This window comes from Pseudomonas sp. Y24-6, from assembly GCF_020295325.1.
Lineage (GTDB): Bacteria > Pseudomonadota > Gammaproteobacteria > Pseudomonadales > Pseudomonadaceae > Aquipseudomonas > Aquipseudomonas gregormendelii.
The window spans coordinates 1-56,416 of sequence record NZ_JACBXG010000015.1 but is presented as its reverse complement, the minus strand read 5'-3'; the positions used below and the strand labels follow the sequence as shown (position 1 = coordinate 56,416).

Genomic DNA, 56,416 nt, shown 5'->3' with positions numbered 1-56,416 from the left:
CCTGGCCAAACCCTTCCGCCGCGAAGAGCTGGCGGCCCTGCTGGATTCATGGATGCCGGCTACGACAACGCCTTGATCTGCCCCAGCAAATGATCGAGCCCTTCACGCAAATCATGCAGCCGATCCAGATCCACGCCGCTGTCGCACAGTAGCCGGGCCTTGAGCGGCGCGACCCGATCACGCAGCGCCTGGCCCGCAATTGTAAGGCTCAGGTGCACTTCGCGTTCATCGCGGGATGAACGCTGGCGCTGCACCAGTTGCAGCTGTTCGAGTCGTTTGAGTAACGGCGTCAGGGTCCCGGAATCAAGCGCCAGGCGTTCACCCAGGGCCTTGACTGTTGGCTGCTGTGGGGCCTTTTCCTGCCATTCCCACAGCACCAGCATCGCCAGGTACTGCGGGTAGGTCAGCCCGAGCTGGTCCAGCATTGGTTTGTAGGCCCGGATCACCGCACGGGACGCGGCGTACAGCTTGAAGCACAGCTGGCTGTCGAGTTGCAGGGAGTCGAACGGCGGATTCATTTGAGCAGGGCTTCAATCTCGCGGCTCAGGTCCTGCGGTTTGGTCGCCGGTGCGAAGCGCTTGACCAGTTGACCGTCTTTGCCGATCAGGAATTTGGTGAAGTTCCACTTGATGCCTTGGGAACCCAGTAACCCGGGGGCGCGTTTTTTCAGCTGGACGAACAGTGGATGGGCGCCGGCGCCGTTGACTTCGATTTTTTTGAACAGCGGGAAGCTGACGCCGAAATTCAGTTCGCAGAATTCGGAGATCGCGCCTTCGTTACCGGGTTCCTGTTTGCCGAATTGGTTGCAGGGGAAACCCAGGACTACCAGGCCCTGATCCTTGTAGGTCTGCCAGAGCGCTTCGAGTCCTTTGTACTGTGGGGTGAAGCCGCATTTGCTGGCGGTGTTGACGACCAGTACGGCTTTGCCGGCGTAGTCGGCCAGGGTTTTCTGTTCGCCGGTGATGGTGGTGCAGGGGATGGTCAGCAGGGGGTCGGTCATCGTTGGGCTCTGGGGGTTCATGAGGGGGGCCTGGTTAAGATAGTTAGCAATTTAGTTGTGTGCAATTTAATTTTGGGGGCTTTGGGGCGGGGGCAGATCCGTTTCTTTGGTCAGGGCTGCTTGNGGTGCAGGGGATGGTCAGCAGGGGGTCGGTCATCGTTGGGCTCTGGGGGTTCATGAGGGGGGCCTGGTTAAGATAGTTAGCAATTTAGTTGTGTGCAATTTAATTTTGGGGGCTTTGGGGCGGGGGCAGATCCGTTTCTTTGGTCAGGGCTGCTTGTGGTTCCGCCCTTACGGCGGGTCACTTTTGAAAAGCGCAAAAGTAACCAAAACGCTCTTGCCCCACCACTTGGCACCTCGCCTAGGCTCGGTGTGCCCTCACTCCGGCATTGCTCCGCGGGTCGCCGCGATGGGCCATCCCTGGCCCAGCGCGGCTAAACCGGCATCCTTGCCGGTTTACCCGCTACGCAACACCTGCGTTCGGCCAGCGTGGTTAACGGGGCGCCTGCAATCTACAGCTCGCCGTGGCGGCCTTCGGGCCGACCAGGGCATCACGCCGGCGCGCTTCGCTTGTTGGATCGTGCACCTTTTCTGGATATGAAATGAGCGCTGTGAGGTGGTATTTGTGGAAGGTGGACTTTATGGAGGGATTGATATCTGTGGGAGCAACATCAGCCCGGGGACAGGCAAGCTTTGCTCCCACAGGAACAACATCAGTCCGAAGGCGGGCAAACTTTGCTCTCACAGGAACAACACCAGCCCGCAGGCAGTGCACATCAGAGAAGCGCAGCGCGCCGGCTTGATGCCTTGGTCGGCCCGAAGGCCGCCACGGCCCGGTTCTTGATCACGGACGCCCCGTTAACCACGCTGGCCGAACGCAGGCATTGCGTAGCGGGGAAACCGGCAAGGATGCCGGTTTAGCCGCGCTGGGCCAGGGATGGCCCATCGCGGCGACCCGCGGAGCAATGCCTGCGTTCGGGCACACCGAGCCTAAGCGAGGTGCCGAGTGGTGGGGCAAAAGCGTTTTGGTTACTTTTGCGCTTTTCAAAAGTGACCCGCCGTAAGGGCGGAACCAATAGAAGCCATTACCCCAGAAATGGATATACACACGACCAACCCGGGTAAACCCAGGTCATTCCCGAGGCACAAGCTCCAGACACACCGAATTGATGCAATACCGCAATCCGGTCGGCGGCGGCCCATCCGGAAACACATGCCCCAAATGCGCATCGCACTTGGCACACACCACTTCAGTACGAATCATCCCGTGACTCACATCACGAATCTCAACCATCGCACTGTCACCGATCGGCGCATAAAAGCTCGGCCAGCCGCAGCCTGAGTCAAATTTGGTCTTCGAATCAAAAAGCGGCTCGCTGCAACAGATACAGTGATAGACACCATCAGTTTTGGTGCCATTGTATTTGCCGGAAAACGGACGTTCGGTGCCCTTGAGACGGCAAACGTTGTACTGCTCCGGATCGAGCATGGCCTTCCATTCTTCAAGGGTTTTTTCCAACTTTTCCATCGTCACACCTCAGCAGCTGAAAAAGCCCGATCTGTACCTTTTCCACGGATCGGGCGGCACGTATGATTGCGCCTCGTCAAACGCCAGTCTGGCAGCCAGACCACGCGCATTCAAACGGATTTACGGGTGCTGCCTTTCAAGGCGCCAGGCCTGTGTGAATACGCAGGATTCCCAGTACGGTAGTTCATATGCCGCCTGGATCGTTCATTTTCAGGAACACATCGCCATGCAGGTCAGCAAATCGAACAAGCTCGCCAACGTCTGCTACGACATTCGCGGCCCAGTGCTCAAGCACGCCAAACGCCTGGAAGAGGAAGGCCATCGCATCCTCAAGCTGAACATCGGCAATCCTGCGCCCTTTGGTTTCGAAGCGCCGGACGAAATCCTCCAGGACGTGATCCGCAACCTGCCTACAGCCCAGGGCTACAGCGACTCCAAAGGGCTGTTCAGCGCACGCAAGGCCGTCATGCAGTACTACCAGCAAAAGCAGGTGGAAGGCGTCGGCATTGAAGACATCTACCTGGGCAACGGCGTTTCCGAGCTGATCGTGATGTCGATGCAGGCCCTGCTCAACAATGGCGACGAAGTGCTGGTGCCGGCCCCGGACTACCCATTGTGGACCGCAGCTGTCAGCCTCTCGGGCGGCAACCCGGTGCATTACCTGTGCGACGAGCAGGCCAACTGGTGGCCGGATCTGGCCGACATCAAGGCCAAGATCACGCCGAACACCAAGGCCCTGGTGATCATCAACCCGAATAACCCGACCGGTGCGGTGTATTCGAAAGAAGTCCTGCTGGGCATGCTGGAACTGGCCCGCCAGCACAACCTGGTGGTTTTCTCCGACGAGATCTACGACAAGATCCTGTACGACGATGCCGTGCACATCTGCACCGCATCCCTGGCGCCGGACCTGCTGTGCCTGACGTTCAACGGCCTGTCCAAATCCTACCGCGTGGCGGGTTTCCGTTCCGGCTGGATTGCCATCTCCGGCCCGAAACACCACGCCCAGAGCTACATTGAAGGCATCGACATGCTGGCCAATATGCGCCTGTGCGCCAACGTGCCAAGCCAGCACGCGATACAGACCGCTCTCGGTGGCTACCAGAGCATTAATGACCTGGTGCTGCCCCAGGGCCGACTGCTGGAACAGCGCAACCGTACGTGGGAGCTGCTCAACGACATTCCCGGCGTAAGCTGCGTTAAACCGATGGGTGCCCTGTATGCCTTCCCACGGATCGATCCGAAAGTCTGCCCGATCCACAACGACGAGAAATTCGTGCTCGACCTGCTGCTGTCGGAAAAGCTGCTGGTCGTGCAAGGCACGGCGTTCAACTGGCCATGGCCCGATCACTTCCGGGTGGTGACATTGCCACGAGTGGATGACCTGGATATGGCCATAGGCCGCATCGGCAATTTCCTCAAGTCCTACCGCCAGTAACACCGCCAGTCACCGTGCGACCCTCATTCCCGTCGCACGATGACTAATTCAGCAATACATATTCCCCTCCTACCCTGCAACGCTAAGGCGCTCACAGACCTGGACCCGTTTTCAGGCCGCGGTCTAACAACGACGGGGCCCGGACCTCGGAAATGCCCTACAGGAATTTCAACGGAGCGAGTCGCAAGCGTCCTTCAAACAGCTAGTCTTTTGCCGTAGGACACAGTTTGAAATAGTCACCCGGTTGAATAGCCCGTTGCAGCACCTTATATACCCCGCAGTACGCTACATCTTTAGCTTGAGGAGATTTCTACAACCATGATGCGCATCCTGCTGTTTTTGGCCACTAACCTGGCGGTCGTGCTGATTGCCAGCATCACCCTGAGCCTTTTCGGCTTCAACGGGTTCATGGCGGCCAACGGGGTTGATCTCAACCTCAATCAGCTGCTGATCTTCTGTGCGGTCTTTGGTTTTGCCGGTTCCCTGTTCTCGCTGTTCATCTCCAAGTGGATGGCGAAGATGAGCACCAGCACCCAGATCATTACCCAGCCGCGCACACGTCACGAGCAATGGCTGCTGCAGACGGTGGAGCAACTGTCCCGGGAAGCCGGGATCAAGATGCCGGAGGTCGGTATTTTCCCGGCCTATGAGGCCAACGCCTTCGCCACCGGCTGGAACAAGAACGATGCACTGGTTGCGGTCAGCCAAGGCCTGTTGGAGCGCTTTTCGCCGGATGAGGTCAAAGCCGTTCTGGCCCACGAAATTGGTCACGTTGCCAACGGCGACATGGTCACCCTGGCGCTGATTCAGGGTGTGGTGAACACCTTCGTGATGTTCTTTGCGCGAATCATCGGTAACTTTGTCGACAAAGTGATTTTCAAGAACGAAGAAGGCCAGGGTATCGCGTATTACATCGCGACCATCTTTGCCGAGCTGGTGCTGGGCATCCTGGCCAGCTCGATCGTCATGTGGTTCTCGCGTAAACGCGAATTCCGTGCAGACGAAGCCGGTGCCCGCCTGGCGGGTACCAGCGCGATGATCGGTGCCTTGCAACGCCTGCGGGCTGAACAGGGGTTGCCCGTACACATGCCGGACACGCTGAATGCATTCGGTATCAACGGCGGCATCAAGCAAGGGTTCGCTCGCATGTTCATGAGCCACCCGCCGCTGGAAGAGCGTATCGACGCACTGCGTCGTCGCGGCTGACAGGTTGCGCTAAAACAGAAAGGCCCGCACAGATGCGGGCCTTTTTTGTCTGTCCTGATTTGTGCTGCTGACCTTATGTAAAAGTGAGCCTGCTCACGAATCGCCAGCGCAGGCAGCTTTCTTACCGGGCAGAAACCCGATAAACCCGCTCTTCAAGGCGCGTCACGCCACTCTCGATAAATTTCCAGCTCTCCCCCAGCACATCCTGATCTTCCAGGATCTTCAGCGCCCAGAAGTTGCCGAACAAGTGCCGTACCTCATCATCAAGCACAGCAAACGGCGGTCCGTCCTTTTGCGTCTGATCGTAATCGAGGGTTATCAGCAACCCCATCGCGTCCTTCGGCAGTATCCGGTTCAGGTGCGCCGCGTACTGCTCGCGCATGGCGGGTGGCAGCGCAATCAGCGCAGCACGGTCGTACAGACCGGCGCAGTCGGCCACATCCCCTGCAGTCAACTCGAAGAAGTCCCCGCACCACAATTCGATCGAACCGGCGCGATAAACCTTGAACGGCCCCTGTTCGCTGACATCAGGATCAAACTGATGCTCGCTGAAGAAGTCCTCAACGGCCTTTTCCGACAGTTCAATCCCCAGTACTTCATGGCCCTGATGAGCAAGCCACAGCAAATCCAGACTTTTTCCACACAACGGCACCAACACGCGAGCGCCCTCTTCCAGGTCCAATTGTGGCCAGAACCGTTGCAGATAAGGATTCACTTCCCGCAGATGGAAGCCGATCTGATCTGACTGCCAACGCTTGTGCCAAAACTCCGGCTGCATAAATAACCCCGAAAATTCGATCAAAACACCCTAAAACTTATATTAGATTTAGATCAATGATCTGACTGAAGATGAGCCCATCTTAACTCTCAGGAGCTCCTACATGTTCCCCAGCCTGTATATATCCCACGGCTCCCCCATGCTGGCGCTGCAACCGGGCGCCAGCGGCCCCGCACTGGCAAGGCTTGCGGCCCAATTGCCGCGACCCAGGGCGATCGTGATTGTCTCGGCGCATTGGGAAAGCGATGAACTGCTGGTCAGCGCTAATCCGCATCCGGACACCTGGCACGACTTCGGCGGTTTCCCCAAGGCGCTGTTCGAAGTGCAATACCCCGCCCCCGGTGATCCGCAACTGGCGGTGGAGGTAGTCGACCTGCTCAAAGCCGCCGACCTGCCTGCTCGCATCGATGCCAAAAGACCATTTGACCACGGTGTCTGGGTACCGCTTTCGCTGATGTACCCGCAGGCCGACATTCCGGTGGTACAGGTCTCTCTGCCCACACGGGGCGGCCCCGCGTTGCAGACTCAGGTCGGACACGCCCTCTCCAGCCTGCGTGAACAAGGGGTGCTGCTGATAGGATCAGGCAGCATCACCCATAACCTCGGAGAACTGGACTGGCACGCTGGCCCGGAAAGCGTGGAACCCTGGGCCGAAGCGTTCCGTGAATGGATGATCGAGAAACTCTCTGCCAACGATGAGGCCGCGCTGCATGATTACCGCCGCCAGGCGCCAAATGCCGTGCGTAACCATCCCAGCGATGAACACCTGCTGCCGTTGTACTTCGCTCGCGCTGCCGGGGGTCCGTTCAGCGTCAGCCACAAGGGCTTCACCATGGGCGCCCTGGGCATGGACATCTATCGATTCGGCTAAACAGCTGTTGCAACCGCCGGCTACCTGGCTCAGGTGACATCGACGCCCACGTGAATGGCATCGTGTCGCCAGAATTCCAGGTCGCAATCGATCAGTCGCTCGTGCTGGTCGTAGTTGACCCGGGCAATGCGCAATCCCGGGCTACCCACCGACACTCGCAACGCTGCCGAAGCGTCCACGGAGAGCGCCGTCGGCACGATTTCGAAACGTACCCTGCCGTAGTGCAGGTCGTAATGCCGGGCGTACAGTTCGGTAATGGACTGATTCAGGTCGAAATCGAGTATTCCCGGGAAAAACCGTGGGTTCAGGTAGTGCTCGACGTACAGCACCAGCCGCTCGTCAATGCGCCGCGCCCGGCAGATCTGGATCACGCTGGACAGTGCGGGTAACTGCAGCCAGGCGCAGACCGCCGCTGACGCCGGTTGCAGGCGAGCGCTAATCACCTCGGTGGACGGCACCCGGCCCTGGGCGCTGACCATTGCGTGAAAGTGACTGCGTTGCATCAGGTTATAGGCCAGGCGCGGGGGCGAGACGAACCAGCCCCGGCGTTCCTCGCGATAGATCTGCCCCTGTGCCTCCAGCTGCAACAACGCCTCACGCACGGTAATTCGGGTGGTACCGAACAACTCACTGAGCTTGCGCTCCGCTGGCAGTTTGCTTCCGGGCGCCAACAGCCCGTGATCGAGCTGTTCCTGTAGCACCTGCCCGATGGCTGTCACCGCTTTGGTGGTCTCGATGCGCATCAACGTTACCTATCTGGACTAGACCAGCACTGTTTCGGGGCGAAACCTGCATTGGTTTTACCCTCCAAGCAGCCTAGGCCCTGCATGTGACTGGTGGATGACAAACGTGCCGAACGGTGTTGAACGTTGCCTGCAATATCACGGCCATGTCCTTTCATATCAGCCTCTTAGCCATGGTCTACGCTTACTTCGCAGCCTGAGTGTTCCCCTACGGGAAATCTGGGCGGGCCACTCATCGACATCAAAATGTCATCCAGACCGCCTAGATTGGCTCAGGTATTGCTGACCTAGACCAACACAACCGCAATCGCAGCGTTGAAAACGCCCAAAGGAGCTTCGGATGAAACAGCTTTTCCTGGCATCACTGTTAGGCTCGACCATTGCCATGTGCACCGCCGCCATGGCGGCTGATGATTTGAAAACCCTTGAGGCCGCAGCGAAAGCGGAAGGCGCGGTCAACAGCGTCGGCATGCCTGATGACTGGGCTAACTGGAAAGGCACTTGGGATGACCTGGCCAAGACCTACGGCCTGAAACACATTGATACCGACATGAGCTCCGCGCAGGAAATCGCCAAATTCGCCGCCGAAAAAGATAACGCCAGCGCGGACATCGGTGACGTCGGTGCAGCGTTCGGGCCGATCGCAGTCAAGCAAGGCGTGGTGCAACCGTATAAACCAACGACCTGGGACCAGGTGCCGGACTGGGCCAAGGACAAGGATGGCAACTGGGCGCTGGCCTACACCGGAACTATCGCCTTCATCATCAACAAGAAGCTGCTGCACGGTTCCGAAGCACCGACCAAGTGGGCCGATCTCAAAAACGGCAAGTACAAGGTCTCCATTGGCGATGTCAGCACTGCGGCCCAGGCGGCCAACGGTGTCCTGGCTGCCGCACTGGCCAACGGGGGTGACGAGAAGAACATCCAGCCAGCCCTGCTGATGTTTGCCGATATTGCCAAGCAAGGCCGCCTGTCGATGGCCAACCCGACCATTGCCACCATGGAAAAGGGCGAGATCGAAGTCGGCGTGGTCTGGGATTTCAACGGCCTGAGCTACAAGGCCAAGATGGCGAACCCGGATGATTACACCGTGCTGATCCCTTCCGATGGCTCGGTCATTTCCGGCTACACCACCATCATCAACAAATACGCGAAAAACCCTAATGCGGCCAAACTGACCCGCGAATACATCTTCAGCGACGCCGGCCAGACCAACCTGGCACGCGGCAACGCCCGCCCGATCCGCGCCGAACACGTGAAGCTGCCGGATGACGTCAAGGCCAAGCTGTTGCCGAACGAACAGTACAAAGGCGTGACGCCGATCAAGGACGCAGACGCGTGGGAAAAGACCTCCAAGTCGCTGCCGCAGAAGTGGCAGGAAGAAGTGATTATCAACATGCAGTAATGCTGCATCCGTAGGAGCTGCCGCAGGCTGCGATCTTGGTTTTTTCAAGCACCATCAAAGATCGCAACCCGCGGCAGCTCCTGCACCGTTCAGCAATGATTCTGGAGTCATCGCCCCTATGAACCACAACGTCATCCTTGTCGTGCTCGACGGCCTCAACCACGAGGTCGCTCGCCACGCCATGGGGCACCTGCAGGCGTATGTCGGCGCAGGACGCGCGGCGCTCTACAAGCTGGAGTGCGAATTGCCGGCGTTATCCCGTCCGCTTTACGAATGCATCCTGACCGGCGTCACGCCAATTGACAGCGGCATCGTTCATAACAATGTCTCGCGCCTTTCCAGTCAGCGCAGCATCTATCACTACGCACGCGACGCCGGGCTCAAGACTGCGGCGGCGGCCTATCACTGGGTCAGTGAACTGTACAACCGATCACCGTTCGTGGCCGCCCGGGACCGTCACACCGACGACCCTGACCTGCCGATCCAGCACGCGCATTTCTACTGGAATGACCACTACCCCGATTCACACCTGTTTGCCGACGCCGAACATCTGCGCCTGCGCCACTCGCCAAACTTCCTGCTGGTCCACCCGATGAACATCGACGACGCCGGGCACAGGCACGGCCTCGACTCCGCGCAATACCGCAACAGCGCCCGCTCCGCCGACATCGTTCTCGCCGACTACCTGCAAGGCTGGCTCGATGCGGGCTACCAGGTTTTGGTGACCGCCGATCACGGCATGAACAATGACCGATCGCACAACGGCCTGTTGGCCGAAGAACGCGAAGTACCGCTGTTCGTGCTCGGCGATGCCTTCAGCCTCGATGCCAGTGCTGCGCCGAAACAGATCGAGATCTGCGGTACGGTCTGCGAGCTGCTGGGCGTGGCCCACGATAAACCTGTGTGCCGGGAGCTGCTCAAATGAACACCATGACTCGCGGCAAATGGTTGGCAGCCCTGTGCCTGGTGCCTTTTGCACTGTTCTTTATCGTGTTCCAGATTGCCCCGCTGCTGTGGGTCATGATCAACAGCCTGGAGTCACAGGAGTCTGGCTGGGGCCTTGCCAACTTTACGAAAATCTTCAATTCAAAGTTCTATCTGCAGGCGATCCAGTACAGCCTCGAGATCAGTTTCTGGTCGAGCGTATTCGGCATCATCATCGCAGTGCTCGGCGCCTATTCCCTGCGCCGGGTCGATTCCAGGCTGCGTAACTTCGTCAACGCCTTCGCCAACATGACCAGCAACTTTGCCGGCGTGCCCCTGGCGTTTGCGTTCATCATCCTGCTCGGCTTCAATGGCAGTTTCACCATCCTGCTCAAGCAGGCCGGGATCATTCAGGATTTCAACCTGTACTCGAAAACCGGGCTGATCATTCTCTACACCTACTTCCAGATTCCCCTTGGCGTGCTGCTGCTGTATCCGGCATTTGATGCGCTGCGTGAAGACTGGCGCGAGTCTGCGGCGCTGCTCGGCGCCAGCGGCTGGCAATTCTGGCGCCACATCGGCCTGCCAGTGCTGACACCCGCGCTGCTGGGCACCTTCGTGATCCTGCTGGCCAACGCGCTGGGTGCCTACGCCACGGTTTACGCCCTGACCACCGGCAACTTCAACGTACTGCCGATCCGTATCGCCGCCATGGTTTCCGGCGACATTTCCCTGGACCCTAACCTCGCCAGCGCCCTGGCCGTGGTACTCGTGGCGTTGATGACCCTGGTGACCATCGTGCATCAGTTGCTGTTGAAGAGGAGCTACCATGTCTCGCGCTGAACGGGGTCCCGCCGGCATCTACCACCGGGTTGTGGTGTACCTGCTGTTTGCCATTCTGTTGCTGCCCCTGGCTGGCACCCTGATCTATTCGATCGCCAGCAGTTGGTCGGCGACCATCCTGCCGAGCGGCTTCACGTTCAAATGGTATGTGCAGTTGTGGAGTGATCCGCGCTTCCTCCACGCATTCGGCCAGTCGCTGCTGGTATGCGTCGGTGCACTGGTCCTGTCAGTGGTGCTGATCTTGCCGCTATTGTTCGTGGTGCATTACCACTTCCCGAAACTCGACGCGCTGATGAACATCCTGATCCTGCTGCCCTTCGCCGTGCCGCCAGTGGTGTCGTCGGTGGGGCTGTTGCAGCTGTATGGCTCCGGCCCGTTCGCGATGGTCGGTACGCCGTGGATCCTGATCGGCTGCTACTTCACCGTGGCGCTGCCCTTCATGTATCGGGCAATCACCAACAATCTGCAGGCGATCAACCTGCGCGACCTGATGGACGCCGCCCAATTGCTCGGCGCCAGCACCTGGCAAGCGGCATTCCTGGTCGTGCTGCCGAACCTGCGCAAAGGCCTGATGGTGGCACTGCTACTGTCGTTCTCGTTCCTGTTCGGTGAGTTCGTGTTCGCCAACATCCTGGTGGGCACCCGTTACGAAACCCTGCAGGTCTATCTCAACAATATGCGAAACAGCAGCGGCCACTTCACCAGTGCGCTGGTTATTTCCTACTTCTTTTTTGTGCTGGTTCTGACCTGGGTGGCCACTATCTTGAACAAGGACAAAAGCGAATGAGCTACGTCAGCGTCCAACATCTGGAGAAAAATTACGCAGGCACCACGGTGTTCAGCGACATCAACTGCGAAATCCACAAAGGCGAGTTTGTCACCTTGCTTGGGCCTTCGGGCTGCGGCAAATCGACCCTGTTGCGCTGTATCGCCGGGCTGACCCCGGTAGATGGCGGGCAGATTTTGCTGGACGGTGTCGACCTGGTGCCCATGAGCCCGCAAAAACGCGGGATCGGCATGGTGTTCCAGAGCTACGCGCTGTTCCCGAACATGACCGTGGAGCAAAACGTGGCATTCGGCCTGCGCATGCAGAAGGTCAATGCCGACGACAGCCACAAACGCGTCGCCGAAGTGCTGGGGCTGGTGGAGTTGAACGATTTCGCCGCCCGCTATCCCCACCAGCTGTCCGGCGGCCAATGCCAGCGAGTCGCCCTCGCTCGCTCCCTGGTGACGCGTCCGCGGTTGTTACTGCTGGATGAACCGCTGTCGGCGCTGGATGCGCGAATTCGCAAGCATTTGCGCGAACAGATCCGTCAGATCCAGCGTGAACTGGGACTGACCACGATCTTTGTCACACATGACCAGGAAGAAGCCCTGACAATGTCTGACAGAATATTCCTGATGAATCAGGGAAAGATCGTACAAAGCGGCGACGCGGAAACCCTGTACACCGCGCCAGTCGATGCATTTGCGGCCGGCTTCATCGGCAACTACAACCTGCTGGATGCCGACAGTGCCTCGAAACTGCTGCAAAGACCGGTCACCGGACGCATCGCCATTCGTCCGGAAGCCATCGAGCTCAGCCTCAATGGCGCGCTGGATGCCCAGGTGCGCAGCCACAGCCTGCTGGGCAACGTGATTCGGTACCGGATCGAAGCCCGCGGCGTGGAACTGGTGGTGGATGTGCTCAACCGCTCAGCCGCAGATCTGCACCCCGATGGTCAGCGCCTGGCACTTTCCATCGATCCGACAGCTCTGTGTGAGGTAGCCTGATGGCCTTGCTGATGTTGAAGAGAGAACCGTACTGATGGCCCTGGCAATTTTTGATCTGGACGAAACCTTGATTCACGGCGACTGCGCCACCCTCTGGAGCGAACAGATGGGCAGGCTGGGCTGGGTCGATCCCGAGTCGTTCATGCGCCAGAACAACGAACTGATGGACGCTTACAGCCACGGCAAGCTGCGGATGGAAGATTACATGACCTTCAGCCTGGAACCCATGATCGGTCGCACCCCCGAAGAGGTCGATCATCTGGTGGGACCGTGGGTGGAAGACTTTATCGAGCCGATCATCTTCAGCGACGCCACCAAGGCCATCGCCGCCCACCGCAAGGCAGGCGACCGGATCCTGGTGATTTCCGCCTCGGGCACCCATCTGGTCAGGCCGATTGCCGATCGCCTGGGCATCGACGAGATTCTCGGGATTGAACTGGAAGTCGCACATGGCGTGTACAGCGGCCACACCGTCGGCACCCTGACCTACCGCGAAGGCAAGATCACCCGATTGCTGGAATGGCTGGATGCCGAAGAAGAGAATCTGGAAGGCGCGAGTTTTTATTCGGACTCACGTAACGACCTGCCGCTGTTGCTCAAGGTGGATTTCCCGCACGTGGTGAACCCGGACCCGATGTTGCTTGAGCACGCCGAAAAAGCCGGCTGGCCGATCCATCTCTGGAAATAACGCAAAACCCTGCAGGAGCAAGGTCAACCTTGCTCCCAAAGGTCGCGGGTTGTCAGGCGAGGCTCTCGTCGATCAACAGCACCACCTTCCCCGCCACGGTATTACTCGCCAACTCGGCAAACGCCGCTTCGGCATCCTTGATCGCAAAAGTCTTCGCCAACTGCGGACTCAACCGTCCTTCGGCAAACAGCGGCCAGACGTGCTGACTCAGGTCGCTGAGCAGGTCGGCCTTGAACTGGTCATCTCTGGCGCGCAGCGTCGAACCCAACAGTTGCACGCGCTTGGCCAGCACCTGGGCCAGGTCCAGCTTGGCCTCCCGACCGCCCATCAGGCCGATCAGGACCCAGCGGCCATCACTGGCCAGCAGTTTGAGATTCAGCGCTGCGTAATTGCCCCCAACCGGATCGAGGATGACATCGAACGGCCCCAGGTCGCTCAGGCTGTCCAGGTCATCGCCACGGATCACCCCACCCTGGGCTCCCAGAGCCTCGCAGTAGGCCAAACGCTCTTTCGACCCGACGCTGACCCAGCACGGGTTGCCAAATGCCTTGCACAGCTGAATGGCAGCTGAACCGATTCCACTTGCTCCGGCATGCAGCAGAACTTTCTCACCGGGTTTGAGCGCCGCAAGTTGAAACAGATTCAGCCAGACAGTGGCGTAAACCTCAGGCAGCGCTGCCGCTTCGGTCAGGGACAATCCGTCCGGGACCGGCAGCACATGCCGCCCGTCGACAACCACCTCTTCGGCCATCCCACCCCCTGCCAACAACGCGCAGACGCGATCACCCACCTGCCATGAAGACCCCGCGCCGACCTCGCTGATGATTCCGGAACACTCCAGCCCCAGCACATGACTGGCCCCGGGAGGGGGTGGATACAGTCCCGCTTTCTGTAGCAAATCCGCCCGATTGAGTCCCGCAGCGGACACTTGAATGCGAACTTGCCCTACATCACAGGTAGGACTGGGCACTTGCGCCCATACCACTTGACCTTCCACGCCTTGCAATGCTTTCACAGTGCCTCCATAGTGAGTCTGGACTGAGCCCGTAGCTGTAGCGTCGGGCTTTCTTGCATTATGCGACCGGCCCTCGTGGAACCGGCGACTTCAAAGACGGCCTAATATGCGTGATCAATTGTCCCCGCGTCGAATCAGCATGAAGCATTTTTTCCCCAGCACCGCCCTAGCTCTAGTCATTGGTATCGGCCTGCTGCCGATGTCGACCAATTCGTTTGCAGCCAACAGCTGGGACAAGCTTCAGCCTGATCGTGACGAAGTGATCGCCAGCCTGAACGTCGTCGAGTTGCTCAAGCGCCATCACTACAGCAAGCCGCCGCTTGACGACGCGCGCTCGGTGATCATCTACGACAGCTACCTGAAGCTGCTGGATCCGTCGCGCAGCTATTTCATGGCCAGCGACATCAACGAATTCAACAAGTGGAAGACCCAGTTCGACGACTTCCTCAAAAGCGGCGACCTCAACGCCGGGTTCACCATCTACAAGCGCTATCTGGACCGCGTCAAGGCGCGTCTGGACTTTGCCCTTGCCGAGTTGAACAAGGGCGTCGACAAGATCGACTTCACGACCAAGGAAACCTTGCTGATCGATCGCAAGGACGCACCTTGGCTCAAGTCCACTGCCGAGCTCGACGACCTGTGGCGCAAACGCGTCAAGGACGAAGTGCTGCGCCAGAAGATCGCGGGCAAGGACTCCAAACAAATCCAGGAAACCCTGACCAAGCGCTACAAGAATCAACTGGCGCGTCTGGACCAGACCCGCGCGGAAGATATCTTCCAGGCCTACATCAATACCTTTGCCATGTCCTACGACCCGCACACCAATTATCTGTCACCGGATAACGCGGAGAACTTCGACATCAACATGAGCCTGTCCCTCGAGGGCATCGGCGCCGTGTTGCAAAGTGACAACGACCAGGTGAAAGTCGTGCGCCTGGTGCCCGCTGGCCCGGCCGACAAGACCAAGCTGGTGGCACCCGCCGACAAGATCATCGGCGTTGCCCAGGGCAACAAGGAAATGGTCGACGTGGTGGGCTGGCGCCTGGACGAAGTGGTCAAGCTGATCCGTGGTCCAAAGGGCACCGTGGTGCGCCTGGAAGTGATTCCGGCCAGCAATGCGCCGAACGATCAGACCACCCGAATCGTGCCGATTACCCGCGAAGCGGTGAAGCTTGAAGACCAGGCGGTGAAGAAGTCGGTCCTCAACCTCAAGCAGGATGGCAAGGACTACAAGCTGGGAGTGATCGAGATTCCAGCGTTCTACCTGGACTTCAAGGCCTTCCGTGCAGGTGATCCGGACTACAAGAGCACCACTCGCGACGTCAAGAAGCTGCTGACCGAGTTGCAGAAAGAGAAAGTGGATGGCGTGGTCATCGACTTGCGCAACAACGGCGGCGGCTCCCTGCAGGAAGCTACCGAGCTGACCAGCCTGTTCATCGACAAAGGCCCGACCGTACTGGTGCGCAATGCCGATGGCCGTGTCGATGTCCTGGAAGACGAGAACCCGGGCGCGTTTTACAAGGGCCCGATGGCGTTGCTGGTCAACCGCTTGTCGGCCTCGGCTTCGGAGATCTTCGCCGGCGCCATGCAGGACTACCACCGTGCACTGATCATCGGCGGCCAGACCTTCGGCAAAGGCACCGTGCAAACCATTCAGCCGCTGAACCATGGCGAACTGAAACTGACCCTGGCGAAGTTCTACCGGGTATCCGGCCAGAGCACCCAGCATCAGGGCGTTCTGCCGGACATCGACTACCCGTCGATCATCGACACCAAGGAAATCGGTGAGAGCGCGCTGCCCGAGGCCATGCCATGGGACACCATCAAGGCCGCCATCAAGCCGGCAGCCGACCCGTTCAAGCCCTACCTGGCGCAGCTCAAATCCGAGCACGACCTGCGTTCGGGCAAGGACGCCGAGTTCGTGTTCATTCGTGACAAGCTGGCACTGGCCCAGAAGCTGATGGAAGAAAAAACCGTCAGCCTTAATGAAGCCGAGCGCCGCGCCCAGCACGCCGATATTGAAAACAAGCAGCTGGTGATGGAGAACATCCGCCGCAAGGCCAAGGGCGAAGAGCCGCTCAAGGAGCTGAAGAAGGAAGACGAAGACGCCCTCGCGGCGGAGCCGGACAAGACCAAACCGGAAGACGACGCTTATCTGAGCGAGACCGGTCGCATCCTGCTGGACTACCTGAAGCTCAATACTGCGGTGGCCAAGCACTAGGACAATGGCGATATAACGGCGACGCTCTGCGGAGCGTCATCAAATAGTCATCAATCTGTCGTGAAATACGGGACCGGACGCGCGCTTGACCAAGCGCTCGTCCGGTCCTTTTTTTTTGCCAGAGATTGCCATGACCACAACCGAACAGCTGAGCGCACTGGGTTCAATATTGACTCAGGGTGGATTGCACAGCCTGTTCCAGCCAATTGTGTGCCTCTCGCAAAAGCGCGTGATCGGCTACGAAGCCCTGAGTCGCGGCCCCTCCAACAGCCCGCTGCACTCCCCGCTCGCACTGTTCGCCGTGGCCCGCCAGGCAGGCCGTCTGAGCGAGCTGGAGATCGCTTGTCGCCAGAGTGCCTGCCGACGCTTCAATGACCAGCAACTCCCCGGCAAGCTGTTCCTGAACGTCTCGCCGGAATCGCTGCTGGAAGCGGCGCATCAACCCGGACGCACGTTGCAGTTACTGCAGGATTTCGGGATTCCGCCCAGCCAGGTGGTGATCGAGCTGACCGAACAAACCCCGACTGATGACTTCCAGCTGTTACAAACCGCGTTGCATCATTATCGGGCCATGGGTTTTTCCATCGCACTGGATGACCTGGGCGCAGGGTATTCCAGCTTGCGGCTATGGTCGGAACTGCGCCCGGACTACGTGAAGATCGATCGGCACTTCATTGACGGTATCCATCAGGACGCGCTCAAACGCGAATTCGTCGGCTCGATCCTGCAAATCGCCAAGGCCTCCCGTGCGCAGGTGATCGCCGAAGGCATCGAGCTGGCGGAAGAACTTGCAGTGCTGACGGAGATGGGGGTCGACCTAGTCCAGGGCTATCTGCTGTGCCGCCCTCAGGAGCAACCGCCGAGGGATGCGCGCAAAATGCTGCCCAAACACGACAGTAGCGCCGTGGCGCTGAACGATGAAGGTTGCGACCTCAGCGCCTTGCTCAACGAACAACCGGCAGTGGCCCGCGAGACGCCGACAGCCACGGTACTGGAAGCCTTTCGCCGCCAGGCCAACCTGAACTCGCTGGCGGTACTGGACGCCCAGGGCCACCCCTGTGGCATCGTCCACAGGCATTCCCTCTCGGACGCATTGCTCAAGCCCTTCGCCACAGACCTGTTTGCCCGCAAGCCGATCAGCCGCCTGATGAGCGATGACTTTCTAGCCGTGGAGATGACCCAATCGCTGCAGCAGGTCAGCCGGCTGATCACCAGCAGGGCGCGGCAGCGCATCGAAGAGGATTTCATCATTACCCTCGATGGCGGCTACCTGGGACTGGGCCGGGTAATCGACGTGCTGAAGCTGATCACCGAACTGAAAATTCAGCAGGCCCGCTACGCCAATCCGCTGACCTTGCTACCTGGCAACGTGCCGATCCAGCAGTGCCTCACTCGTTTGCTCCAGCAGCAACGTGAGTCGGTGATCTGTTACGTGGACATCGACAGCTTCAAGCCCTTCAACGACATCTATGGCTACGGTCGTGGGGATGAAGTGCTGCTGTGCCTGGCGCAATGCCTGAATGACCGCGTGGACCCCTCCCGCGACTTCGTCGGCCATATCGGCGGCGATGATTTTTTGCTGGTACTTGGTCCCGAAGACTGGCGCAAACGCTTGAACCAGCTGGTGGATGATTTCCAGAGCCAATGCCGGCGGTTCTACCGCAGCGAGCACCTGGAGGCCGGCTGCTTTATCGCCCCAAACCGGCAGGGTGTGCGCCAGGAGTTTGCATTGCTGTCATTGTCGATTGGCGTGGTGCACCTGCATCCTCAGGCATGCGCGCAACTCGATGCGAGTCAATTGGCGGAGATGGCTTCCCAGGCCAAACATCATGCGAAGAATGTACCCGGGTATAGCGTGTATCTGATTGACAGTCTGGTGGTGTCCGGGCGGGCGCCTTCGCGGGCAAGCCCTCTCACACAGGGATCTGTGTTGGTAAAGGATTTTGCAAGCGACACATAAATCTGTGCGGGCTCGCCCCGAAGGCGTCAGACCAGACACTAATTATCCAAAGGACCGCGAGACGCCAACTCCTGCAGCTTGATCTCAGCCAAGGGATGCCCGGCCTTCGCCGCAATCTTCCAGAACCGCGTCGCTTCAACCGGATCCGGCGCCTTGCTCGCCGTCCCGGCCAAACTGAACACGCCTACCTGATACGCTGCCTTGCCATCCCCCGCCAACGCCGCCAGACGCAACAATCGCACGCCTTCCTCACGAGCGCCCAGGCCGACACCACGAAAGGCCAGGATGTGCCCATAGAAGCTTTGCGCCCCTGCATCGCCCAGGTTGGCCATGCGTGCGAACTGACCTTCGAGCCAGCTCCACCCCCGGGGCTGACGCACGAACCACGACCAGTGAAACAGCCGGCGGGCCAGCCAGTAACCGGCCCGAGCCTTGAGCTTGAGGAACACTCAGGCCTCTGCCGATTCGGGGTATTCGTACTCAAACACCCGAACCACCTCCGAAGCGTGCCAGGACGCGGCGGCCACACCATCCGACGGCCCGGAAAAACGCCCAAGGCGTTCAACACATTCAAAAAAACCGGTACGTGGCAGGCGGCTGGCACCCTGGCTGATCACCAGCGAGCTGCGCAATGGCTGTTCCGCCTTGGCGTCCAGTGCGGCCAGGTGCTCAAGTGCCGCAGTCAGGGTCTGCATGGCAGGTGTCGGCAGCTGCAATCGCTCCAGCAATGCGCGGTACGTCAGTAAATGTCGCTGCCGTCGCGCCTGATCCAGTTCGCCCAGCAACCCGTCCCAATGTTGACGACTGATGCGTACCGTCACGATTCGTCCCTCCACCCTGGCACTGTCAGTTCCCAGGCCAGGCTGCGGCGAATCGCAGCGTCGGGTAGACGCTCGCCACTTTCAATCAAGGCCAGATAAGACGGGCTGATGCCTACCGTGCGGGCGAGCGCCTCAATGGCGATGCCCTTTGCTTCGCGCAAACTGCGTAATTGATCCAGACCTGGAAGAATCTGGTCCGGGTTTGCCACGGGAGGTTGTGGTGCGACCCGCGGCGATGGCTGGTCAATGCCTGCTGCTTTCAATAAAGCCTGGTACTGAGCCCACGGCAGAACCGCATACTCGGGCTCGCCTTCGCGTGTGATTATCTGAATATCCATGACTTCCCCGTAGGACAACGACACTTTGCGAGTCGGCACTTTTCCCTTGAAGTGTAATCCTAACAGCGACCACGGTCGCGGACCACGGTCACGAGGTGCATGAATACAGGGACGATTTTCTATCAGATCATGGTTTTTTCCGGTTTTGCAGCTGAAGTTGCTCCGGTGTGTCAGGCAGCCGCTCCACCACTGCCAGCTTCTCCGGCAATTGGTGCTTGCGCCAGGCACGAAAGGCAGACAACTCGTCATCCAGTACTTTCATGAGCCAGGCCAGCACGGCGATATCGTCAAGCATCCCGAACATGGGAATGAAGTCGGGGATCGCGTCCACGGGACTGAGGAAATACATCAAGCCGGCCACTACCGAAATCAGCGCCTTGGGGCTGATCGCGCGGTACTCTCCTCGCCAATAGGCCAGGCACAATGCCTGCAGCAGGCGCAGGTCTTCCTTGAGCTTGCCCAGGCGGTTGCCCTGACTGGCACCTTTGCTGGCGACAGCGAACAGCAAAGTCGGTAGACGGCCCCGAGCAAGCAGCCGGCCGGCCAGTGGCAGGAAACGGGCAAAGTTCCAGGGTGCTTTCATATTTCCTCCCGCTGAAATGTTATCCACACAAATTGTGGATAACCTTGTGAACAGAGCTGCATTTTGTCGCTGAAGCCCCCGTTTCATAAGGGCTGAGCTCAGATCGGGCGTTTTTTACTCACATAAAAAAACCCAACATTTCATTGACTTGGCGCCCCAGCGCAGCTAGCACAGGCGCCTTCAATGGCTATGACTGCATCCTGCCACGTCCGTTCGTTTTGTTTGAGTTCGTTAAATCCCGAATGCAACAACGCCCCGCATGAGCGAGGCGTTGGTTCACAACAGACGCAAATTACTTGGCTGCGTCTTCCTGTTTTGCCGGATCCTTGATCGCCAGCAGTTCCAGGTCGAATACCAGCACCGAGTTGGCCGGGATTGCCGGGCTTGGGCTTTGCGCGCCGTAAGCCAGTTCGCTAGGAATGTAGAGCTTGTACTTCTCGCCTACGTGCATCAGTTGCAGGCCTTCGACCCAACCCGGGATCACACCGCTGACCGGCAGGTCAATCGGGCTGCCACGTTCAACGGAGCTGTCGAACACGGTGCCGTTGGTCAGGGTTCCGGTGTAGTGCACAGTCACTACGTCGGTCGGCTTGGGCTGGGCGCCGTCGGCCTTTTTGACGACTTCGTACTGCAGGCCCGAAGCAGTGGTGGTAACACCCGCTTTCTTGGCATTGTCTTCGAGGAATTTCTTGCCAGCGGATGCCGACTCTTCGCTCATTTTAGCCATGCGCTCTTCAGCACGCTTCTGCAGCGCGGCGAAGGCTTCGACCAGCTCTTCATCTTTCAGTTTCTGTTCTTTCTTGCCAACGGCATCTTCGATGCCCTGGGCAACGGCTTTGGAGTCCAGATCATCCATGCCTTCCTGAGCCAGGCTTTTGCCCATGTTCAGGCCAATCCCGTAGGAAGCTTTTTGCGCCGGGGTTTTCAGCTCTACGCTGGTCTGCGAATCACAACCCGCAAGTACCAGGCTAACCAGGGCCACCGCCGCCGCCAACCGATGCTGTTTCATGCTATTTCCTTGTTCATGCGCCTAAAGGGCAATCGAATAAAGCCGCGAGCTTATCAGGCGGCCACGACCAATGGCTACCGGCATGAGAGCAGGAAACGTCTGATAAGTTCAGGTGTTGTAACGCATTTCGGCATTCGGCGGGTGAAGCTTCTGTCATCTACTTCCCACGGCGGCGAATGTCTTGCGCTGGTGCAATGACGCTGACAAGGCAAAAGCCAAATCGCAGACGAAAAAAAGCCCGCACTAGGCGGGCTTTTCCGTGGTGACCTGGCGTTCAGCATTCCAGATTACCGAATATGGCGCAGCGGACGGGACTCGAACCCGCGACCCCCGGCGTGACAGGCCGGTATTCTAACCGACTGAACTACCGCTGCGCGAAACGCTTGAAACGAATGGTGGGTGATGACGGGATCGAACCGCCGACATTCTGCTTGTAAGGCAGACGCTCTCCCAGCTGAGCTAATCACCCTTCGCTTCGTTACGGGACGCATTATGCCACAAGTTTTCGCAATGTGTTGATTTAATTGAATATTTTTCAAATAAATCAGAAAACTGGTGAAACGACACGCCCTGCAGGAACAACGTACAAACTTGAGGCAGAAAAAAACCCGCCTAAGCGGGCTTTTCCGTGGTGACCTGGCGTTCAGCATTCCAGATTACCGAATATGGCGCAGCGGACGGGACTCGAACCCGCGACCCCCGGCGTGACAGGCCGGTATTCTAACCGACTGAACTACCGCTGCGCGTAACACTGAATGCGAATGGTGGGTGATGACGGGATCGAACCGCCGACATTCTGCTTGTAAGGCAGACGCTCTCCCAGCTGAGCTAATCACCCTTCACGTTCGGTGTGGCGCGCATTCTACGGAGCACCCCCCTCTCTGGCAAGCACTTTTTAAAATAATTTTCCGAGCCCTTCCAAAGGCTTAGAGAAGGGTTGGCCTATGGCACCGCGAAGAGAATAATGCCCCCCTTTGCATATAAGGAGAGACTCACCCCATGTGGTTCAAAAACCTGCTTATCTATCGCCTGACCCAAGATCTGCCTTTTGATGCCGAGGCGTTGGAAACTGCACTGGCCACCAAACAGGCGCGTCCATGTGCAAGCCAGGAGTTGACCACCTATGGCTTCGTTGCGCCGTTCGGCAAGGGCGAAGATGCGCCCCTGGTCCATGTCAGCGGCGATTTCCTGCTGATCTCGGCCCGCAAGGAAGAGCGCATTCTGCCAGGCAGCGTCGTACGTGACGCGGTCAAGGAAAAGGTCGAAGAGATCGAGGCCGAACAAATGCGCAAGGTCTATAAAAAGGAACGCGACCAGATCAAGGATGAAATCATCCAGGCCTTCCTGCCGCGCGCATTTATCCGTCGTTCGTCCACCTTTGCTGCCATCGCGCCAAAACAGGGGCTGATCCTGGTCAACTCCGCCAGCCCGAAACGCGCCGAAGACCTGCTCTCCACCTTGCGCGAAGTTATTGGCACACTGCCAGTGCGTCCGCTGACCGTGAAGATGTCGCCGACCGCCACGATGACCGAATGGGTCACCACCCAGAAAGCGGCGGACGACTTCTTTGTGCTGGACGAGTGCGAGCTGCGTGACACCCATGAAGATGGCGGCATCGTGCGCTGCAAGCGCCAGGACCTGACCAGCGAAGAAATCCAGCTGCACCTGAGCACCGGCAAGGTGGTTACCCAGCTGTCGCTGGCCTGGCAGGACAAGCTGTCCTTCGTCCTCGACGACAAGATGGTGGTCAAGCGCCTGAAGTTCGAAGACCTGCTGCAGGATCAGGCGGAACAGGACGGAGGCGAAGAAGCCCTCGGCCAGCTGGATGCCAGTTTCACCCTGATGATGCTCACCTTCGGCGACTTCCTGCCAGCATTGGTGGAAGCATTGGGCGGAGAAGAGACGCCCCAGGGAATCTGATCATTCAGAGCGGCAGCGCCTGTAAAGAGATCGCAGCCTTCGGCAGCTCCTGCATTGGAATGCGTTTCCCGTGTAGGCGCTGCCGCAGGCTGCGATCTTTTTTTGCAAGCAGCGTATGCTTAGCTCCCTAACGCTTTCATACAATAAGGATCAGGCCATGCGCGCACTGGCTGCATTGAGTCGCTTTGTCGGCAACACCTTCGCCTACTGGGTAGTGATTTTCGCCGTGTTAGCATTCCTCCAGCCCGCTTGGTTCGTCGGTCTCAAGGTGGCCATTGTGCCGCTGCTGGGGCTGGTGATGTTCGGCATGGGCCTGACCCTCAAGCTCGAAGACTTCGCTGAAGTGGCCCGCCACCCGTGGCGCGTGGCGCTGGGCGTCGTCGCGCATTTCGTGATCATGCCCGGCATGGCGTGGTTACTGTGCCAGGTGTTCCAGTTGCCGGCGGAAATTGCCGTCGGCGTCATTCTGGTCGGCTGCTGCCCGAGTGGCACGTCGTCCAATGTCATGACCTGGCTGGCCCGCGGTGACTTGGCGCTGTCGGTGGCTATCGCGGCAGTGACCACCCTTCTCGCCCCGCTGCTGACCCCGGCGTTAATCTGGTTGCTGGCTTCGGCCTGGCTGCCGGTGTCTTTCATGGAGCTGTTCTGGTCGATCCTGCAAGTAGTGCTGCTGCCGATCGTGCTCGGCGTACTGGCTCAGCGCGTGCTCGGCGAGCGGGTTCGTCACGCAGTGGAAGTACTGCCGCTGATTTCGGTGGTCAGCATCGTGATCATCGTCGCCGCCGTGGTGGCTGCCAGCCAGGCCAAGATTGCCGAATCGGGTCTGTTGATCATGGCCGTAGTCATGCTGCACAACAGCTTCGGTTATCTGCTGGGCTATTTCACCGGCCGTTTGTTCAAGCTGCCACTGGCCCAGCGTAAATCCCTGGCGCTGGAGGTGGGCATGCAGAACTCTGGGTTGGGTGCCGCGCTGGCCAGCGCACACTTCTCGCCACTGGCAGCGGTGCCCAGCGCCCTGTTCAGTGTTTGGCACAACATTTCAGGGGCGCTGCTCTCGACCTGGTTCCGGCGGATGAGTGAAAAGCAGGACCGTGAGACCGCCATGCGACAAGTCACTGACTGAGCCGGAAACTTGATCCCCAGGTTAATAATGGGCACTATACTGCGCATCGCGAGGACGACCTTGCGGCTCGATCGAGTCATTTACCTGGGGACGACCCCGTCAATCGATGGAGGTCTTACATGTCCTGGATCATTCTGTTTTTCGCCGGCCTTTTCGAAGTAGGCTGGGCCGTGGGCCTGAAGTACACCGACGGCTTCAGTCGTCCGCTTCCCACGGCCCTGACCATTGCAGCCATGGCCATCAGCCTTGGCTTGCTGGGCCTTGCCATGAAGGAGCTGCCGCTGGGCACCGCTTATGCCATCTGGACGGGCGTCGGCGCTGTCGGCACCGTGATCGCCGGGATCATCCTTTTTGGCGAGTCCATGGCGCTGTTCAGGCTGGCCAGTGTCGCCCTGATCATCGCAGGTCTGGTCGGACTCAAGATCAGCGCCTGAACCAGCGTGGCGGCTATGAAAAAGCCCGCTCCCACTGTCGATCGGACAGCAGGGGCGGGCTATTTTTTTGCAGCAGGTATCAGTCGATCAACTTTCCGCCAGCGCCATGCGCTCACGGGTGACCGGTGCCCGTTCCGCGTGCTCAAGCTGCATGCACCGTTCCAGGAACAAGTACATGTAGTCATAGCTTTTGCGAATCGCCTGGCGTAACTCAGCCTGCAATGCCTGGCTCGGATTCAGGCCCGCCAGGGTGCAGATGATTTCCAGCGCCTCCCACGGGTGGGCGTCGTCGTACTGGGCGTGCATCTTCAGCCACTTCATGGCGCGCTTGCGTTCCTCTTCGGGGAAGGAGGCGGCATACACGCCATTGGAACAGACCACCGCTGACCACTCCCCCGTCGCCCCTTCAATGGCGTAGTTGGTCGCGGCGATGGCCACGATCAGCGAATCGGACGAACTGGTGTGCCAGCACCAGTGACTCAATGCATGAAGTTCAGGGGCAACAGTTTGTGCCTGCAACTCTTCCAGTGTTACGCCATGCGCCCGGCTCCAGTGCACCCAGTAGTCGGCATGATTAAGCTCCACTCGAATATTGCGCATCAACCAGCGCCGCGCCATGTCTTCGCCAGGGTGTCGGGCAAAGCGGGTCTTGGTCAGGTTCTGCGCCATATACAAGGCAAACTGTTCGACGACCGGCCAGCCACCAATGAGGTAGTGGCGCATGGTCTTCGCACTGAGTTTGTTGTCACGCAGCCGTTGATAGAGTTCATGTTCAACCACCCGGCGTTTGTTCTCGCTGCAGTCCTGAATCAGGCGTTGTGCCCAGTTCGGATAACTTGCAGCTTCCATGAGAGGTCCGGTTCTGATGAATGTGTCGATCACTGTCGAGCTCCTTTTGATTGTGATTTGAAGGATCGGCAAGATGTTTCAGCGAAAGGTGCCCGGCGCCTTGAATAACAAAGGCTGAGGCCTCGCCGGACGACTCTGCAAACTTTCACAGGTAAACAGGTGCGGGCGTTCAATCACATACCCTTGAGCATAATCGACCCCAATCTCAAGCAGTGCCTGCTCGATCTGTGGTGTTTCGACAAACTCGGCAATCGTGCGTTTACCCATTACATGACCGATGTGATTAATCACTTCGACCATGGCGAGGTTAATCGGGTCGTCCAGCATATCCTTTACGAAACTCCCGTCGATCTTCAGGAAGTCTACAGGTAAATGTTTCAAGTAGGCGAATGAAGACATTCCGGCACAAAAATCATCAAGTGAAAAATGGCAACCTAAACCTTTGAGTTCATTGATAAACCTAATCGCACTCCCCAAATTTGATATCGCACTGGTTTCATTAATTTCAAAACAAATCATTTCAGGAGGGATTGAGTAAACAACAAACTGTTTACGCAGGAAGTTCAGAAATGCGTCATCTCCTATAGTAGTGCCTGACAGATTAATCGCACACATGGCCAAAGGACCTTTGTGATTTTCCTGTATGCATTGCGCAATGATCTTGAATACGTTCTCCACTACCCAGCGATCAAGGGAAGTCATTAGCCCATAACGTTCCGCCGCCGGTATGAAACTGTCCGGTAGTATCATTCGCCCGGCTTCATCATGCAGACGCAACAGGATTTCAATATGTCCACCGCCCTCCTCTACATGCCCGAGCGGCGCGATCTGTTGGGCATAGAGGCAGAACCGGTTGTCTTCCAGGGCCATATGCAGGCGTTGTACCCAAGCCATCTCGCCAAAGCGCAGGGACAGCTCCGAATCATCGGCGTGGTAGACCTGAATGCGGTTGCGCCCCTTCTCCTTGGCCATGTAGCAAGCCATGTCGGCGGCACGCAGAGAGGCTTCCAGGGTCGTTGGATGCTGAGTGACATGTACCAGGCCGATGCTGACAGTGGTCACGAATGGGCGGCCTTTCCATACGAAGTGCAGGTTCTGAACCGTCTGACGCAGGCTGTCGGCGATCTTCTCGGCAGCGTCGGGCGCGCAGTTTTCCAGCAGAATGCCGAATTCGTCGCCCCCCAGCCTGGCCAGGGTGTCTCCCTCACGCAAACCTGACTGCAACAGGGCACAAATGTGCCGCAGCAACTCATCACCGGCCGCGTGGCCGCAGGTATCGTTGACCAGCTTGAACTGGTCCAGGTCGAGAAACATCAGCGAGTGACGCCCGGCCTGACGCGTCAGATTGTGCAGGGCCTGCTCCAGGCGGAACTCGAACTCGCGGCGGTTGGCGAGCCCGGTCAGGGCGTCGTGCGTGGCCTGCCACGAAAGATTGGCAATGTACTGGCGCTCCTGGGTCATGTCGTGCAGTACCAACACGGTGCCACTGACCTTGCCGGCGTTACGGATCGGCGCGCCCACCAATGTCACCGAAACGGTGCTGCCATCCAGGCGCTGGATCAGCTTGGAGTGCTCGCTGCCGCCTCTGAGCTGACCACTGAGGATATGTTCGATCAGGGTGAAACCTTCCGCCTGGGCATTTTCATCCAGCAAGTTGAACAGCGCCGCCAACGGCAAACCTGCGGCCTGTTCGGCTTTCCAGTGGGTCAGCGCCTCGGCCGCCGGGTTCATGTAGGCAATTGCGCCGTCGACGTCGGTCGTGATGACGGCGTCGCCGATCGATTGCAGGGTGATCTGCGCCCGATCCTTTTCCAGCTGCAAGGCGTCGGCAAAGGCGTGGCGCTGCTTGAGCAGTTTGTGGGTGCGCATCAACGCCAGCGCAATCAGGCCCAGCGCGGTGGCAAGGTTGATCACCAGCAGCAGGCGCAGGATCATTCGCGAGCCCTCGCCCAACGCATCACTAAAGGCCTTGGCCGCAGGCGTGACACCGTCATTGATCGCAAAAATCCGGTCTTTCCAGCGAGTGACGTCGGCATCCGACGCCTGGCCGTCGGTCATGCGCTGCTGCATTTCGCTGGCGACTTCATCGAGCTGCACCAGATAGTCGTCACCGACTGTCCACAGGTCGATGGCTTTTTCCAGATAGCTGAAATTGCGAAAATTAAGGTAGAGCCAGATCAGGCTGGACACATCGTCGGGGTGATTGCCCCCTTTGAGGATCGCCAGCCGGGCGGCCTCGAGGTCGGGCGGCTGGTGATCGAGGGCCAGGCGCAGCTCATGGCCGCCATGGGGCACGGCGATGGCGTTCTGATACTTGAGGAAAATCGCCTCGTCGCGATTTTCCGCGTAGAGGTTCAGGTAATAGATGGCGTCTTTCTGGCCTTTGGACCACAGGCTTTCACCGGCCACGTAGCCGCGAACCGCAGACAACACATATAGACTGAAGCCACCCAGCAGCGCCTGAAATAACACGACGGCGATGAAAGGCCATACGATGCCCAGCAACCGTGGAGTTCCGAGAGTCCGCGTTTGATTCATGAGGTCCCTTGCATTAGCACTGCCAGATCATCATCCCGACGTGATCGCTACCCCCAGACTAGGGGGCGTTCTCGCTCCCGGCAAGTCAGAGCCCTGCTGACGAGGCTAGTGCTGCTGCAAATGCCCGTAAAGCTTGGCGTACAGACCGCCGTCTGCAATCAGCTGCTGGTGATCGCCGTCCTCGGCGATCTGCCCCCCGTCGAACACCAGCACCCGGTCAGCCTGTTTCACGGCGGAGAGCCGGTGGGCGATGATCAGGGTGGTGCGATGACTGAGGAAGCGCGTCAACGCCTGGTGCAGGTTGTATTCGGTGGCGGCGTCCAGCGCCGACGTAGCCTCGTCGAGGATCACTACCTTGGGCTCGGCCAGCACCATGCGGGCAATCGCCAGGCGCTGGCGTTGGCCGCCGGACAAACGCACGCCGGATCGGCCGACGATGCTGTCCAGGCCATTGGGTAATTCCCGTACCGTGTTATCCAGTTGGGCAATTTCCAGGGCCTGCCAGCAGGCTTCGTCGCTGCGTTCGCGGCCCATGGTGAGGTTGGCACGCACGGTGTCGTTGAACAGCGCGGGATGCTGCAGGACCACGGCAACATTCTCGCGCACGGTCTCCAGGCCGATTTCTTCCTGGGTAGAACCGCCGAAACGAATGGTACCGGCCAGGGGTGTGTACAGGCCGAGCAGCAGTTGCACCAGTGTGCTCTTGCCACCGCCACTGGCACCAACGATCGCGACCTTTTCCCCCGGCGCTATCGACAGGTTCATCTTGTTCAGCACCAGCTCATCGCCATAGCTGAAGCTCAGGCCCTGGACTTCGATGCCCACGGTTTCGCGACCCTGGAACGGATCGACGCCCCCCTCGTATTGCGGTTCGTCGGCTCGGGCGAGCAGCTCGTTGATCCGCGACAGGGCGCCGCCGGCTGCATAAAAGGCGTATTGCAGGTTCAACAGTTGCTCCACCGGGCCGATCATGAACCACAGGTAGCTGAAGACCGCGAGCATCTGGCCGATGGACAGGTCGGAAAACAGCACGGTGAGCATCGCTGCGGCGCGAAAGATGTCGATACCGAACTGGAACAGCAGGCCGCTGGCGCGGTTCGACGCATCGGTTTTCCACTGCGAGGTGACTGCGTAATCCCGCACTTCCCGGGCGCGCTGCCCGAGTCGACCGAGGAAAAAGCCCTGGCGGTTGCCGGCACGGACTTCCTGAATGGAGTCGAGGGTTTCGGTGAGTGCCTGGGTGAAGCGCGAGGTGCTGTCGTTCTCCAGTTTCTTCAAGTGCTTGACCCGTTTCCCGAGCAACACCGTGGCGTAGATCACCAGCGGGTTGAACAGCATGATCAGCAGCGCCAGCTTCCAGTGCATCCACATCAAAATACTCGCCGTGCCGACCAGGGTCAGCATGGCCACCAGGAAACGGCTGAGGGTCTCGCCAACGAATTTGTCGAGGGTGTCGAGATCGGTCACCAGATGCGTGGTGACCGTACCGCTGCCAAGGCTTTCGTACTCCCCCAGGGAAATTCGCTTGAGCCGCTCGATCAGGCGCAAGCGAATGCGGTAGACGATGTCCTTGGCCAGCGCTGCAAACAGGCGCGCCTGCACCACGTTGAACAACAGGGCGGCGCACCGCAGGCTCAGGGTGACCAGCAGCATCAGGCCTATGTAGCCCGCTGCTTTCTGCCAGTGCTCCGGCAGTGCGTGGTTCATGATCTTCAGCGCTGAATCGCCATGCCCCAGCAGCACCTCATCCACCAGCAGTGGCAGCAGCAAGGGAATCGGCACGCTGCACAAAGTGGCCAGGACCGCTACGCCGTTGGCGATCCACAAGGCTTTTTTATGCTGCAGGGCCAGGCGACGTATTTCGGCCCAGCTCAGTCGATCCATACGCTTGGGAGAGGGTTCATCGTCAGGCAGGTCATGCACAGGCGGCGCGCTCCAGCCAGCGGCCAAGCAATGGCGACAGCTCGCTGAGCGGTTGATAACCATTGGTCAGCAGCGCCAATTGCCCGTCCCGCTCGGCCAGCAATGTGGGGAAGCCGGCAATGCCAAGATCCTGGACCCAGGTGAAATCGGCGGCAGTCGCGGCGTGCTGGTCGGCACGGTCAAATGCCGCGGCGAACTCGATGCGAGGGACCCCGGCCTGCTCCGCCAACTCGACCAGGACACTGGCCTGGGTGACGTCGCGCCCCTCGGCGTAGAACGCATGCTGAATCAAACCGAGCAATGTCCACGCACAGTCGGCTGCCAGGCCACGCGCGGTCACGAGCGCCCGGCACGCGGGTTCGGTGTCGTAGACAAAGCCGTCGGGCAATGCGCCCTCAAGCTTGAACGGCTGGCCGGTGGCATCAGTCACCGCCTGCCAGTGTTCGAGAATATAACGTCGGGTGGTCGGTTCCAGCGCCGAACCACTACCGGTGCGCAAGCCGCCCACTACCAGATGCACCTCAACCCCGGCTGCGCGCGCCTGCTCGACCAGGGCTTGGGCCACCGGAGCAAAACCCCAGCACCAGGAGCACATCGGGTCCATCACATAGAGCAGGCGGCGCGCAGACATGGGATCAAGCCTCGGAAGGAGTTTGCTTGTAGTTGTAGCCAATCGGATGCGGCATGTTGCGCGCTTTCGCCAGTTCGATCTGCTTCTGCCGGTCGATGGCGCTACGGCGAGTCTTCTCGCTCAGCTTATCCCAGCAATGCGGGCAACTGATGCCTGGCACGTAGTGCTCGGATGCACGGTCTTGCACGCTCACCGGGGTGCGGCAGGCATGACATTGATCGTAGTCGCCTTCGCTGAGGTCGTGGCGCACCGTGACCCGGTTATCGAAGACAAAACAGTCGCCCTGCCATTTGGTTTCTTCCTGCGGCACCTCTTCAAGGTACTTCAGGATGCCACCCTTGAGGTGATAGACCTCATCGAAGCCCTGGCTGAGCATGTAGCTCGAAGCCTTTTCGCAACGAATGCCGCCGGTGCAGAACATCGCGACCTTCTTGTGCACGGCCGGGTCGAAGTGTTCCTTGATGTAGTCTGGAAATTCGCGAAAGCTGGTGGTCTTCGGATCAATGGCGCCTTCGAAGGTGCCGATGGCCACTTCGTAGTCGTTGCGGGTATCAATCAACAGCACTTCAGGGTCGCTGATCAGCGCGTTCCAGTTCTCTGGATCAACGTAGGTACCGACTTTTTTGTTCGGATCCACGCCTTCGACGCCCAGGGTGACGATTTCTTTCTTGAGCTTGACCTTGGTGCGGTAGAACGGCTGCTCGTCGCAGTACGATTCCTTGTGATCGATATCGTCCATGCGCGGGTCGTTCTTGAGCCAGGCCATGAGCCCATCGATGCCTTCACGGCTGCCGGATACGGTGCCATTGATGCCTTCTTCGGCGATCAGCAGCGTGCCTTTGATGCCGTTGTCGACCATCGCCTGCAGCAAGGGCTCGCGCAGGGTGACGTAATCTTCCAGGGTGACGAACTTGTACAGTGCCGCCACAACAATCTGTTGTGTCATCGGGTGTTTCTCCAGGTGGCTACCCTCGTAAGGGGTGAACCGGATTCAAAAAAAAACGCGCCGGGTTAGCGGCGCGTTGCGGATTCTAGCAAAAAAAATGTGGTTTCTGTAGGAGCAAGGCTCGCCCGCGATGGCAATCTCGAGGACGCTATCGCGGGCAAGCCTTGATCCCACACAAGCCGTGCACCTGCAGCAGGTGATCTCAGTGCTTGCTGCCGCCAGCACAGGTCGGCGAGGCCGGAGCCGCGTCCATCTGTGCCCATTCCTCAGGTGTGTAGGTATGCAGCGCCAACGCATGAAACTCGCCCATCATCTCGCCAAGCGTGCCGTAGACTTTCTGGTGACGCTTGACGCGGTTGAGCCCTGCAAACTGCTGGCTGACGATCACAGCCTTGAAGTGAGTCTGCAACCCACGACTGTGCATGTGGCTCTCATCCAGCACTTGCAGGTGCTCGGGCTGTAACAGGCCCAGCGTCGATTCAATGCGTTGTTGCATGGTCATGCCCGACTCCGCTTAAGGCTTTTTCTTGGCAGGAGCTGCGCCCTTGGGCTCGAGCTCCGCGGTCATGTCAGCCAACAGTTTGTTGACCACAGGGACCGCGCTTTCCAGCTTGGCCTGAGTCATCTGCGCCGATTGCTGGGTCAGTTGCGGCATTTTTTCCAGGACTTTCTTGCCCAGTGGCGACCGGTAGAAAGCGACCAGGTCCTTGAGCTCCGATTCACTGAAGTTGGTGGTGTAGAGCTTGACCATGTCCGGCTTCAGCTTGTTCCAGCCAATGGCCTGGTCCAGCGCTGCGTTGGCCTTGGCCTGGTAGGTTTCCAGCAGGGCTTTTTTCGACTCGGGAGCTTTGGTCTGTTCAAAGCGCTGAGCGAACATTTGCTGCACTTGCATGTACACCGGAGTGCCCAGTTTGTCAGCGTGCGCCAGGGTCAGGAAAGCCTCGGCACTGGCGTTGTGGCTGGCGGTATCGGCAAAAACAGGGCCGCTGGCGCAAACCAGTGCAACCGCGGTACAGATGGCACGAAGACGAGTCATCGAGTTTCCTTTTCTAGCAGGCGAGGTAAAACCCCAAGGGCGTCCATTCTGCGCCTAAAAAAGTGTGTCACTCAACCCCAAGCCTTGTGGGGCCTAATTTAGAGGGGTCCAGCAGGCAATTTCGACACCGATGGAACCACCACGGACGATCACGGCCTAAACTGCGCTAACTGACCTACAGGAGTGTGCACGATGAGCCGTATCGAAACCGACAGCCTTGGCGAGGTGGAAGTCCCGGATGAGGCGTACTGGGGCGCTCAGACGCAACGCTCGCTGGTCAATTTCGCGATTGGCAACGAACGCATGCCACTGGCGGTGCTGCATGCGCTGGCCTTGATCAAGAAAGCCGCCGCACGGGTCAATGACCGCAACGGTGACGTGCCGGCCGACATTGCCCGCCTGATCGAACAGGCGGCCGACGAAGTGCTGGACGGCAGCCACGATGATCAATTCCCGCTGGTGGTCTGGCAAACGGGCAGCGGTACCCAGAGCAACATGAACGTCAATGAGGTGATCGCCGGTCGCGCCAACGAATTGGCCGGTAACCCGCGGGGCGGCAAATCGCCGGTTCATCCCAACGATCACGTCAACCGCTCCCAGAGTTCCAACGACTGCTTCCCCACCGCCATGCACATCGCAACCGCCCAGGCGGTGCAACAGCAGCTGCTGCCGGCGATCAGCGAACTGTCCGGCGGGTTGGCGGAGCTCTCCGCCCGGCACATGAAGCTGGTCAAGACCGGGCGCACCCACATGATGGATGCCACGCCGATCACCTTCGGCCAGGAACTGTCGGCATTCATCGCACAGCTGGATTACGCCGAACGAGCGATCCGCAGCGCGTTGCCCGCCGTCTGTGAACTCGCACAGGGCGGCACCGCAGTCGGCACCGGGTTAAATTCGCCCCACGGTTTTGGCGAAGCGATTGCCGCCGAACTGGCAGCCCTTTCCGGCCTGCCGTTTGTTACGGCACCGAATAAATTTGCCGCGCTGGCAGGGCATGAACCTTTGACCACCTTGTCGGGTGCGTTGAAGACCCTTGCCGTCACCCTGATGAAAATCGCCAACGACCTGCGCCTGCTGGGCTCCGGGCCGCGTGCCGGTTTCGCCGAAGTGAAACTGCCCGCCAACGAGCCGGGCAGTTCGATCATGCCGGGCAAGGTCAACCCAACTCAGTGCGAAGCCTTGTCGATGCTGGCCTGCCAGGTCATGGGCAACGACGTGGCTATCGGTTTTGCGGCAAGCCAGGGGCACCTGCAGCTGAACGTATTCAAGCCGGTGATCATTCACAACCTGCTGCAATCGATCCGTCTGCTGGGCGATGGCTGCAGCAACTTCCAGCAGCATTGCATTGCCGGCCTGGAACCGGATGCTCAGAAAATGGCTGAACATCTGGAGCGTGGGTTGATGCTGGTGACAGCGTTGAATCCGCATATCGGTTATGACAAGTCCGCGGAGATAGCCAAGAAAGCGTATGGCGAAGGGCTGACATTGCGTGAGGCGGCGTTACAGTTGGGATACCTGACCAGTGCAGAGTTCGATGCCTGGGTACGGCCGGAGAATATGCTGGAGGCTGGGGCCAAAGGTTAAGTAACGCAGGGGCCGGTAGTCCTTCATCGCGGGCAAGCCTTGCCCGCGATGAACGATGACGCGGTCTAACTGGCCGCCAACCGCGCCCGCCGCGCCCTCAGTCCGGCAATCAATGAAGGCCCCAGCGCCACCAGCGCCGAGCCCAACACCACCAGCACGGCCCCGCCATAGCCCAGGCCATTGATTGTCTCGGCATGCACGTACGCCGGCCAGAGCCATGCGGCGACAGCCACCGCAGCGAAAGTCACCAAAGGTGTGATCGCCAGCGTCGCACTCACCCGCGAAGCCTCCCAATGGGCCAGCGCCTCGGCGAATGCACCGTAGGCAATCAAAGTGTTCATGCAGCACGCCAGCAGCAGCCAGCCCTGCAGCGGGCTCAGTTGCAGCACCTCCAGCGGATGCACCCAGGGGGTCAGCAGCAACCCGCAAAACAGGTAGATCACCATCATCACTTGCAGCGAATTCCATACCGTCAGCAGTTGCTTCTGCCCCAAGGCATAGAAGGTCCAGACCGTGGAAGCCAGCAGGACCAGCAACACGCCGGCGGTGTAGTCGCTCAGGGAAGTCAGCAACTCACTCAGGCGCTGGTTGAAGAACAGCACGAAGCCGATCAGCAGCACCAGCAGCCCAATCCCCTGCCCTACGCTGAAACGCTCCTTGAACACAAACAGACTGGCGATCAGCAACATGATCGGCCCCATCTGTACCACCAGTTGTGCCGTACCGGGGCTCAGCAGGTTCAGGCCCATCAGGTACAACACGTAGTTGCCGACCAGCCCCAGCACCGCCATCACCACCAGCCAGCCACCGCGCGGACCGAGGACCTTGCGACTGGGCAGGCGCCTGGTGGCCGCCAGGTAGATGAACAGGCAACTGCCGGACACCATCAGGCGAAACCAGGTCACCGTCACCGGGTCCATCACCTGCAGCACCTGCTTGAGCTTGATCGGCAGGATTCCCCACAACAGCGCGGTCAGCAAGGCCAGGAACAGGCCATAGACCCAGCGACCGGATGAAATGTGCATGCGTACCTCAACAAGGCCAGACGGCAAGAACTGGTCATTCTAGGCCCATGCACTGTTGGTACACAGGCACAGTTGCCCACTTGCCGCGCATGCAACTGTGCAGGTCGCATGCCGTCGATCGGTTGGTTGGGCAGGTCAAATGGTTCAGACATAAGCTGAGTCGATCCACCCATAGGACATCACCTTCAGGAGAATCTTCATGTACGGCATGCGCGCCCAGGACAACGCCCCCGCTACGCACTTTCGCAGTGACCGTCTATGCCGGGTGAACGGGGAGTTGTATTTCAGTACCCGGGAAAACACGCTGGAGGGGCCGTTTGAAAATCCGCAGGTGGCGGAGCGGGGTATTCGGGAATACATCGAGCGGATGCAGAAGATGAGTGACCGGCGCTAGACCCAGGCGCGAGTATTCGCCAGCAAGTCGAATCCTCGCACCGCCGCAAGACCTGTGTGAGCGGCGGCGCGGTTATTGGACTTGCTCGCGAAGGCTACTTCACAGTTTCCACACCAATACAGGTCATCACCGCACCGCTTCAAACAGCCCGGTAGCCCCCATGCCCCCGCCCACGCACATGGTCACCACGCCATAGCGCAGATTACGCCGCTGCAACTCGCGCACCAGATGCCCCACTTGCCGCGAACCGGTCATGCCGAACGGGTGGCCAATGGAAATCGAGCCGCCGTTGACGTTGTATTTTTCGTTATCGATTTGCAGGCGGTTACGGCTGTAAAGGCATTGCGAAGCGAACGCCTCGTTGAGTTCCCACAGGTCAATGTCGGCCACCTGCAACCCTTTGGCCTTGAGCAGTTTGGGCACCGAGAACACTGGGCCGATCCCCATCTCATCCGGTTCGCAACCTGCCACGGTAAATCCGCGGAAGAACGCCTTGGGCTTCAATCCCAGCTCCAGGGCTTTTTCCAGGCTCATCACCAGCGTCATCGACGCACCGTCGGACAACTGCGAAGAGTTGCCGGCAGTCACCGAGCCGTCTTCGGCAAATACCGGTTTCAAGCCCGCCAGGCTTTCCAGCGTGGTGTCCGGGCGGTTGCAATCGTCGCGATCGACAATGCCGTCGAGGATCTGCACCTCGCCGCTGTTCTTGTCCTCGACCCGGTATTTCACCGCCATCGGCACGATTTCGTCATTGAACAAGCCGGTGGCCTGGGCCTGCGCCGTACGCTGCTGGCTCTGCAGCGCATACAGGTCCTGTTCTGCGCGGCTGACGTTATAGCGACGCGCCACGATCTCGGCAGTCTGGCCCATGGGGAAGTAGATGCCCGGGACCTGCTCCTTGAGCAGCGGGTTGATCAGATTGTCAGTATTGACGCTCTTCATCGTCAGGCTGATCGACTCGACACCGCCAGCCACAATGATGTCACTGCAGCCCGAAGCGATCTGGTTGGCAGCGATGGCGATCGCCTGTAAACCCGACGAGCAGAAGCGGTTGAGGGTCATGCCGGCAGTGCCAGTACCCAGGCGCGACAACACCGCCACATTACGGCCGATGTTGTAGCCTTGGGCACCTTCGTTGGAGCCTGCGCCGACGATGCAGTCCTCCACGCTCGCCGGGTCGATGCCCGAGCGCGCCAACAAGGCGTCGACGCAATGCGCCGCCATGTCGTCAGGACGGGTCTGGTTGAACTTACCGCGAAAGGATTTGGCCAGGCCGGTCCGTACGCTGTCGACGATCACCACTTCACGCATGGCATACCTCATTGTTTTTGTCGGTTGAGAGTAGACCGAGCATAAGTCCACCACATAACCGGCTGCGACAATCATTCACCTCGCGTATGCGCAACCATCGGTTCACTTCCTGTGTTTCTTGTCCTTGCGGTCGGACTTTTCGAACGCCTCTTCCAGCGCACTGTTAATCGTGCGCAGCACTTTGACCCGCGCCCAGCGCTTGTCATTGGCTTCCACCAGCGTCCATTGCGAGATATCGGTGCTGGTACGATCCACCATATCGCCTACCGCAGCACGATAGGCGTCCCACTTGTCGCGGTTGCGCCAGTCGTCTTCGGTGATCTTGAAACGCTTGAAGGGAATCTCCTCACGGGCCTGGAATCGCTCCAGCTGAGTCTGCTTGTCGATGGCCAGCCAGAACTTGACCACGATCACGCCGGAATCAACGATCTGCTCTTCGAAATCATTGATCTCGCTGTAAGCGCGCAACCAGTCCGACGGCGGGCAGAAGCCTTCGATGCGCTCCACCAGCACCCGCCCGTACCACGAACGATCAAACACCGTGAACTTGCCCTTGGCCGGGATGTGCCGCCAAAACCGCCACAAGTACGGCTGCGCACGCTCTTCTTCGGTCGGCGCGGCAATCGGTACGATGCTGTACTGACGCGGATCCAGGGCCGCCGCCACCCGGCGAATCGCCCCGCCCTTGCCCGCCGCATCATTGCCTTCGAAGACGGCGACCAACGCGTGGCGGCGCATGCGTTTATCCCGCATCAGGCCAGAAAAACGTGCCTGTTCGGTGATCAGCTGTTCTTCGTAATCGTCCTTGTCCAGGCGCAGGGTCAAGTCCAGGCTGTCGAGCAGGTTCAACTGATCGACGCTGGTGGGCAGTGGTGCGGCGTTGACTTTTTCCGGGTGCAGGGATGCTCGTTGGAGAGCACCTTGCAGGCCGGCGAGCAGAATCCGCCCGACCGCCAGGCTGCGATAGTTCGGGTCGACGCCTTCGATCACATGCCAGGGCGCATAGTCTCGGCTGGTGCGGCGCATGACGCGCTCGCCGTATTTGACGAACTTGTCGTAGGTCTGCGATTGCTGCCAGTCCAGCGGGCTGATGCGCCAGCTGTGCAAGGGGTCGTCCGCCAGCGCCTTGAGGCGGGCCTTCATCTGTTTCTTGGACAGGTGGAACCAGAACTTGAAGATCAGCGCGCCTTCGTCGCACAGCATCTTTTCCAGACGCTCGGCGGCATTGATGCCCTGATCGAGCCGTGGGTTCTTGAACTCGCCATGGACTCGCCCCTGAAGCATCTGGCTGTACCAATTGCCAAAGAAAATACCCGTGCGGCCCTTGGCCGGCAGCATTCGCCAGTAGCGCCAGGCCGGCGGACGGGCCAGCTCCTCATCGGTTTGCTGATCAAAGGTACGCACTTCGATCAGTCGCGGGTCCATCCACTCATTGAGCAGCTTGACCGTCTCACCCTTGCCGGCCCCTTCGATGCCGTTGATCAGCACGATGACCGGAAAACGTTTCTGCTGCTGGAGTTCAAATTGCGCGTCAAGCAACGCTTCGCGCAGCGCCGGCACTTCAGCCTCGTAGGTTTCTTTATCGATGAAATGACCGATTTCAGCAGATTCGAACATGGATGGCTCCCTTCCCGGATTGAGCAAGACTAGCGGATTGACCTCCCCCACGTAGTAGAAATCCATTTTCATCGTTTGATGGGCCGCTGCCGATGCCATGGATCAGGCATTGCCACGATGATCAGCTAGAATGGCCACCTTGCCGCTGCCGAGCCTGCCATGAAACCCGTATTACCCCACGCCCAGCTCGACTGGGACGACCAGGGACTCCCGCGTTCGCGGATGTTCGACGACGTGTATTTTTCCGATCTGTCGGGCCTGGATGAGACCCGTTACGTGTTCCTCCAGCAAAATGCTTTGAGTGAGCGCTTTGCCGCGCTGCAGGCCGGTGAGCGACTGGTCATTGGCGAGACCGGATTCGGCACCGGCCTGAACTTCCTCTGTGCCTGGCAGTTGTTCGAGGCACAGGCGGTGCCTGGCGCGCGGTTGCATTTTGTCAGCGTTGAAAAATACCCGCTGACCCTGCCGGACCTGCAGCGAGCACTGGCGTTGTGGCCCGAGCTCAAGCCGTTCGCCGATCAACTGCTGGCGCAATACGTGGCCATCCATCAAGGCTTCCAGCGACTGGTGCTGGACAACGGCCGCGTCACCCTGACGTTGCTGATTGGCGACGCCCTGGAACAGTTGCCGCAACTGGACGCCCAAGTTGACGCCTGGTTTCTCGACGGCTTCGCCCCGGCAAAAAATCCCGACATGTGGACCGCCGAGCTGTTTGCCGAACTGGCCCGCCTGGCAGCGCCCGGCTCTACCATCAGTACGTTTACCAGTACCGGCTGGGTGCGCCGTCTGCTGAATGCGGCGGGCTTCAAGATGAAGCGTACGCCCGGCATCGGGCACAAATGGGAAATCCTGCGGGGCGTATTTCTCGGATGGCCGCAAGAGGCAGCGCCGCCGGCGGTAACCAAACCGTGGTTCGCGCGTCCGCTGCCACTGACTGGCGAGCGGCATGCCATGGTGATTGGCGCCGGTCTGGCCGGTTGCGCCACGGCGGCCAGCCTTGCGGCAAGGGGTTGGTGCGTGAGCCTGCTGGAGCGTCACGCGGCTCTGGCGCAGGAAGCATCGGGCAATCCCCAGGGCGTTTTGTACCTTAAGCTTTCGGCCCATGGCACGGCGTTGTCACAGCTGATTGTCAGTGGATTTGGCCACACCCGGCGGTTGCTCGAACATCTGCAACGGGGAGTCGACTGGGATGATTGCGGTGTTCTGCAACTGGCGTTCAATGCCAAGGAAGCCGACCGGCAGGCACAATTGGCCGCAGCGTTTCCCGACGATCTGCTGCATGAGCTCGATCGCGAACACGCCGAGCAGCGCGCGGGTATCGCGCTGCCATCCGGCGGCCTGTTTTATCCAGAAGGCGGCTGGGTGCATCCGCCAGCCCTGTGTGCCTGGCAAGCGGCTCATCCCAATATCAGCGTCCTGACTCATCACGAGGTGGTGCAACTGCGCCGTGACAAAGGGCAATGGCAGGCGTGGGCTGGGGAAAGATTGCTGGCCCAAGCGCCAGTGGTGGTGCTGGCAGGCGCTGCCGACGTCAGGCGTTTTGACTTCAGCAGCGACTTGCCGCTCAAGCGTATCCGGGGCCAGATTACCCGCCTGCCTCAAACTGCTGACAGCCAAAGCCTGAGCACCGTGGTGTGCGCCGAAGGCTACGTTGCACCGGCGCGGCTGGGCGAACACACCCTGGGCGCCAGTTTCGATTTCAACAACGACGACCTGACACCCACGGCAGCCGAGCATGCCGGCAACTTGCAGTTGCTCGAGGAAATATCCGCCGATCTGGTCGCCCGCCTGGGTGCCGACACCTTACAACCAGAGGCCCTGGCAGGTCGCGCCGCGTTTCGCTGTACCAGCCCGGATTACCTGCCGATCGTCGGTCCGCTGGCCGCTACCCAGGCCTTTGCCAACGCCTATGGCGTCCTGAGCAAAGATGCCCGGCAAACGCCGGACATCCCTTGCCCATGGCTGGACGGTGTGTACGTCAACAGCGGTCACGGTTCCCGGGGCTTGATCACCGCACCATTGTCAGCTGAGCTGCTGGCGGCCTGGCTCAACAACGAACCGCTGCCGTTGCCCCGGGCCGTCGCCGAGGCGTGCCATCCCAATCGATTCGTCTTGCGGCGCCTGATCCGCGCAAAGGCTTGAAAGACTAAAGACTGCCGCAACGCTTCTTTCAGCACTTGCACCCCATCTCGACCCGCAGCCGCCAGCCAATGCGGCAAGGCCGCCTGCAGTACTCGGGCCTTGTCCAGGTCGGCGGTGTGTTCTACCAGCGCCTTCAGTCGCTGGTCGGAGGTCCGTGGCACAACCGCAGCCGCGGCGAGCGGCTTATTCCTTATCGATCTAAAACTCCCAGGATCGCAGCGGGTCAGTTTCTGAGTGCCCGCTGTTTTAGCCGGGTATCGATTGAACCTCCCCAACGGAAAAACCGGTAAGGACTTTATGTGCGGATTAGCTGGCGAGTTACGCTTTGACAATCAACCTGCGGACCTTGCAGCCGTTGAACGAATCACCCATCACCTGGCACCCCGCGGACCTGACGCGTGGGGCTTCCACAGCCAAGGGCCGATTGCCCTGGGCCATCGCCGCCTGAAAATCATGGACCTGTCGGACGGCTCTGCGCAGCCGATGGTCGACAATCAGTTGGGCCTGTCCCTGGCGTTCAATGGCGCGATCTACAACTTCCCAGAGCTGCGCACCGAGCTTGAAAGCCTCGGTTATGCGTTCTACTCCGGCGGTGACACCGAAGTGCTGCTCAAGGGCTATCACGCCTGGGGCGAAGCACTGCTACCCAAGCTCAACGGCATGTTTGCGTTCGCCATCTGGGAACGCGACGCCAAGCGCCTGTTCATCGCCCGTGACCGTCTGGGCGTGAAGCCGCTCTACCTGTCGCGTACCGGCCAGCGCCTGCGCTTTGCCTCGGCTTTGCCGGCTCTGCTCAAGGGCGGTGACATCAACCCGATCCTTGATCCGGTGGCTCTCAATCACTATCTGAATTTTCATGCGGTGGTTCCAGCTCCGCGCACCTTGCTGGCAGGCATCGAGAAACTGCCGCCAGCGACCTGGATGCGCGTCGAAGCTGATGGCAGCACCGAGCAGAAAACCTGGTGGACCCTGCCCTACGGTCCGCGTGCCGATGAAATGAACCTGACACTGGAAGACTGGCGCGACCGCGTGCTGGACAGCACTCGTGAAGCGGTGGCCATTCGTCAACGAGCCGCTGTCGACGTCGGCGTCTTGCTCTCCGGCGGAGTGGATTCGAGCATGCTCGTGGGACTGTTGCGCGAAGTCGGGGTGGAGAACCTGTCGACCTTTTCCATCGGCTTCCAGGATGCCGGCGGCGAACGCGGCGACGAGTTCCAGTACTCGGACCTGATCGCCAGGCACTACGGCACCCAGCACCATCAGTTACGCATCGACGAAAAAGAGATCATTGAGCAATTGCCCGCGGCGTTCCGCGCCATGAGCGAGCCGATGGTAAGCCATGACTGCATTGCGTTCTACCTGCTGTCCCGTGAAGTGGCCAAGCACTGCAAGGTGGTACAGAGCGGCCAGGGTGCAGACGAACTGTTCGCCGGTTACCATTGGTATCCGCAAGTCGATGGCGCCGCCGACCCTTACGCTGCCTACCGCGAAGCGTTTTTCGACCGCAGCTATGAAGATTACGCCGCCACCGTGCAGCCCAAATGGTTGACGGCGAATGACGCCGCTGGCGATTTCGTGAAAGAACATTTTGCCCAGCCTGGCGCCGATGCCGCTGTGGACAAAGCCTTGCGCCTGGACAGCACGGTGATGCTGGTGGACGACCCGGTCAAGCGCGTTGACAACATGACCATGGCCTGGGGCCTGGAAGCCCGCACGCCGTTCCTGGATTACCGCCTGGTGGAATTGTCGGCACGCGTACCGGGCAAATTCAAGCTGCCTGATGGCGGCAAGCAGGTGCTCAAGGAAGCCGCGCGACTGGTCATTCCAAGTGAAGTGATCGACCGCAAGAAAGGTTACTTTCCGGTCCCCGGCCTCAAGCATCTACAGGGCGATACGCTCAATTGGGTGCGCGAACTGCTGCTGGATCCGAGCCAGGATCGTGGCCTGTTCAACCCGGCCATGCTTGACCGCCTGCTGACTGATCCACAAGGTCAACTGACGCCCTTGCGTGGCTCCAAGCTGTGGCAACTGGCGGCCTTGAACCTGTGGCTCAGCGAACAAGGAATCTGATCGATGAAACCCCACGCCACGGCTTACAGCCAACGCTTGTTGCGCGGTCAGGCGCCTACCTACGAACGCTTGCAGGCACGCTTGGCTGAGGACGGCAGTGAACCGAACGCGGCCCCGATTGCGCTGCATTGCGGTTGGGGTCGATTGCTGATCGGCCACACCTTCGCTGACCCTGCCAGTCTTGCCCAGGAACTGCTCAACGAAAAACCCGGCGAGCGGGATATCGCGCTGTACGTGGCCGCGCCCCAGCAGGTGTTGGGGCTTGAGCCGGCGCAATTGTTCCTCGACCCTTCGGACACCTTGCGCCTGTGGTTCACGGACTATCGCCCCTCCACGCGAGTATTTCGCGGCTTCCGGATTCGTCGGGCGCAAAGTGAGGCGGACTGGCAGGCGATCAACACGCTGTACCAGGCCCGCAACATGCTGCCCATCGATGCCAGTTTGCTGACCCCGCGTCACCTCGGGGGTCCGGTGTACTGGCTGGCCGAGGATGAAGACAGCGGTGCGGTCATCGGCAGTGTGATGGGGCTCAACCATCACAAGGCCTACAACGATCCAGAGAACGGCAGCAGCCTGTGGTGCCTGGCCGTCGACCCCCTTTGTTCCCGACCGGGGGTGGGGGAAGTGCTGGTCCGGCACCTGATCGAACACTTCATGAGTCGCGGGCTCAGTTACCTCGACCTGTCGGTATTGCATGATAATCGCCAGGCCAAAAACCTCTACGCCAAGCTGGGTTTTCGCAACCTTTCGACCTTTGCCATCAAACGCAAGAATGGCATCAATCAGCCGCTGTTCCTGGGGCCTGGGCCGGAGGCGAACTTCAACCCTTACGCGCGGATCATTGTCGAGGAGGCCCATCGTCGAGGTATTGATGTACTGGTCGATGACGCCGAAGCCGGGATGTTCACCCTCAGCCATGGCGGGCGTCGGGTACGTTGCCGCGAGTCCCTGAGCGACCTGACCAGCGCCATCAGCATGAGTCTGTGCCAGGACAAAAGCCTGACGCACAAGGTACTGAAGGCGGCGGGGCTGAAATTGCCGTCCCAGCAACTTGCCGGCAACGCCGATGACAACCTGGCATTCCTCGACGAGCATGAGCGCGTAGTGGTCAAGCCGCTGGACGGCGAACAGGGCCGAGGGGTGGCGGTGGACCTGCAGACGATCGAAGAGGTCCAGCAAGCCATTGAGTCAGCTCGCCAGTTTGACACCCGGGTGCTGCTGGAGAGTTTTCACGAAGGTTTGGACCTGCGGATTCTGGTAATCGGTTTTGAAGTGGTGGCTGCGGCCATCCGCCGACCGGCCGAAGTGATCGGTGATGGCCAGCACAGTGTGGGCGCGCTGATCGAGGCTCAGAGTCGTCGGCGCCAGGCTGCCACCGGCGGCGAGAGCAAGATCCCCCTCGACCACGAAACCGAGCGTACCCTGGCGGCTGCCGGTTACGACTACAGCAGTGTTTTACCGGCCGGCGAGCACCTGTTCGTGCGGCGCACGGCGAATCTGCATACCGGCGGCATCCTTGAGGATGTCACGTCCATCCTGCATCCGACCCTGGTCGACGCTGCGGTGCGGGCAGCGCGGGCGCTGGACATTCCCATGGTCGGGCTCGACCTGCTGGTGCCGGCGGCGGATCAGCCGGAATACGTATTTATCGAGGCCAATGAACGCGCCGGACTGGCCAATCATGAACCGCAACCGACGGCGGAACGCTTTGTGGATCTGCTGTTTCCCCATAGTCAGCCGGCGGCCCAATAGATAGATGTTGCCTGGACTGACGTCATCGCGGGCAAGCCTGCTCCCACAGGGATTGTATGAGGCCCGGCTCTGGGAGCCAGGCTGCTGTGAGAGCAAAGCCTGCCCGCGATGACGGCCTGACCGCCTCCCATTCTTAACCTCATCGAAACCATCGATGCACTCAACTCATCAGGAGTTTCCATGACCAGTAGAATCCCGGAACCGGATCTCAACTACCTGCAAAAAGTCCTGTTGGAGATGCTCGCCATTCCAAGCCCCACAGGATTCACCGACACCATCGTGCGCTACGTCGCCGAGCGTCTTGAAGAGCTGGGCATTCCCTTCGAAATGACCCGACGCGGGACCATCCGTGCGACCCTCAAGGGCAAGAAAAACAGCCCGGACCGCGCGGTCTCGGCCCATCTGGACACCATCGGCGCGGCAGTTCGCGCGGTCAAGGACAACGGTCGACTGACCCTGGCACCGGTGGGCTGCTGGTCCAGCCGTTTTGCCGAGGGCAGCCGGGTCAGCCTGTTCACCGATAATGGCGTGATTCGCGGCAGCGTATTGCCCCTGATGGCTTCCGGGCACGCCTTCAACACGGCCGTGGACGAGATGCCGATCAGCTGGGATCACGTCGAATTGCGTCTGGATGCCTACTGCGCCACCCGTGCAGACTGCGACTCACTGGGGATCAGCGTCGGCGATTTCGTGGCCTTCGATCCTTTGCCCGAATTCACCGAAAGCGGCCATATCAGTGCCCGCCACCTGGATGACAAGGCCGGCGTGGCGGCGCTGCTGGCAGCCATGAAAGCCATTGTCGACAGTGGCGAAGAGTTGATGATCGATTGTCATCCGCTGTTCACCATCACCGAGGAAACCGGCAGTGGCGCGGCCGCGGCGTTGCCGTGGGACGTCAGTGAGTTCGTCGGCATTGATATCGCCCCCGTGGCTCCTGGCCAGCATTCCAGCGAACATGCCGTGAGCGTGGCCATGCAGGATTCCGGTGGGCCGTATGACTATCACCTGTCCCGGCACTTGCTGCGCCTGGCCAGCGATAATGAATTACCGGTGCGTCGCGATCTGTTCCGTTATTACTTCAGCGATGCGCATTCGGCGGTGACCGCCGGGCATGACATCCGCACCGCCCTGCTCGCTTTCGGCTGCGATGCAACTCACGGCTACGAGCGTACCCACATCGACAGCCTGGCCGCGTTGAGTCGCCTGCTCGGCGCCTACATCCTCAGCCCGCCGGTGTTTGCCAGCGATGCGCAGCCAGCGAAGGGTTCGCTGGACCGGTTCAGTCACCAGATCGAGCATGACACGCAGATGGAAAGTGATACCCGGGTGCCATCGGTGGATAGCCTGGTGGGACAGCGCAACGATAGCTAAGCCGATATCTGCGGCGCCCGCACGACCTATCGCGAGCAGGCTCGCTCCCACAGAATTTTCCCCGTGCAGGAAACGGTTTTGGTGTGAGGGCAAGCCTGCTCGCGATGACGATGTAGCAGCCTGCGCTTAACCGAGGGTAGCCGCCATCTGCCAATCGCCGTAGCATCGCGCCATTGTTCAACCGAGGTGCCTATGCTGATTCCCCACGACCAACTTGAAGTCGATACCTTGACCCGCTTGATCGAAGATTTCGTGACCCGCGACGGCACGGACAACGGCGACGACACCCCGCTGGAAACCCGGGTCTTGCGGGTTCGCCAGGCCCTGACCAAGGGACAGGCACTGATCGTTTTCGATCCGCAGAGCGAGCAATGTCAACTGATGCTCAAGCACGATGTGCCCAAGCATCTGTTCGACTGAAACCTCTGTTACTTGTGTTTCCCGGTCTTTTTTTCGTCCTGAATGCGCTCGTAGATCTCGCTGCGATGGACGGTAAAGCTGCGCGGTGCTTCAACTCCGATGCGCACACTGTCGCCACTGACGGCCAGGATACGCACGGAAATGGTGTCGCCAATGGCGATCAACTCTTGGGCTACACGGCTGAGAACTAGCATGGGATAGGTCCTACTGGGTGACAGGACCTTGAGGATGCCCGGCAGAAAACGCTCATTCAATATGTTGTAGGCAAATCAGTTTTTCCCTACAAACCTGAGGGAAGCACCCCGTAGGATTTATCCGACAAAACCGCAGAATGTCGGAACTTTCCTTCAGGAAGCCGACAGTCGTGGGCCGAAGAGAATCACCGTCGCGCCAATGACGCACAGCGCCACACCGATCCAGTCCGAGCTCAAGGGACGAATCCGCTCCACCACCGCCAACCAGCCAATTGACGCCACGATGTAGATGCCTCCATAGGCGGCATAGGCGCGGCCTGCATAGGTCGCTTCCACGCGCGTCAGCAGGAGTGCGAACAGCATCAGGCTGAACAGTGCCGGCGCAATCCACAGGGCACTCTTGCCCTGGCGCAACCACATCCAGAATGCAAAACACCCGGCGATTTCAAACAGGGCGGCAAGAAAGAACCACAGGTAATTGAGCATGCAAGGGTCTCGCTAAAATGGCCGATGGCGGCCACCCTAGCGACGGCGGGACCATCGGGCAAGCTCAGCCTGCGGTCTGTTTGGCCTTGGCGCGCATTTTATCGGCCATGACCGTCATTTCGTTGTACAGCAGTTGCGGGTTCTTCTGCTTGATCGCCCAGGCCATGCGGCCCTGCTCGTGCGGCAGGATCATGAATTCACCGGCACCGATCTGCTGATAGATGTAGTCGGCAATGTCGGCAGCGGTGATCGGCGAACTTTCAAGCAATTTGCCGACCTGCGCTTTCATTGCAGGCGTCGGGCCTCGGAAAGAGTCCAACAGGTTGGTCTGGAAGAACGATGGGCATACCACATGCACCCCGACTTCCTGCTGCGCCAGTTCGATCAGCAGGCTTTCGGACAATGCGACCACGCCGGCCTTGGCCACGTTGTAGTTGCTCATGGCAGGGCCTTGCATCAACGCGGCCATGGACGCGATGTTGATGATCTTGCCCTTGCTCTTTTCCAGCAGCGGCAGGAACGCCTTGCAGCCCTTGACCACGCCCATCAGGTTGATCGCAATCTGCCAATCCCAGTCCTCAAGGGACAGCTCGCTGAAGAACCCGCCGGAGGCCACTCCGGCGTTGTTGACGATGATGTCAATGCCGCCCAGCTTCTCCTCGCAGGCCTGGGCAAACGCCGTCAGCTGACTGTAGTCGCGCACGTCACAGCGCTGGATAAACCCGTCGCCACCCGCCTCGCGCACCAGCTTGAGGGTTTCCTGCAGGCCGGGATCGCTGACATCGGACAAGGCCAGTTGCCAGCCCTCGCGCGCCCAACGGAGCGCGATTTCGCGACCCAAGCCCGAGCCTGCGCCAGTGATCATCATGCGATTTTGCATAGCAGACAGCCTTGTTGTTCCGGGGAAGATGTGCCGAGTGTAGCGAAGGAGATAGCGGGAGCCACGCTGCATCAGATTGCTGAATAGGCTGCTCAAACCCCAGCCACGGAAGAATTAACTTAGCCAATAAAAACGAAATAACGCTTTCTTCGAAAAACATTAAAAAAACTTGGAATTTTCTCGCGATCAGCGCAGTCGGATCGTTTAAGCAGCTAGGATTTAATACATTCCTGCTGATAGTTATAGCTAGGTCATTCCGGAACACTTTCAACAAGGAAATAGACATGGGCACAATTCTAATCGTTATTCTGATCCTTCTTCTGGTAGGCGGCTTGCCGGTCTTCCCCCACTCCAGAAGTTGGGGTTATGGCCCGTCGGGTATCATCGGTGTAGTACTGGTGGTGCTGTTGATCCTGCTCTTGCTTGGCAAGATATAAAGCGTTAGCAGAAAAAAAAAGAGGCCCTGAAAAGGGCCTCTTTTTTATTGCCTGGACTTTCAGTCCGGCTTGCCGTCAACCACACCGGCAGTGTTATCGATCAGGCTCTTGGTCGCCGTTTGCAGGAAAGCTTCAAGTTTCTGCTTGAGCTCGGCGGTACGCGGTGCATCAGGGATGACCTCGGCCTTGGGTGTAGCGCCCAACTGATACTGGTACACCTTCGGCGCCATTTCTTTTTCCTTGGGCAGTACCAGGATCTGGTCCGCGGTGATGATCGCGGTGGTCTGTTCGCTGCCCGAAGGCTTGATCACGCCAAAACCGGTGTCGCCTTCCGGCAGGTTCAGCAGGTCACGACCCCAGCATTGATGGCGCACTTCGCCACCGATGCGGCCCATGATGGTCGGCACGATATCGATCTGGGTGCCAACGGTGTGGTCACGCTCGCCGAATTTCTCCTGGATGCCCGGTGCGATCAGCAGCATCGGCACGTTGAAGCGACCCAGGTCCATTTCGGTGATCTGGCGCTCGTTGCCGAAACCGTGGTCACCAACGATCACGAACAGGGTCTCCTTGAAGTAAGGCTCCTTGCGGGCCTTCTCGAAGAACTGGCCCAAGGCCCAATCGGCGTAGCGCATGGCCGTCAAATGTTCGTTGAGGCTGCCGCGATCCGTCACGCGCTCGACCGGCAATGGCGACGGCAAGGCGTATGGAGTGTGGTTCGACAAGGTTTGCAGCAGCGCATAAAACGGCTTGCCGTTTTCCCGCGCCTTGAGCTCGATCAGGCCGCGATCGAACATATCCTGGTCGGAAACGCCCCAGGTCGGATCGGAGAACACCGGGTTCACGTAATCATTGCGACCAATGAAGTTGGTCATGCCCTGGCTACTGAAGAAGCCCGACTGGTTATCCCAGGCGAAGTCGCCATTGTAGACATACACATCATCGTAATCGCGGACACTGAGCAGTTGCGGTAAACCGGACAGCTTATGGCTGCCTTCCGGGGTCTGCATCAGGTATTCGAAACCCGGCAGGTTCGGGAAGCACGCCATGGTGGCGAACATGCCCTGGTGGGTGTGAGTACCGTTGGAGAAGAAGCGATCGAACAGCAGGCCCTCTTTCGACAGTTTGTCGAGGTACGGCGTGATGTTACCCGAGGCACCCAACGCGCCTACCGAGTGACCGGCCATGCTTTCCATCAGGATCACGACGACGTTCTTGATCGGCAGGGTCTTGTCGGCCGGTGGCGTGTAGTCACGGCGCACGGCTGCCGTGTCCGGATCGACCAGCTTGTCGTCAGGCATGACCAGCATGTCGCGCACGATTTGCTGGGCTTCTGGCTGCGGCAAGGTAGCCTTCCAGATATTGTCGCGATCTTCAGACATGCGGCTCTTGGCAGCAGCGATCAGCGACAGCGTGCCATTGAGGCCCAACTGATTGGCGAAATTGGAATCGGTGGTGTAGACGTCCCCCCAGCGCAAAGGTGGACCTTGACGCAAGGTGCCGCGAGCCGCGACGACGCAGATCAGCAGGCAAACCACGAACACGGCAGTGCGCGCGTACCATGGAGCCACCTGGCGAGTACTGATGGTACCGCCGCTGAACGGGCCGCGTGGTCGGGTGGCGCGGTCTGCACCCTTGAACGCCAGCGCGAGGATGACAGTGCCGCCGACCCATGCCAGCACGTAACGAACCACGGGAAAACCGTACCAGAGCATGCTCATGACGGTTTTCGGGTCTTCCTTCACATACTGGAAGACCAGGCCGTTGAGACGTTGGTGGAATTCGCGGTAGAAGTCCATCTCCATCAGGCCGAGGAACAGCGCGATGCTCGAAGCCACGGTCAGCCACAGGCGGAAGAAACCACGGGCCGCCATTGCGCGGACGCTGAACAGCGCCAGTACCAGCGGGATGCTGAGGTAGACCACCAGGCGCAGGTCGAATCGCAGACCGTTGAAGAACGCTTCGGCGAAGGTCGAGGCCGGTGTATCAAGAATCATCTCGCTGTTGTAGACCAGCAGCGCAACGCGCAGCAGGCTGAACATGACCATCATGACCAGGGCGCACAACAAGGTGTAGGCCAGGTGCGATTTGACGGTTGGTTGCAGCAGGCGACTTGAAGCTCGCTGCTGTTTCAGGGCGTCCGGGTTTGCCATGTCGTTTTAGGACCCATTGGAAGTTGAAGTTGCAAAATACAGCGGCGCTTAGCCCTCTGTTGGTCGATACCTGACCCCGGGGCTTGCGCGGTGCGCAAATGTTGCACGATCACCCGCAGCATTGCCATTGATTACTGTTTGGGTTGGCGCGGGCGAGATTGTCTTGGACGGGTTGTGAAAATTTCGTGCAGTGAATATTCGGATACAAAATATAGGCTTGGGTGGCTCGATCTGTTGGCCTCGGTGGGCCAGGTGCAGGGGCTGTCGAGCGAAACGAAGCAGCTCCTGCACAGCTTTCAGACGGATTTGCAAAAAAGCGAAATTACTTCTCCGCCCGCTCCTTCAACGCCTTCAACGTATTGAACGGCGCATCAACCACAAACTTGTTGGCCACCATCGAAGGCACGCTGCCGCCCGGCTCGGTGTGCACCTGGTAGGTGACTTCGACCTGGTCACCCTTGGGCACGAACTTCCAGAAACCCTCGACCTTGACCACCCGCACAAAACCCTTTTCCTCGGGCATGTACGTGGGCACGCCTTCGAGCTTGCGGGTCAGGCTGCCATCGGCGCCCTCGACGGTGGTGATGTGCAGCACCGAATCCCGCGGAGTCACCGGCCATGGCGTATTGAATTGGGTGTAGGTCCAGCTCTGGTCGCCTTCATGCTTGAGCAGTTTCTGCAGCTTGCATTCGTGAATCCAGGCACAGGCACCCGGCACATCCTCCTGCAAGGCGCGCAGTTTGGCCATGGAGGTTTTCATCAGGGCGACGCCCTGGTAAGCCTTGTAATCAGAACCGGCCACTTCACTCAAGGAGACCTTGATACCGTCCTCGTTCTTGGCAACTTTCCATTCTTCGGCCTGGACCGAAGTCGCCAGCAAAACGCTGAAACCACACAGCACAGCCAAACGATGCAGCGAACCCATAGTGTTATTCCTTATTGTTGAAGTTCAGACCGTTGAACACATCACGCCGCCGTCATTTGCTCCCACCAGCCAATCAGCTTGATCGCTTCTTCGCTGCTGTTGCCGCAAACATCGGGGTCGGCCGCGAATGACGAACAAACAGCCGGGCGCTCCGGTTTACCGAAAATGTTGCACAGGTTTTCGACAGACAGTTGCACGCAACGTTCTCCCGCCGGTTTGCCGTGGGGCATTCCGGGGATCGGTGAACTGATGGAAGGGGCAATGCAACAGGCGCCACAACCCTCACGGCATTTCATGACGACAAGCTCCTCGCGACGGGCGATGTGTAAAGACGGGGCACAGAGTAACCGCTAAAACAGTTGTTTTAAATTAAACCGGCCGAGGTTTTTCGATCAAATGGGCGTGACCGACCAGTCTCCGACAAAGCGTCCTGGCTTGGGGTCACAGGAGAGAGCACATCACTGCTTGAATTCGAATTCCAGCGCGGCACCTTCAACGTCGCGCCGTTCTTCATTGCGCAACTGCAGCTGCATTTCGTTGCTGAGCAGGCGCCCGTTAAGCTGAAAAGGACTGCTGCCCGTCTTGTCGCCAAACATTTGCGGCAATATCGCATCGTGTTTGGGCAACGGCACCGTGCCGACCGGGTCCAGCTCTTCAACCATGTCCTTGGGCAGGCTCAGGTCGAGTTTGGCCGATGGTAGCGGAGTTTTCGCTATTTCACTGGCGGATTTGGACTTGGAAGCAATCGGTGCGCGTTTTTTCACCGGTTTGCTGTTCTTTTTAGCGGGAGCCGCCTTTTTGCCAGTGGCGGTCTTTTTTGCCGGGGTAGACTGACTTGCAGGCGTGCTTGCCGAAGGAGTTTGCTGGGCCGGAGCCGCCATGAGGCCTTGTGCCTGAAAAGACATCAGCAAGCATGAGGATAACCACACGGCGGGGAAAATCGATTTCATGGACCCGGCAACACTAATGGCGGAGGGCCTTATGCTCGCCTGTTAGCCGGCACAAGACAAGTATGCACCGCAATAACCTGCCCGTTCCGTCAAAAACCGGCCGCCGTTTCCTGGCACAGCTGGGTGGCGAGCATGCCCAAAGTCATCAAGGCGCGCTCTGCTTCACGGTTCCAGGGGATGCCACAATTGAGCCGGATACAGTGGTTGAATTGCTCGGTGTTACTGAATATCAGCCCCGGGGCGATGCTGATCCCCTGTTGCAACGCCCGCACATGCAGTTCCTGGGTGTTCACTCGCCCCGGCAGGCTTACCCAAAGAATGAAACCGCCGGTGGGCCGGGTCATTTGCGTGCCTTCGGGAAAGTACTGCTGGACGGCCAGTTGAAAGGCGCTGAGGTTCTTGCGGTATTCCTGGCGGATGTAGCGCAAATGCCGATCGTACCCGCCGTTTTCCAGATAAGCAGCAATGCCCATCTGGGTGACGCTGCAGGCCGAATGGGTGCTGAAGGTCTGCAGGCGCTGGATTTCCTGCTGGTACTTTCCGGCAATCATCCAGCCAATGCGCACCCCGGGCGACAGGGTCTTGGAAAAACTTGAGCAATAGATCACCCGATCCAGCCGGTCATAGGCCTTGAGCGCCTTGGTACGGCCCTGCTCGAACATCAGTTCGCCATAGATATCGTCTTCAACGATCTGGATATCGAAGTCCGACGCCAGGCGCAGCAGTTGCTTCTGGCGTTCCTCTGGCATGGTGCCGCCCAGGGGATTACTGAGACGTGTGGTCAGAACCAGCGCCTTGATCGACCATTGATTGGCGGCCAGTTGCAGGGCTTCCAGGCTCATGCCGGTGGCGGGGTCGCTGGGAATCTCGATGACCTTCAGGCCCAGCAGGTCGGCCAGTTGCAACAACCCATAGTAAGTCGGCGACTCGGCGGCTATGAGGTCACCCGGCCGGGTCAGCACACGCAAGGACATCTGCAGGGCGTCGACGCAACCGTGGGTGATCACCACTTCCGAGGGATCGACCACCACTCCGGCATCACGCATGCGAATCGCCACCTGGCGCCGCAGCGGTTCAAAGCCTGGGCTGAACATGTAGCTGAAGGCCCGCGGGCTATGGAACCGCGTGACCTTGGCCAACTGCTGATGCAGGGCCCGCACCGGCAGGTAATCGACGCTCGGTACTGCAGCGCCAAGAGGAAACACCCCTTCGCGGCGGGACTCGACCAACACCTGTTGAATGATGCTGCTGCGCGTAACCAGGCTGGGCCGTTCGACCCTGGCGATGTCCGGCGTCGGCGCGGTAAGGGCCGGGGTTTGGTGTACGTAATAGCCCGACTGAGGCCGGGCACGAATCAATCCCTGATCCTCAAGATTGGCGTAAGCCTGCAACACCGTGGCGTGGCTGACGTTGAGCTGCGAACTCATCTTGCGCACCGAAGGCACGCGCTCCCCCGGTTGATAGACACCGCGGCGGATGTCTTCTGCCAGTTGTTGAGCAATACGTTGGTACAGCAAGAGATTGGTCATGACGCAGCACTCGATTTCACGGGCATTTTATTCTTATGTGACACAGTACCGGAACAGTTTAGAAGTGTACGGGGACAGTTGCCAGAATAGTTGACCGTACAGTGCAGTGTCAGCAAAAACTGTACTGGCTTACCTGTAGAGCGAGCTTGCTCGCGATAAACGGCAACGATAACGCGTGAAGTCTGGATAACGCAGTGTCGATGAGTTTTTCGCGAGCAAGCTCGCTCCTGCCATGAATAGCAACACGGCATTGCCAGGTTGTATGCAGTTCAGCCGCCGTTAACGGGCGGCGCCGAGCTGGCCCTTTTCGTCGGAGAACACGATCTCTACCCGACGGTTCTGTGCCCGACCCCGTTCCGAGGCGTTCACGTCGACTGGATACTCATCGCCGTAACCTTCAACCTTGATGCGCTTGTCATCAATGCCAAGGTCCATCAGTACATTGGCCACGGATTGCGCGCGGTCACGGGACAATTTGAGGTTTTCCTGCTTGCCACCGGTACTGTCGGTGTAACCCTCGATCCGGACTACGCGTTTGGGATTGAGCTGCAGGAATTGCACGATCTTCAGCACCACGCGGTTAGCGGAGCTTTTCAACTCGGCTTCGCCGGTGTCGAACAACACGTCACCCAGGGTCATGACCAACCCGCGATCGGTCTGGGTGGTGGCGAGTGCGACAATCTGCTCTTCCAGCCACTTGCCCTGCTGTTGCACGCTGAGCAACTTGGATTCGCGCAGGGCCAGTTGCAGGCGCTGGCGTTCCAGTTCGAGCTTGGCCGCGCGCTCTTCGTTAAGCACCTGGTTGGTGTGTTCCCGGGCGATTTCACTGTAGCGCTGGCTCAGGTAGGCGTAATGCAGCACGTCCGAGCCACTGCCCCAGTAGCTGGACAGACGGTCGGCGCGAGCCAGGGATTCACCGGCCCGGATCACGTCCTTGGGCGCAATACGCAGCACGTTGGAGTCTTCCTTGACCTTCTGGAAGTCAATACCGGCTTCCTGCAACGCGGTTTCACTGTGCTGGCCGGCACAGCCATAAAGGCTTGCACAACCCACCAGGATCAACCCTCCAAAAGCTCTGGACGCACTATTCATTGGGCATCTCCCAATTGCTTGCGCAAGCGGGTGATGCGGGTATTCAGTACGTTCAACTGCTCTTCGCTCTTGAGGGTCAGCACCCGGGCTTCGGCCAGGCGCGCATCCAGTTCGGCCTGTTCGGCGCGCATGCGCGCATTCTTGAAGGACTGGTCGTTCATGCTGCCTTGGGCGCGGTTGAACTTGTCTTCGGCCAGTTTCATTTCCGGTACGTCGGCAGCGGTAGCCCCCACGGCCCGGGCCTGTTCGAGAGCCTGCTCGGTCAGGCGCATTTGTTCATTCGGCGCCGGATCGGCTGCACAACCCGCCAGAGCCAGAACGGCCAGGGCAGCGAAAAGAGGTCGAATACTCACTAAAAATCCCTACTGTTTTGGGGCACTGACGGGTTGTTGCTGCTGCAATTTCCAGCGCTCGATATTGCGCTGCAACGCAGCTTCCGCCAGACCGGACGCGGGCAATTCTGTCATCTTTTTCGCCAGCTGTCCGCGCAACCACGGATCGTTGCACGCCGAGTTGTGGGAAACAGCCAGATACAGCCCGGGTTTGTCGACCGGTTCAGCACCGGCGACAAGGTCATTGGCCATGCTCAGCGACTGCGCGGCGGCGATGCCTGAATATCGGCCCGCCAGCACATACTCCACTTCACCCAACAGCAGTTTCTGCAATGCCTGCGTCAGGTTGGGCGTGCGGATCAGGTCCAATTGCTGCTCGGCGTACGTACCGAACTGCGGCGTCAACCGCGCCTTTTCCGAGATCGCACCGGTATGCCCATGAAGGTCTTGTGCCTGGTTGTAGACCAGCGGCGAATCCTTGCGGGTCCAGACGAGGTAGTCGTTCTCCAGCAAGGGCGGATGAATGTAATCCAGCGAGTCGAGCTCGCCGAACGTCAGCGGCGCATCGGCGAGCAGGTCTATGCGCCCGCTGCGCACTTCGTCCAGCGCCTGGGACCGTTTGCCGGCATAGAGCAGTTCGACCTTGATGCCCAACTGCCCCGCCACCTGCTGCAACAGATCGGCACTGGCGCCGATCAGGTGCTTGGGATCCTGCGGGTCTTGCCAAAGATAGGGGGGTGCATCCGGGCTGCCGGTGACCACCAGGCGCTCGCACTTGCCTGCGGCATTGGCCAGTCCAGACAGCACCGTCAAACCCAGCAATACACAACCGAAAACTCGATGCACGACACCCTCCCATTCCAACGAATACCAACTGCAGGAGCGAGCTTGCTCGCGAAAAAACCGAGGATGCCGCAGGGTGACAGGCTCCCAGCGTCATCGTTGAATTCCATCGCGAGCCAGCTCGCTCCTACAGTGGACGCAAAAAAAAACCCGGCCATAAGGCCGGGCTCTTTATAAGTGAAGCCGCTGGATTAGACCAGCTTCTCCAGCTCAGGGATGGCTTCGAACAAGTCCGCCACCAGGCCGTAATCGGCCACCTGGAAGATCGGTGCTTCTTCGTCCTTGTTGATCGCAACGATCACTTTGGAGTCTTTCATGCCAGCCAGGTGCTGGATCGCGCCGGAGATACCGACGGCGATGTA

Annotated in this window: 55 protein-coding genes, 4 tRNA genes and 1 pseudogene (1 of these 60 cut by a window edge); 23 read left to right on the top strand and 37 right to left on the bottom strand. The window is 59.3% G+C overall.

Annotated elements, in window-relative coordinates; genetic code table 11:
* A protein-coding gene (locus HYI44_RS24385) for a response regulator (RefSeq protein WP_122841365.1) crosses the window boundary here: on the top strand, positions 1-76 show its end. It extends 2,246 nt beyond the left edge of the window; 76 of the gene's 2,322 nt are visible here — the last part of the coding sequence; its start codon lies off the left edge, out of view; the stop codon is at positions 74-76.
* Here the strand turns inward: HYI44_RS24385 and HYI44_RS24380 are convergent.
* From HYI44_RS24380 to msrB, 3 genes are all read right to left on the bottom strand, one after another.
* The gene (locus HYI44_RS24380) at positions 60-518 is read right to left on the bottom strand and encodes a MarR family winged helix-turn-helix transcriptional regulator (protein ID WP_122841366.1); all 459 of its coding nucleotides are present in this window, start codon (positions 516-518) and stop codon (positions 60-62) included. The two genes, HYI44_RS24385 and HYI44_RS24380, sit on opposite strands and share 17 nt — an antisense overlap.
* Positions 515-1,000: a glutathione peroxidase gene (locus HYI44_RS24375; protein ID WP_205892141.1), complete on the bottom strand. Its 486-nt coding sequence runs from the start codon at positions 998-1,000 to the stop codon at positions 515-517. Before HYI44_RS24375 ends, HYI44_RS24380 begins: the two co-directional genes overlap by 4 nt.
* Positions 1,001-2,132: 1,132 nt before the next feature.
* Positions 2,133-2,528 carry a peptide-methionine (R)-S-oxide reductase MsrB gene (msrB, locus tag HYI44_RS24370; RefSeq protein WP_045058083.1) on the bottom strand — a complete coding sequence of 132 codons (396 nt, stop codon included), beginning with the start codon at positions 2,526-2,528 and terminating at the stop codon, positions 2,133-2,135.
* 226 nt (positions 2,529-2,754) lie between these two features.
* Here msrB and HYI44_RS24365 point away from each other — a divergent pair, with 226 nt between their 5' ends.
* Both HYI44_RS24365 and htpX read left to right on the top strand, forming a co-directional pair.
* Entirely contained in the window at positions 2,755-3,966 is a 1,212-nt protein-coding gene (locus HYI44_RS24365; protein WP_008030363.1) for a pyridoxal phosphate-dependent aminotransferase, read from the top strand.
* Between the two features lie 318 nt (positions 3,967-4,284).
* Positions 4,285-5,172: a protease HtpX gene (gene htpX / locus HYI44_RS24360; RefSeq protein WP_045058082.1), complete on the top strand. Its 888-nt coding sequence runs from the start codon at positions 4,285-4,287 to the stop codon at positions 5,170-5,172.
* Between the two features lie 121 nt (positions 5,173-5,293).
* On the opposite strand, the gene HYI44_RS24355 is transcribed toward htpX, so the two are convergent.
* Complete coding sequence (locus HYI44_RS24355; protein ID WP_045058081.1) at positions 5,294-5,950, bottom strand: thiopurine S-methyltransferase; 657 nt, start codon at positions 5,948-5,950, stop codon at positions 5,294-5,296.
* Positions 5,951-6,053: 103 nt separating this feature from the next.
* Here HYI44_RS24355 and HYI44_RS24350 point away from each other — a divergent pair, with 103 nt between their 5' ends.
* On the top strand, positions 6,054-6,821 hold the full coding sequence (locus tag HYI44_RS24350; protein ID WP_122841368.1) for a DODA-type extradiol aromatic ring-opening family dioxygenase: 768 nt from the start codon (positions 6,054-6,056) through the stop codon (positions 6,819-6,821).
* Positions 6,822-6,850: 29 nt separating this feature from the next.
* Here the strand turns inward: HYI44_RS24350 and HYI44_RS24345 are convergent, their stop codons facing one another.
* Complete coding sequence (locus HYI44_RS24345; RefSeq protein ID WP_122841369.1) at positions 6,851-7,564, bottom strand: UTRA domain-containing protein; 714 nt, start codon at positions 7,562-7,564, stop codon at positions 6,851-6,853.
* Between the two features lie 340 nt (positions 7,565-7,904).
* On the opposite strand from HYI44_RS24345, the gene HYI44_RS24340 reads away from it, so the two are divergent.
* The 6 genes from HYI44_RS24340 to HYI44_RS24315 all read left to right on the top strand — a co-directional run bounded on the left by HYI44_RS24340 (position 7,905) and on the right by HYI44_RS24315 (position 13,197).
* Entirely contained in the window at positions 7,905-8,969 is a 1,065-nt protein-coding gene (locus tag HYI44_RS24340) for an ABC transporter substrate-binding protein (protein WP_122841370.1), read from the top strand.
* A gap of 118 nt (positions 8,970-9,087) precedes the next feature.
* Positions 9,088-9,894 carry an alkaline phosphatase family protein gene (locus HYI44_RS24335; RefSeq protein WP_122841371.1) on the top strand — a complete coding sequence of 269 codons (807 nt, stop codon included), beginning with the start codon at positions 9,088-9,090 and terminating at the stop codon, positions 9,892-9,894.
* On the top strand, positions 9,891-10,736 hold the full coding sequence (locus tag HYI44_RS24330) for an ABC transporter permease (RefSeq protein ID WP_122841372.1): 846 nt from the start codon (positions 9,891-9,893) through the stop codon (positions 10,734-10,736). Before HYI44_RS24335 ends, HYI44_RS24330 begins: the two co-directional genes overlap by 4 nt.
* Positions 10,723-11,523 (top strand): ABC transporter permease, encoded by an 801-nt coding sequence (locus HYI44_RS24325; RefSeq protein ID WP_122841373.1) that lies wholly within the window; start codon positions 10,723-10,725, stop codon positions 11,521-11,523. The genes HYI44_RS24330 and HYI44_RS24325 overlap by 14 nt, the downstream gene beginning before the upstream one ends.
* Positions 11,520-12,509, top strand: coding sequence for an ABC transporter ATP-binding protein (locus HYI44_RS24320; RefSeq protein WP_045058074.1), 990 nt, complete (start codon positions 11,520-11,522; stop codon positions 12,507-12,509). The genes HYI44_RS24325 and HYI44_RS24320 overlap by 4 nt, the downstream gene beginning before the upstream one ends.
* Positions 12,510-12,543: 34 nt before the next feature.
* Positions 12,544-13,197: an HAD family hydrolase gene (locus HYI44_RS24315; RefSeq protein ID WP_122841375.1), complete on the top strand. Its 654-nt coding sequence runs from the start codon at positions 12,544-12,546 to the stop codon at positions 13,195-13,197.
* Between the two features lie 52 nt (positions 13,198-13,249).
* Here HYI44_RS24315 and HYI44_RS24310 read toward each other — a convergent pair whose 3' ends face one another.
* The gene (locus tag HYI44_RS24310) at positions 13,250-14,212 is read right to left on the bottom strand and encodes a zinc-binding dehydrogenase (RefSeq protein WP_225570718.1); all 963 of its coding nucleotides are present in this window, start codon (positions 14,210-14,212) and stop codon (positions 13,250-13,252) included.
* A gap of 139 nt (positions 14,213-14,351) precedes the next feature.
* Between HYI44_RS24310 and HYI44_RS24305 the strand changes: the two genes are divergently transcribed.
* Both HYI44_RS24305 and HYI44_RS24300 read left to right on the top strand, forming a co-directional pair.
* Positions 14,352-16,433: a carboxy terminal-processing peptidase gene (locus HYI44_RS24305; protein WP_163019545.1), complete on the top strand. Its 2,082-nt coding sequence runs from the start codon at positions 14,352-14,354 to the stop codon at positions 16,431-16,433.
* A 130-nt stretch (positions 16,434-16,563) separates the two neighbouring features.
* The gene (locus HYI44_RS24300) at positions 16,564-18,393 is read left to right on the top strand and encodes a bifunctional diguanylate cyclase/phosphodiesterase (RefSeq protein ID WP_225570717.1); all 1,830 of its coding nucleotides are present in this window, start codon (positions 16,564-16,566) and stop codon (positions 18,391-18,393) included.
* Positions 18,394-18,431: 38 nt separating this feature from the next.
* Here the strand turns inward: HYI44_RS24300 and HYI44_RS24295 are convergent, their stop codons facing one another.
* From HYI44_RS24295 to HYI44_RS24255, 9 genes are all read right to left on the bottom strand, one after another.
* Positions 18,432-18,842 (bottom strand): sel1 repeat family protein, encoded by a 411-nt coding sequence (locus HYI44_RS24295; protein ID WP_045058070.1) that lies wholly within the window; start codon positions 18,840-18,842, stop codon positions 18,432-18,434.
* Entirely contained in the window at positions 18,843-19,214 is a 372-nt protein-coding gene (locus HYI44_RS24290; RefSeq protein WP_045058069.1) for a hypothetical protein, read from the bottom strand. It abuts the gene before it with no gap.
* Positions 19,211-19,552: a helix-turn-helix domain-containing protein gene (locus tag HYI44_RS24285; protein WP_045058155.1), complete on the bottom strand. Its 342-nt coding sequence runs from the start codon at positions 19,550-19,552 to the stop codon at positions 19,211-19,213. The genes HYI44_RS24290 and HYI44_RS24285 overlap by 4 nt, the downstream gene beginning before the upstream one ends.
* 127 nt (positions 19,553-19,679) lie before the next feature.
* On the bottom strand, positions 19,680-20,135 hold the full coding sequence (locus HYI44_RS24280; protein ID WP_225570716.1) for a YkvA family protein: 456 nt from the start codon (positions 20,133-20,135) through the stop codon (positions 19,680-19,682).
* A gap of 292 nt (positions 20,136-20,427) precedes the next feature.
* Positions 20,428-21,144: an FKBP-type peptidyl-prolyl cis-trans isomerase gene (locus HYI44_RS24275; protein ID WP_045058067.1), complete on the bottom strand. Its 717-nt coding sequence runs from the start codon at positions 21,142-21,144 to the stop codon at positions 20,428-20,430.
* A gap of 297 nt (positions 21,145-21,441) precedes the next feature.
* Positions 21,442-21,518: transfer RNA gene (locus tag HYI44_RS24270), tRNA-Asp, on the bottom strand.
* Positions 21,519-21,537: 19 nt separating this feature from the next.
* Positions 21,538-21,613: transfer RNA gene (locus HYI44_RS24265), tRNA-Val, on the bottom strand.
* A gap of 197 nt (positions 21,614-21,810) precedes the next feature.
* A tRNA-Asp gene (locus HYI44_RS24260) sits at positions 21,811-21,887 on the bottom strand.
* Positions 21,888-21,906: 19 nt separating this feature from the next.
* Positions 21,907-21,982 (bottom strand) — tRNA-Val (locus HYI44_RS24255).
* Between the two features lie 161 nt (positions 21,983-22,143).
* Here HYI44_RS24255 and rdgC point away from each other — a divergent pair.
* From rdgC to sugE, 3 genes are all read left to right on the top strand, one after another.
* Positions 22,144-23,064 carry a recombination-associated protein RdgC gene (gene rdgC, locus HYI44_RS24250; protein ID WP_045061665.1) on the top strand — a complete coding sequence of 307 codons (921 nt, stop codon included), beginning with the start codon at positions 22,144-22,146 and terminating at the stop codon, positions 23,062-23,064.
* A 157-nt stretch (positions 23,065-23,221) separates the two neighbouring features.
* Entirely contained in the window at positions 23,222-24,187 is a 966-nt protein-coding gene (locus HYI44_RS24245) for a bile acid:sodium symporter family protein (RefSeq protein ID WP_225570715.1), read from the top strand.
* A gap of 119 nt (positions 24,188-24,306) precedes the next feature.
* Positions 24,307-24,621, top strand: coding sequence for a quaternary ammonium compound efflux SMR transporter SugE (gene sugE, locus HYI44_RS24240; protein WP_045061667.1), 315 nt, complete (start codon positions 24,307-24,309; stop codon positions 24,619-24,621).
* Between the two features lie 87 nt (positions 24,622-24,708).
* Here sugE and HYI44_RS24235 read toward each other — a convergent pair whose 3' ends face one another.
* From HYI44_RS24235 to HYI44_RS24205, 7 genes are all read right to left on the bottom strand, one after another.
* Positions 24,709-25,470, bottom strand: a complete 762-nt coding sequence (locus HYI44_RS24235; RefSeq protein ID WP_263868979.1) for a TenA family transcriptional regulator — start codon at positions 25,468-25,470, stop codon at positions 24,709-24,711.
* A gap of 78 nt (positions 25,471-25,548) precedes the next feature.
* On the bottom strand, positions 25,549-28,008 hold the full coding sequence (locus HYI44_RS24230; RefSeq protein WP_225570714.1) for an EAL domain-containing protein: 2,460 nt from the start codon (positions 28,006-28,008) through the stop codon (positions 25,549-25,551).
* 105 nt (positions 28,009-28,113) lie between these two features.
* Positions 28,114-29,892 (bottom strand): ABC transporter ATP-binding protein, encoded by a 1,779-nt coding sequence (locus tag HYI44_RS24225; protein ID WP_225570749.1) that lies wholly within the window; start codon positions 29,890-29,892, stop codon positions 28,114-28,116.
* A gap of 31 nt (positions 29,893-29,923) precedes the next feature.
* Complete coding sequence (locus tag HYI44_RS24220) at positions 29,924-30,526, bottom strand: DsbA family protein (protein ID WP_205895994.1); 603 nt, start codon at positions 30,524-30,526, stop codon at positions 29,924-29,926.
* A 40-nt stretch (positions 30,527-30,566) separates the two neighbouring features.
* Positions 30,567-31,508 carry a rhodanese-related sulfurtransferase gene (locus HYI44_RS24215; RefSeq protein ID WP_225570713.1) on the bottom strand — a complete coding sequence of 314 codons (942 nt, stop codon included), beginning with the start codon at positions 31,506-31,508 and terminating at the stop codon, positions 30,567-30,569.
* 202 nt (positions 31,509-31,710) lie between these two features.
* Positions 31,711-32,010, bottom strand: coding sequence for a BolA family protein (locus tag HYI44_RS24210; protein ID WP_045061673.1), 300 nt, complete (start codon positions 32,008-32,010; stop codon positions 31,711-31,713).
* Positions 32,011-32,022: 12 nt separating this feature from the next.
* Positions 32,023-32,544, bottom strand: coding sequence for a DUF2059 domain-containing protein (locus HYI44_RS24205; RefSeq protein WP_045061674.1), 522 nt, complete (start codon positions 32,542-32,544; stop codon positions 32,023-32,025).
* 192 nt (positions 32,545-32,736) lie between these two features.
* On the opposite strand from HYI44_RS24205, the gene HYI44_RS24200 reads away from it, so the two are divergent.
* Positions 32,737-34,131, top strand: coding sequence for a class II fumarate hydratase (locus HYI44_RS24200; protein ID WP_225570712.1), 1,395 nt, complete (start codon positions 32,737-32,739; stop codon positions 34,129-34,131).
* Positions 34,132-34,196: 65 nt separating this feature from the next.
* On the opposite strand, the gene HYI44_RS24195 is transcribed toward HYI44_RS24200, so the two are convergent.
* Positions 34,197-35,156, bottom strand: a complete 960-nt coding sequence (locus HYI44_RS24195) for a DMT family transporter (protein ID WP_122841386.1) — start codon at positions 35,154-35,156, stop codon at positions 34,197-34,199.
* A gap of 199 nt (positions 35,157-35,355) precedes the next feature.
* Between HYI44_RS24195 and HYI44_RS24190 the strand changes: the two genes are divergently transcribed.
* Entirely contained in the window at positions 35,356-35,550 is a 195-nt protein-coding gene (locus tag HYI44_RS24190; protein ID WP_122841387.1) for a DUF6316 family protein, read from the top strand.
* A 126-nt stretch (positions 35,551-35,676) separates the two neighbouring features.
* On the opposite strand, the gene HYI44_RS24185 is transcribed toward HYI44_RS24190, so the two are convergent.
* Complete coding sequence (locus tag HYI44_RS24185) at positions 35,677-36,861, bottom strand: thiolase family protein (RefSeq protein WP_225570711.1); 1,185 nt, start codon at positions 36,859-36,861, stop codon at positions 35,677-35,679.
* 102 nt (positions 36,862-36,963) lie between these two features.
* Complete coding sequence (gene pap, locus HYI44_RS24180; protein WP_122841389.1) at positions 36,964-38,478, bottom strand: polyphosphate:AMP phosphotransferase; 1,515 nt, start codon at positions 38,476-38,478, stop codon at positions 36,964-36,966.
* 159 nt (positions 38,479-38,637) lie between these two features.
* Here pap and mnmC point away from each other — a divergent pair, with 159 nt between their 5' ends.
* From mnmC to HYI44_RS24155, 5 genes are all read left to right on the top strand, one after another.
* Entirely contained in the window at positions 38,638-40,620 is a 1,983-nt protein-coding gene (mnmC, locus tag HYI44_RS24175) for a bifunctional tRNA (5-methylaminomethyl-2-thiouridine)(34)-methyltransferase MnmD/FAD-dependent 5-carboxymethylaminomethyl-2-thiouridine(34) oxidoreductase MnmC (RefSeq protein WP_225570710.1), read from the top strand.
* Between the two features lie 297 nt (positions 40,621-40,917).
* Complete coding sequence (locus HYI44_RS24170; protein ID WP_225570709.1) at positions 40,918-42,690, top strand: N-acetylglutaminylglutamine amidotransferase; 1,773 nt, start codon at positions 40,918-40,920, stop codon at positions 42,688-42,690.
* A 3-nt stretch (positions 42,691-42,693) separates the two neighbouring features.
* Complete coding sequence (ngg, locus tag HYI44_RS24165; protein ID WP_225570708.1) at positions 42,694-44,442, top strand: N-acetylglutaminylglutamine synthetase; 1,749 nt, start codon at positions 42,694-42,696, stop codon at positions 44,440-44,442.
* Between the two features lie 180 nt (positions 44,443-44,622).
* The gene (locus HYI44_RS24160; RefSeq protein ID WP_122841393.1) at positions 44,623-45,813 is read left to right on the top strand and encodes an osmoprotectant NAGGN system M42 family peptidase; all 1,191 of its coding nucleotides are present in this window, start codon (positions 44,623-44,625) and stop codon (positions 45,811-45,813) included.
* A gap of 192 nt (positions 45,814-46,005) precedes the next feature.
* The gene (locus tag HYI44_RS24155) at positions 46,006-46,233 is read left to right on the top strand and encodes a YheU family protein (RefSeq protein WP_150744452.1); all 228 of its coding nucleotides are present in this window, start codon (positions 46,006-46,008) and stop codon (positions 46,231-46,233) included.
* 8 nt (positions 46,234-46,241) lie between these two features.
* Here HYI44_RS24155 and csrA read toward each other — a convergent pair whose 3' ends face one another.
* The 3 genes from csrA to HYI44_RS24140 form a co-directional block, all read right to left on the bottom strand.
* Positions 46,242-46,427, bottom strand: coding sequence for a carbon storage regulator CsrA (csrA, locus tag HYI44_RS24150; RefSeq protein WP_225570707.1), 186 nt, complete (start codon positions 46,425-46,427; stop codon positions 46,242-46,244).
* Positions 46,428-46,580: 153 nt separating this feature from the next.
* The gene (locus HYI44_RS24145; protein WP_225570706.1) at positions 46,581-46,913 is read right to left on the bottom strand and encodes a YnfA family protein; all 333 of its coding nucleotides are present in this window, start codon (positions 46,911-46,913) and stop codon (positions 46,581-46,583) included.
* 64 nt (positions 46,914-46,977) lie between these two features.
* Complete coding sequence (locus HYI44_RS24140) at positions 46,978-47,793, bottom strand: SDR family oxidoreductase (protein WP_045061686.1); 816 nt, start codon at positions 47,791-47,793, stop codon at positions 46,978-46,980.
* A 278-nt stretch (positions 47,794-48,071) separates the two neighbouring features.
* Between HYI44_RS24140 and HYI44_RS24135 the strand changes: the two genes are divergently transcribed.
* Positions 48,072-48,230: a DUF3309 family protein gene (locus HYI44_RS24135; protein WP_169858239.1), complete on the top strand. Its 159-nt coding sequence runs from the start codon at positions 48,072-48,074 to the stop codon at positions 48,228-48,230.
* Between the two features lie 59 nt (positions 48,231-48,289).
* Here the strand turns inward: HYI44_RS24135 and HYI44_RS24130 are convergent, their stop codons facing one another.
* The 9 genes and pseudogenes from HYI44_RS24130 to HYI44_RS24090 form a co-directional block, all read right to left on the bottom strand.
* Positions 48,290-50,383, bottom strand: a complete 2,094-nt coding sequence (locus HYI44_RS24130) for an LTA synthase family protein (RefSeq protein WP_122841394.1) — start codon at positions 50,381-50,383, stop codon at positions 48,290-48,292.
* A 322-nt stretch (positions 50,384-50,705) separates the two neighbouring features.
* A complete protein-coding gene (locus tag HYI44_RS24125) occupies positions 50,706-51,308 on the bottom strand; it encodes an START domain-containing protein (RefSeq protein ID WP_122841395.1) in 603 nt (200 codons plus the stop codon).
* Between the two features lie 41 nt (positions 51,309-51,349).
* A complete protein-coding gene (locus tag HYI44_RS24120; protein ID WP_045061689.1) occupies positions 51,350-51,604 on the bottom strand; it encodes a YkgJ family cysteine cluster protein in 255 nt (84 codons plus the stop codon).
* 162 nt (positions 51,605-51,766) lie between these two features.
* A complete protein-coding gene (locus HYI44_RS24115) occupies positions 51,767-52,258 on the bottom strand; it encodes a translation initiation factor 2 (protein WP_225570705.1) in 492 nt (163 codons plus the stop codon).
* An 89-nt stretch (positions 52,259-52,347) separates the two neighbouring features.
* Positions 52,348-53,787, bottom strand: coding sequence for a PLP-dependent aminotransferase family protein (locus tag HYI44_RS24110; protein WP_045061691.1), 1,440 nt, complete (start codon positions 53,785-53,787; stop codon positions 52,348-52,350).
* A gap of 279 nt (positions 53,788-54,066) precedes the next feature.
* Positions 54,067-54,879 (bottom strand): OmpA family protein, encoded by an 813-nt coding sequence (locus HYI44_RS24105; RefSeq protein ID WP_045061692.1) that lies wholly within the window; start codon positions 54,877-54,879, stop codon positions 54,067-54,069.
* Complete coding sequence (locus tag HYI44_RS24100) at positions 54,876-55,232, bottom strand: DUF4398 domain-containing protein (protein WP_122841398.1); 357 nt, start codon at positions 55,230-55,232, stop codon at positions 54,876-54,878. The genes HYI44_RS24105 and HYI44_RS24100 overlap by 4 nt, the downstream gene beginning before the upstream one ends.
* A gap of 9 nt (positions 55,233-55,241) precedes the next feature.
* Positions 55,242-56,057: a substrate-binding periplasmic protein gene (locus HYI44_RS24095; protein ID WP_225570704.1), complete on the bottom strand. Its 816-nt coding sequence runs from the start codon at positions 56,055-56,057 to the stop codon at positions 55,242-55,244.
* A 188-nt stretch (positions 56,058-56,245) separates the two neighbouring features.
* A pseudogene (locus tag HYI44_RS24090) lies at positions 56,246-56,416 on the bottom strand (FAD-binding protein); the annotation flags it as partial.

Bases quoted from the DNA above. Each gene is read 5' to 3' on its own strand.
- HYI44_RS24380 (WP_122841366.1), bottom strand. From the start codon at position 518: ATGAATCCGCCGTTCGACTCCCTGCAACTCGACAGCCAGCTGTGCTTC.
- HYI44_RS24375 (WP_205892141.1), bottom strand. From the start codon at position 1,000: ATGACCGACCCCCTGCTGACCATCCCCTGCACCACCATCACCGGCGAA.
- msrB (WP_045058083.1), bottom strand. From the start codon at position 2,528: ATGGAAAAGTTGGAAAAAACCCTTGAAGAATGGAAGGCCATGCTCGAT.
- HYI44_RS24365 (WP_008030363.1), top strand. From the start codon at position 2,755: ATGCAGGTCAGCAAATCGAACAAGCTCGCCAACGTCTGCTACGACATT.
- htpX (WP_045058082.1), top strand. From the start codon at position 4,285: ATGATGCGCATCCTGCTGTTTTTGGCCACTAACCTGGCGGTCGTGCTG.
- HYI44_RS24355 (WP_045058081.1), bottom strand. From the start codon at position 5,950: ATGCAGCCGGAGTTTTGGCACAAGCGTTGGCAGTCAGATCAGATCGGC.
- HYI44_RS24350 (WP_122841368.1), top strand. From the start codon at position 6,054: ATGTTCCCCAGCCTGTATATATCCCACGGCTCCCCCATGCTGGCGCTG.
- HYI44_RS24345 (WP_122841369.1), bottom strand. From the start codon at position 7,564: ATGCGCATCGAGACCACCAAAGCGGTGACAGCCATCGGGCAGGTGCTA.
- HYI44_RS24340 (WP_122841370.1), top strand. From the start codon at position 7,905: ATGAAACAGCTTTTCCTGGCATCACTGTTAGGCTCGACCATTGCCATG.
- HYI44_RS24335 (WP_122841371.1), top strand. From the start codon at position 9,088: ATGAACCACAACGTCATCCTTGTCGTGCTCGACGGCCTCAACCACGAG.
- HYI44_RS24330 (WP_122841372.1), top strand. From the start codon at position 9,891: ATGAACACCATGACTCGCGGCAAATGGTTGGCAGCCCTGTGCCTGGTG.
- HYI44_RS24325 (WP_122841373.1), top strand. From the start codon at position 10,723: ATGTCTCGCGCTGAACGGGGTCCCGCCGGCATCTACCACCGGGTTGTG.
- HYI44_RS24320 (WP_045058074.1), top strand. From the start codon at position 11,520: ATGAGCTACGTCAGCGTCCAACATCTGGAGAAAAATTACGCAGGCACC.
- HYI44_RS24315 (WP_122841375.1), top strand. From the start codon at position 12,544: ATGGCCCTGGCAATTTTTGATCTGGACGAAACCTTGATTCACGGCGAC.
- HYI44_RS24305 (WP_163019545.1), top strand. From the start codon at position 14,352: ATGAAGCATTTTTTCCCCAGCACCGCCCTAGCTCTAGTCATTGGTATC.
- HYI44_RS24300 (WP_225570717.1), top strand. From the start codon at position 16,564: ATGACCACAACCGAACAGCTGAGCGCACTGGGTTCAATATTGACTCAG.
- HYI44_RS24285 (WP_045058155.1), bottom strand. From the start codon at position 19,552: ATGGATATTCAGATAATCACACGCGAAGGCGAGCCCGAGTATGCGGTT.
- HYI44_RS24280 (WP_225570716.1), bottom strand. From the start codon at position 20,135: ATGAAAGCACCCTGGAACTTTGCCCGTTTCCTGCCACTGGCCGGCCGG.
- HYI44_RS24275 (WP_045058067.1), bottom strand. From the start codon at position 21,144: ATGAAACAGCATCGGTTGGCGGCGGCGGTGGCCCTGGTTAGCCTGGTA.
- rdgC (WP_045061665.1), top strand. From the start codon at position 22,144: ATGTGGTTCAAAAACCTGCTTATCTATCGCCTGACCCAAGATCTGCCT.
- HYI44_RS24245 (WP_225570715.1), top strand. From the start codon at position 23,222: ATGCGCGCACTGGCTGCATTGAGTCGCTTTGTCGGCAACACCTTCGCC.
- sugE (WP_045061667.1), top strand. From the start codon at position 24,307: ATGTCCTGGATCATTCTGTTTTTCGCCGGCCTTTTCGAAGTAGGCTGG.
- HYI44_RS24235 (WP_263868979.1), bottom strand. From the start codon at position 25,470: ATGGAAGCTGCAAGTTATCCGAACTGGGCACAACGCCTGATTCAGGAC.
- HYI44_RS24230 (WP_225570714.1), bottom strand. From the start codon at position 28,008: ATGAATCAAACGCGGACTCTCGGAACTCCACGGTTGCTGGGCATCGTA.
- HYI44_RS24225 (WP_225570749.1), bottom strand. From the start codon at position 29,892: ATGGATCGACTGAGCTGGGCCGAAATACGTCGCCTGGCCCTGCAGCAT.
- HYI44_RS24220 (WP_205895994.1), bottom strand. From the start codon at position 30,526: ATGTGCTCCTGGTGCTGGGGTTTTGCTCCGGTGGCCCAAGCCCTGGTC.
- HYI44_RS24215 (WP_225570713.1), bottom strand. From the start codon at position 31,508: ATGACACAACAGATTGTTGTGGCGGCACTGTACAAGTTCGTCACCCTG.
- HYI44_RS24210 (WP_045061673.1), bottom strand. From the start codon at position 32,010: ATGACCATGCAACAACGCATTGAATCGACGCTGGGCCTGTTACAGCCC.
- HYI44_RS24205 (WP_045061674.1), bottom strand. From the start codon at position 32,544: ATGACTCGTCTTCGTGCCATCTGTACCGCGGTTGCACTGGTTTGCGCC.
- HYI44_RS24200 (WP_225570712.1), top strand. From the start codon at position 32,737: ATGAGCCGTATCGAAACCGACAGCCTTGGCGAGGTGGAAGTCCCGGAT.
- HYI44_RS24195 (WP_122841386.1), bottom strand. From the start codon at position 35,156: ATGCACATTTCATCCGGTCGCTGGGTCTATGGCCTGTTCCTGGCCTTG.
- HYI44_RS24190 (WP_122841387.1), top strand. From the start codon at position 35,356: ATGTACGGCATGCGCGCCCAGGACAACGCCCCCGCTACGCACTTTCGC.
- HYI44_RS24185 (WP_225570711.1), bottom strand. From the start codon at position 36,861: ATGCGTGAAGTGGTGATCGTCGACAGCGTACGGACCGGCCTGGCCAAA.
- pap (WP_122841389.1), bottom strand. From the start codon at position 38,478: ATGTTCGAATCTGCTGAAATCGGTCATTTCATCGATAAAGAAACCTAC.
- mnmC (WP_225570710.1), top strand. From the start codon at position 38,638: ATGAAACCCGTATTACCCCACGCCCAGCTCGACTGGGACGACCAGGGA.
- HYI44_RS24170 (WP_225570709.1), top strand. From the start codon at position 40,918: ATGTGCGGATTAGCTGGCGAGTTACGCTTTGACAATCAACCTGCGGAC.
- ngg (WP_225570708.1), top strand. From the start codon at position 42,694: ATGAAACCCCACGCCACGGCTTACAGCCAACGCTTGTTGCGCGGTCAG.
- HYI44_RS24160 (WP_122841393.1), top strand. From the start codon at position 44,623: ATGACCAGTAGAATCCCGGAACCGGATCTCAACTACCTGCAAAAAGTC.
- HYI44_RS24155 (WP_150744452.1), top strand. From the start codon at position 46,006: ATGCTGATTCCCCACGACCAACTTGAAGTCGATACCTTGACCCGCTTG.
- csrA (WP_225570707.1), bottom strand. From the start codon at position 46,427: ATGCTAGTTCTCAGCCGTGTAGCCCAAGAGTTGATCGCCATTGGCGAC.
- HYI44_RS24145 (WP_225570706.1), bottom strand. From the start codon at position 46,913: ATGCTCAATTACCTGTGGTTCTTTCTTGCCGCCCTGTTTGAAATCGCC.
- HYI44_RS24140 (WP_045061686.1), bottom strand. From the start codon at position 47,793: ATGCAAAATCGCATGATGATCACTGGCGCAGGCTCGGGCTTGGGTCGC.
- HYI44_RS24130 (WP_122841394.1), bottom strand. From the start codon at position 50,383: ATGGCAAACCCGGACGCCCTGAAACAGCAGCGAGCTTCAAGTCGCCTG.
- HYI44_RS24125 (WP_122841395.1), bottom strand. From the start codon at position 51,308: ATGGGTTCGCTGCATCGTTTGGCTGTGCTGTGTGGTTTCAGCGTTTTG.
- HYI44_RS24120 (WP_045061689.1), bottom strand. From the start codon at position 51,604: ATGAAATGCCGTGAGGGTTGTGGCGCCTGTTGCATTGCCCCTTCCATC.
- HYI44_RS24115 (WP_225570705.1), bottom strand. From the start codon at position 52,258: ATGAAATCGATTTTCCCCGCCGTGTGGTTATCCTCATGCTTGCTGATG.
- HYI44_RS24110 (WP_045061691.1), bottom strand. From the start codon at position 53,787: ATGACCAATCTCTTGCTGTACCAACGTATTGCTCAACAACTGGCAGAA.
- HYI44_RS24105 (WP_045061692.1), bottom strand. From the start codon at position 54,879: ATGAATAGTGCGTCCAGAGCTTTTGGAGGGTTGATCCTGGTGGGTTGT.